Annotated in this window: 55 protein-coding genes, 1 tRNA gene and 2 pseudogenes; 33 read left to right on the forward strand and 25 right to left on the reverse strand. The window is 38.6% G+C overall.

Features of this window, described 5'->3' with window-relative positions:
• Positions 1–215: 215 nt before the first annotated feature.
• Positions 216–755: a flavodoxin family protein gene (locus HUK49_RS06085; protein ID WP_191913039.1), complete on the forward strand. Its 540-nt coding sequence runs from the start codon at positions 216–218 to the stop codon at positions 753–755.
• A 51-nt stretch (positions 756–806) separates the two neighbouring features.
• Here HUK49_RS06085 and HUK49_RS06090 read toward each other — a convergent pair whose 3' ends face one another.
• Entirely contained in the window at positions 807–1,475 is a 669-nt protein-coding gene (locus HUK49_RS06090) for a CPBP family intramembrane glutamic endopeptidase (RefSeq protein ID WP_191913040.1), read from the reverse strand.
• A gap of 84 nt (positions 1,476–1,559) precedes the next feature.
• Positions 1,560–2,855 (reverse strand): hypothetical protein, encoded by a 1,296-nt coding sequence (locus HUK49_RS06095; RefSeq protein ID WP_191913041.1) that lies wholly within the window; start codon positions 2,853–2,855, stop codon positions 1,560–1,562.
• Between the two features lie 404 nt (positions 2,856–3,259).
• On the opposite strand from HUK49_RS06095, the gene HUK49_RS06100 reads away from it, so the two are divergent.
• The 3 genes from HUK49_RS06100 to HUK49_RS06110 are packed head-to-tail and all read left to right on the forward strand — an operon-like array spanning position 3,260 to position 4,874.
• Complete coding sequence (locus tag HUK49_RS06100; protein ID WP_191913042.1) at positions 3,260–4,264, forward strand: aldo/keto reductase; 1,005 nt, start codon at positions 3,260–3,262, stop codon at positions 4,262–4,264.
• A 42-nt stretch (positions 4,265–4,306) separates the two neighbouring features.
• Positions 4,307–4,576, forward strand: coding sequence for a toxin-antitoxin system (locus HUK49_RS06105; RefSeq protein ID WP_235981012.1), 270 nt, complete (start codon positions 4,307–4,309; stop codon positions 4,574–4,576).
• Positions 4,566–4,874 carry a type II toxin-antitoxin system RelE/ParE family toxin gene (locus HUK49_RS06110; protein ID WP_158227452.1) on the forward strand — a complete coding sequence of 103 codons (309 nt, stop codon included), beginning with the start codon at positions 4,566–4,568 and terminating at the stop codon, positions 4,872–4,874. Before HUK49_RS06105 ends, HUK49_RS06110 begins: the two co-directional genes overlap by 11 nt.
• 204 nt (positions 4,875–5,078) lie before the next feature.
• Here HUK49_RS06110 and HUK49_RS06115 read toward each other — a convergent pair whose 3' ends face one another.
• Complete coding sequence (locus HUK49_RS06115) at positions 5,079–5,954, reverse strand: LysR family transcriptional regulator (protein WP_191913043.1); 876 nt, start codon at positions 5,952–5,954, stop codon at positions 5,079–5,081.
• A 102-nt stretch (positions 5,955–6,056) separates the two neighbouring features.
• Here HUK49_RS06115 and HUK49_RS06120 point away from each other — a divergent pair, with 102 nt between their 5' ends.
• Together HUK49_RS06120 and HUK49_RS06125 are read left to right on the forward strand one after the other, a co-directional pair.
• Positions 6,057–6,185: a hypothetical protein gene (locus HUK49_RS06120; protein WP_270512748.1), complete on the forward strand. Its 129-nt coding sequence runs from the start codon at positions 6,057–6,059 to the stop codon at positions 6,183–6,185.
• Complete coding sequence (locus HUK49_RS06125; protein WP_328797260.1) at positions 6,185–7,162, forward strand: alpha/beta hydrolase; 978 nt, start codon at positions 6,185–6,187, stop codon at positions 7,160–7,162. Before HUK49_RS06120 ends, HUK49_RS06125 begins: the two co-directional genes overlap by 1 nt.
• Before the next feature lie 81 nt (positions 7,163–7,243).
• On the opposite strand, the gene thrC is transcribed toward HUK49_RS06125, so the two are convergent.
• Positions 7,244–8,740, reverse strand: a complete 1,497-nt coding sequence (gene thrC, locus HUK49_RS06130; protein ID WP_191913045.1) for a threonine synthase — start codon at positions 8,738–8,740, stop codon at positions 7,244–7,246.
• A gap of 113 nt (positions 8,741–8,853) precedes the next feature.
• Here thrC and HUK49_RS06135 point away from each other — a divergent pair, with 113 nt between their 5' ends.
• On the forward strand, positions 8,854–10,128 hold the full coding sequence (locus HUK49_RS06135; RefSeq protein ID WP_191913046.1) for a homoserine dehydrogenase: 1,275 nt from the start codon (positions 8,854–8,856) through the stop codon (positions 10,126–10,128).
• Positions 10,129–10,142: 14 nt separating this feature from the next.
• Positions 10,143–11,006: a homoserine kinase gene (gene thrB / locus HUK49_RS06140; RefSeq protein WP_191913047.1), complete on the forward strand. Its 864-nt coding sequence runs from the start codon at positions 10,143–10,145 to the stop codon at positions 11,004–11,006.
• 134 nt (positions 11,007–11,140) lie between these two features.
• On the opposite strand, the gene hpt is transcribed toward thrB, so the two are convergent.
• Positions 11,141–11,680 (reverse strand): hypoxanthine phosphoribosyltransferase, encoded by a 540-nt coding sequence (gene hpt, locus HUK49_RS06145; protein ID WP_191913048.1) that lies wholly within the window; start codon positions 11,678–11,680, stop codon positions 11,141–11,143.
• A 243-nt stretch (positions 11,681–11,923) separates the two neighbouring features.
• Here hpt and HUK49_RS06150 point away from each other — a divergent pair, with 243 nt between their 5' ends.
• The 4 genes from HUK49_RS06150 to HUK49_RS06165 all read left to right on the forward strand — a co-directional run bounded on the left by HUK49_RS06150 (position 11,924) and on the right by HUK49_RS06165 (position 15,963).
• A complete protein-coding gene (locus HUK49_RS06150; protein WP_191913049.1) occupies positions 11,924–12,604 on the forward strand; it encodes a response regulator transcription factor in 681 nt (226 codons plus the stop codon).
• Complete coding sequence (locus HUK49_RS06155; RefSeq protein ID WP_191913050.1) at positions 12,601–13,932, forward strand: sensor histidine kinase; 1,332 nt, start codon at positions 12,601–12,603, stop codon at positions 13,930–13,932. The genes HUK49_RS06150 and HUK49_RS06155 overlap by 4 nt, the downstream gene beginning before the upstream one ends.
• A 110-nt stretch (positions 13,933–14,042) precedes the next feature.
• Positions 14,043–14,681 carry a PepSY domain-containing protein gene (locus tag HUK49_RS06160; RefSeq protein WP_191913051.1) on the forward strand — a complete coding sequence of 213 codons (639 nt, stop codon included), beginning with the start codon at positions 14,043–14,045 and terminating at the stop codon, positions 14,679–14,681.
• 181 nt (positions 14,682–14,862) lie between these two features.
• Positions 14,863–15,963: a low temperature requirement protein A gene (locus HUK49_RS06165; RefSeq protein WP_235981014.1), complete on the forward strand. Its 1,101-nt coding sequence runs from the start codon at positions 14,863–14,865 to the stop codon at positions 15,961–15,963.
• Positions 15,964–16,049: 86 nt separating this feature from the next.
• On the opposite strand, the gene HUK49_RS06170 is transcribed toward HUK49_RS06165, so the two are convergent.
• Together HUK49_RS06170 and HUK49_RS06175 are read right to left on the reverse strand one after the other, a co-directional pair.
• On the reverse strand, positions 16,050–17,033 hold the full coding sequence (locus tag HUK49_RS06170) for an AraC family transcriptional regulator (RefSeq protein ID WP_191913052.1): 984 nt from the start codon (positions 17,031–17,033) through the stop codon (positions 16,050–16,052).
• Between the two features lie 76 nt (positions 17,034–17,109).
• The gene (locus HUK49_RS06175) at positions 17,110–17,817 is read right to left on the reverse strand and encodes an SDR family NAD(P)-dependent oxidoreductase (protein ID WP_235981016.1); all 708 of its coding nucleotides are present in this window, start codon (positions 17,815–17,817) and stop codon (positions 17,110–17,112) included.
• A 227-nt stretch (positions 17,818–18,044) separates the two neighbouring features.
• Here HUK49_RS06175 and HUK49_RS06180 point away from each other — a divergent pair, with 227 nt between their 5' ends.
• The 3 genes from HUK49_RS06180 to brnQ all read left to right on the forward strand — a co-directional run bounded on the left by HUK49_RS06180 (position 18,045) and on the right by brnQ (position 20,779).
• Positions 18,045–18,614, forward strand: a complete 570-nt coding sequence (locus HUK49_RS06180) for a YdeI/OmpD-associated family protein (protein WP_191913053.1) — start codon at positions 18,045–18,047, stop codon at positions 18,612–18,614.
• 132 nt (positions 18,615–18,746) lie between these two features.
• On the forward strand, positions 18,747–19,004 hold the full coding sequence (locus HUK49_RS11650; protein WP_413230869.1) for a hypothetical protein: 258 nt from the start codon (positions 18,747–18,749) through the stop codon (positions 19,002–19,004).
• A 407-nt stretch (positions 19,005–19,411) separates the two neighbouring features.
• Complete coding sequence (brnQ, locus tag HUK49_RS06190) at positions 19,412–20,779, forward strand: branched-chain amino acid transport system II carrier protein (protein ID WP_191913055.1); 1,368 nt, start codon at positions 19,412–19,414, stop codon at positions 20,777–20,779.
• 691 nt (positions 20,780–21,470) lie between these two features.
• Here the strand turns inward: brnQ and HUK49_RS06195 are convergent.
• Complete coding sequence (locus HUK49_RS06195) at positions 21,471–21,650, reverse strand: helix-turn-helix domain-containing protein (RefSeq protein WP_191913056.1); 180 nt, start codon at positions 21,648–21,650, stop codon at positions 21,471–21,473.
• A gap of 106 nt (positions 21,651–21,756) precedes the next feature.
• Between HUK49_RS06195 and HUK49_RS06200 the strand changes: the two genes are divergently transcribed.
• Positions 21,757–23,079, forward strand: a complete 1,323-nt coding sequence (locus HUK49_RS06200) for an MFS transporter (RefSeq protein WP_191913057.1) — start codon at positions 21,757–21,759, stop codon at positions 23,077–23,079.
• A gap of 54 nt (positions 23,080–23,133) precedes the next feature.
• On the opposite strand, the gene HUK49_RS06205 is transcribed toward HUK49_RS06200, so the two are convergent.
• Positions 23,134–24,018, reverse strand: a complete 885-nt coding sequence (locus HUK49_RS06205) for a LysR family transcriptional regulator (protein ID WP_191913058.1) — start codon at positions 24,016–24,018, stop codon at positions 23,134–23,136.
• Positions 24,019–24,144: 126 nt separating this feature from the next.
• Between HUK49_RS06205 and HUK49_RS06210 the strand changes: the two genes are divergently transcribed.
• A complete protein-coding gene (locus HUK49_RS06210; RefSeq protein ID WP_191913059.1) occupies positions 24,145–24,780 on the forward strand; it encodes a nitroreductase in 636 nt (211 codons plus the stop codon).
• 22 nt (positions 24,781–24,802) lie between these two features.
• Positions 24,803–25,477, forward strand: a complete 675-nt coding sequence (locus HUK49_RS06215; RefSeq protein ID WP_191913060.1) for an NAD(P)H-binding protein — start codon at positions 24,803–24,805, stop codon at positions 25,475–25,477.
• A 207-nt stretch (positions 25,478–25,684) separates the two neighbouring features.
• Here the strand turns inward: HUK49_RS06215 and HUK49_RS06220 are convergent, their stop codons facing one another.
• The 4 genes from HUK49_RS06220 to HUK49_RS06235 form a co-directional block, all read right to left on the reverse strand.
• Positions 25,685–26,020: a type II toxin-antitoxin system YafQ family toxin gene (locus tag HUK49_RS06220; protein WP_191913061.1), complete on the reverse strand. Its 336-nt coding sequence runs from the start codon at positions 26,018–26,020 to the stop codon at positions 25,685–25,687.
• A gap of 5 nt (positions 26,021–26,025) precedes the next feature.
• A complete protein-coding gene (locus tag HUK49_RS06225) occupies positions 26,026–26,313 on the reverse strand; it encodes a type II toxin-antitoxin system Phd/YefM family antitoxin (protein ID WP_191913062.1) in 288 nt (95 codons plus the stop codon).
• Between the two features lie 140 nt (positions 26,314–26,453).
• A complete protein-coding gene (locus tag HUK49_RS06230) occupies positions 26,454–26,774 on the reverse strand; it encodes a carboxymuconolactone decarboxylase family protein (protein WP_191913063.1) in 321 nt (106 codons plus the stop codon).
• Between the two features lie 193 nt (positions 26,775–26,967).
• Entirely contained in the window at positions 26,968–27,822 is an 855-nt protein-coding gene (locus tag HUK49_RS06235; RefSeq protein WP_191913064.1) for an alpha/beta fold hydrolase, read from the reverse strand.
• Positions 27,823–27,907: 85 nt separating this feature from the next.
• Between HUK49_RS06235 and HUK49_RS06240 the strand changes: the two genes are divergently transcribed.
• The 3 genes and pseudogenes from HUK49_RS06240 (at position 27,908) to HUK49_RS06250 (ending at position 29,276) form a co-directional block, all read left to right on the forward strand.
• On the forward strand, positions 27,908–28,381 hold the full coding sequence (locus HUK49_RS06240; RefSeq protein ID WP_191913065.1) for a TetR/AcrR family transcriptional regulator: 474 nt from the start codon (positions 27,908–27,910) through the stop codon (positions 28,379–28,381).
• 15 nt (positions 28,382–28,396) lie between these two features.
• Positions 28,397–28,837, forward strand: coding sequence for a MarR family winged helix-turn-helix transcriptional regulator (locus HUK49_RS06245; RefSeq protein ID WP_191913066.1), 441 nt, complete (start codon positions 28,397–28,399; stop codon positions 28,835–28,837).
• Between the two features lie 2 nt (positions 28,838–28,839).
• Positions 28,840–29,276, forward strand: a pseudogene (locus HUK49_RS06250) (GNAT family N-acetyltransferase).
• On the opposite strand, the gene HUK49_RS06255 reads toward HUK49_RS06250, so the two are convergent.
• Positions 29,277–30,272: an MFS transporter gene (locus HUK49_RS06255; RefSeq protein WP_268890026.1), complete on the reverse strand. Its 996-nt coding sequence runs from the start codon at positions 30,270–30,272 to the stop codon at positions 29,277–29,279. It abuts the pseudogene before it with no gap.
• Positions 30,272–30,670, reverse strand: a complete 399-nt coding sequence (locus HUK49_RS11460) for an MFS transporter (protein WP_268890027.1) — start codon at positions 30,668–30,670, stop codon at positions 30,272–30,274. Before HUK49_RS11460 ends, HUK49_RS06255 begins: the two co-directional genes overlap by 1 nt.
• 308 nt (positions 30,671–30,978) lie before the next feature.
• Here HUK49_RS11460 and HUK49_RS06260 point away from each other — a divergent pair, with 308 nt between their 5' ends.
• Together HUK49_RS06260 and HUK49_RS06265 are read left to right on the forward strand one after the other, a co-directional pair.
• Positions 30,979–31,908 (forward strand): NAD(P)-dependent oxidoreductase, encoded by a 930-nt coding sequence (locus HUK49_RS06260; protein WP_191913067.1) that lies wholly within the window; start codon positions 30,979–30,981, stop codon positions 31,906–31,908.
• A 111-nt stretch (positions 31,909–32,019) separates the two neighbouring features.
• Entirely contained in the window at positions 32,020–32,460 is a 441-nt protein-coding gene (locus HUK49_RS06265) for a GNAT family N-acetyltransferase (protein WP_326515799.1), read from the forward strand.
• Positions 32,461–32,635: 175 nt separating this feature from the next.
• Here HUK49_RS06265 and HUK49_RS06270 read toward each other — a convergent pair whose 3' ends face one another.
• Together HUK49_RS06270 and HUK49_RS06275 are read right to left on the reverse strand one after the other, a co-directional pair.
• Positions 32,636–33,499, reverse strand: a complete 864-nt coding sequence (locus HUK49_RS06270) for a LysR family transcriptional regulator (protein WP_191913068.1) — start codon at positions 33,497–33,499, stop codon at positions 32,636–32,638.
• Between the two features lie 62 nt (positions 33,500–33,561).
• Positions 33,562–33,882 carry a DMT family transporter gene (locus HUK49_RS06275; RefSeq protein WP_191913069.1) on the reverse strand — a complete coding sequence of 107 codons (321 nt, stop codon included), beginning with the start codon at positions 33,880–33,882 and terminating at the stop codon, positions 33,562–33,564.
• Between the two features lie 220 nt (positions 33,883–34,102).
• Here HUK49_RS06275 and HUK49_RS06280 point away from each other — a divergent pair, with 220 nt between their 5' ends.
• Positions 34,103–34,984 (forward strand): aldo/keto reductase, encoded by an 882-nt coding sequence (locus HUK49_RS06280; RefSeq protein ID WP_191913070.1) that lies wholly within the window; start codon positions 34,103–34,105, stop codon positions 34,982–34,984.
• A 14-nt stretch (positions 34,985–34,998) separates the two neighbouring features.
• Positions 34,999–35,862 (forward strand): aldo/keto reductase, encoded by an 864-nt coding sequence (locus tag HUK49_RS06285; protein WP_191913071.1) that lies wholly within the window; start codon positions 34,999–35,001, stop codon positions 35,860–35,862.
• Between the two features lie 49 nt (positions 35,863–35,911).
• Here the strand turns inward: HUK49_RS06285 and HUK49_RS06290 are convergent, their stop codons facing one another.
• A complete protein-coding gene (locus tag HUK49_RS06290) occupies positions 35,912–36,295 on the reverse strand; it encodes a winged helix-turn-helix transcriptional regulator (RefSeq protein ID WP_191913072.1) in 384 nt (127 codons plus the stop codon).
• Between the two features lie 116 nt (positions 36,296–36,411).
• Here HUK49_RS06290 and HUK49_RS06295 point away from each other — a divergent pair, with 116 nt between their 5' ends.
• Positions 36,412–36,702, forward strand: coding sequence for a hypothetical protein (locus tag HUK49_RS06295; RefSeq protein WP_191913073.1), 291 nt, complete (start codon positions 36,412–36,414; stop codon positions 36,700–36,702).
• A 68-nt stretch (positions 36,703–36,770) separates the two neighbouring features.
• On the opposite strand, the gene HUK49_RS06300 is transcribed toward HUK49_RS06295, so the two are convergent.
• Positions 36,771–37,562: a Cof-type HAD-IIB family hydrolase gene (locus HUK49_RS06300; protein ID WP_191913074.1), complete on the reverse strand. Its 792-nt coding sequence runs from the start codon at positions 37,560–37,562 to the stop codon at positions 36,771–36,773.
• Between the two features lie 233 nt (positions 37,563–37,795).
• Between HUK49_RS06300 and HUK49_RS06305 the strand changes: the two genes are divergently transcribed.
• From HUK49_RS06305 to HUK49_RS06320, 4 genes are all read left to right on the forward strand, one after another.
• Positions 37,796–38,332 (forward strand): DapH/DapD/GlmU-related protein, encoded by a 537-nt coding sequence (locus HUK49_RS06305; RefSeq protein ID WP_191913075.1) that lies wholly within the window; start codon positions 37,796–37,798, stop codon positions 38,330–38,332.
• Positions 38,333–39,190 (forward strand): alpha/beta hydrolase, encoded by an 858-nt coding sequence (locus tag HUK49_RS06310; protein WP_191913076.1) that lies wholly within the window; start codon positions 38,333–38,335, stop codon positions 39,188–39,190.
• 189 nt (positions 39,191–39,379) lie between these two features.
• Positions 39,380–39,649 carry a hypothetical protein gene (locus HUK49_RS06315; RefSeq protein WP_191913077.1) on the forward strand — a complete coding sequence of 90 codons (270 nt, stop codon included), beginning with the start codon at positions 39,380–39,382 and terminating at the stop codon, positions 39,647–39,649.
• Between the two features lie 9 nt (positions 39,650–39,658).
• Positions 39,659–40,519: an alpha/beta hydrolase gene (locus tag HUK49_RS06320; RefSeq protein WP_191913078.1), complete on the forward strand. Its 861-nt coding sequence runs from the start codon at positions 39,659–39,661 to the stop codon at positions 40,517–40,519.
• A gap of 59 nt (positions 40,520–40,578) precedes the next feature.
• Here the strand turns inward: HUK49_RS06320 and HUK49_RS06325 are convergent, their stop codons facing one another.
• From HUK49_RS06325 to HUK49_RS06335, 3 genes are all read right to left on the reverse strand, one after another.
• Positions 40,579–41,925: a hemolysin family protein gene (locus HUK49_RS06325; protein WP_191913079.1), complete on the reverse strand. Its 1,347-nt coding sequence runs from the start codon at positions 41,923–41,925 to the stop codon at positions 40,579–40,581.
• Between the two features lie 79 nt (positions 41,926–42,004).
• A complete protein-coding gene (xerS, locus tag HUK49_RS06330) occupies positions 42,005–43,075 on the reverse strand; it encodes a tyrosine recombinase XerS (RefSeq protein WP_191913080.1) in 1,071 nt (356 codons plus the stop codon).
• An 84-nt stretch (positions 43,076–43,159) separates the two neighbouring features.
• Positions 43,160–43,233 (reverse strand) — tRNA-Pro (locus HUK49_RS06335).
• A 223-nt stretch (positions 43,234–43,456) separates the two neighbouring features.
• On the opposite strand from HUK49_RS06335, the gene HUK49_RS06340 reads away from it, so the two are divergent.
• Positions 43,457–44,593: a hypothetical protein gene (locus HUK49_RS06340; RefSeq protein WP_191913081.1), complete on the forward strand. Its 1,137-nt coding sequence runs from the start codon at positions 43,457–43,459 to the stop codon at positions 44,591–44,593.
• Between the two features lie 68 nt (positions 44,594–44,661).
• Here HUK49_RS06340 and HUK49_RS06345 read toward each other — a convergent pair whose 3' ends face one another.
• Together HUK49_RS06345 and HUK49_RS06350 are read right to left on the reverse strand one after the other, a co-directional pair.
• Entirely contained in the window at positions 44,662–45,801 is a 1,140-nt protein-coding gene (locus tag HUK49_RS06345) for an IS256 family transposase (RefSeq protein WP_191913082.1), read from the reverse strand.
• Between the two features lie 343 nt (positions 45,802–46,144).
• On the reverse strand, positions 46,145–47,377 hold the full coding sequence (locus HUK49_RS06350) for an IS110 family RNA-guided transposase (RefSeq protein WP_191913083.1): 1,233 nt from the start codon (positions 47,375–47,377) through the stop codon (positions 46,145–46,147).
• 364 nt (positions 47,378–47,741) lie between these two features.
• Between HUK49_RS06350 and HUK49_RS06355 the strand changes: the two genes are divergently transcribed.
• Positions 47,742–52,340, forward strand: a complete 4,599-nt coding sequence (locus HUK49_RS06355) for a Rib/alpha-like domain-containing protein (RefSeq protein ID WP_191913084.1) — start codon at positions 47,742–47,744, stop codon at positions 52,338–52,340.
• Between the two features lie 166 nt (positions 52,341–52,506).
• Here HUK49_RS06355 and HUK49_RS11250 read toward each other — a convergent pair.
• Positions 52,507–52,677: pseudogene (locus HUK49_RS11250) on the reverse strand (transposase); the annotation flags it as partial.
• Between the two features lie 168 nt (positions 52,678–52,845).
• Here HUK49_RS11250 and HUK49_RS06365 point away from each other — a divergent pair.
• Positions 52,846–53,166 carry an MBG domain-containing protein gene (locus HUK49_RS06365; RefSeq protein WP_328797261.1) on the forward strand — a complete coding sequence of 107 codons (321 nt, stop codon included), beginning with the start codon at positions 52,846–52,848 and terminating at the stop codon, positions 53,164–53,166.
• Positions 53,167–53,499 lie beyond the last annotated feature (333 nt).

Below are 53,499 nucleotides of genomic sequence, written 5' to 3' on the forward strand. Positions count from 1 at the left end.
TAAAATAGTGGTGCCCATTAAGGTCCTTCTTTCTAATGGAATGTTGTGGTAACACCATTAAAGACCTTGATGGGTTTTTCTGTCTACTTAAATGTTCAACTTAAATTTTACAATCTGCCTTAAGATAATCTTTTTGCATAGTTAATCATGCAATTTAAGTCTTTTATTTTTGGGAGGTAATTAATTACAATGAAGATAGAAAAGGAGCGATTCAAATGAAAAAGATTGTCGCTTTAACTGGTAGTCCGCACCATCCAGGAACATCAGAAAGACTAGCAGATGCCTTTGTTAAAGGGGCAACTGAAGCAGGCAACGAAGTATATCGGTTTGATGCTGGACGGCGAATTAATGAATTTTCAATGATTCAGCTGGAAGATAATCACCCAGGACAAGAAATCGAAGTGGAGCCGGATGACATTATTAAGCAAGAGGTAATGCCTAAGCTATTGGACGCTGATATTGTAGTTCTTGTTAGCTCGCTTTATTATTACGGGGTTAACGCTGCTCTTAAGGCGGTAATTGATCGGTTCTATAATTACAATCATGAATTGCACGGCGGTAAGAAGGCAATTACTTTAATTTCTGGCTATGGTCAGGAAGATGCTTTTGCTTCATTAAAGCTATACTTTAAGCAATTACTTAATTACATGCGATGGGATCAAGTTGGTAGTGTCCTGGCAGCGGATTCCTGGAACGAAAAGAAGTTAGCTCAACATGCTCAAGAAGCATATGAACTAGGTAAAAACATTCATTAAATAAGAAAACTGGAAAATCAGTCGTGTTACTAGCGATGATTTCCAGTTTTTTTAAATGCCAAATAGAATTGCGGGTAAAAATATTAAAACATCATATAGGATATGGGTGATCACCGCCGGCCAAAGACTATCGCTTTTCACCCATAGCCATGTAAAAGGAAGCCGTCCTAAACCAATTGGGATTAGCATTTGATATAGGTTCCAATCGTAAGCGCGAAAATGAAGCATCCCAAATAGCAAGGAACCAATGATTGCACCGTAAATCCAAGCTTGGCGCTTATTCACTCGTTTCATTAGTAGTGAGACAAACGGCAACGTTAATGCTGCGGTGATGATTTCCTCACCAATTAAGGAGATACAAATCCAGAATAAGCGAATTAATTGAGTTGCAACCGGTCCAGAACCAGTTGCGCCATTAGTTACGGGTTGGTTTCCTAATAAATTGCCGATCCCCAAGAAAATAAAGGCGATAACGTATGAGATTATTAACACCGGTATAACTAGTTTCCATGATCCTTTTTTAGGCTTCTCTAGTATTGCGGCTAAGATTCCTCGGCCATATTGAAGATAAAGTGAAATACCGCCAAAGAAAATGAAGGTAAAATAAGGTAATACTCCTGGAAGAGTAGAATCAGTTCCTAAAAGGGCACCGATTATTATGGTAACTGCTGAAAGCCACCAAATTTTAGAGAGATTTCGTGAATCCAAATAGTTAAGCATGAGCAATTCTCTTTCAAAATTTTTATCCCAATATATCGGAATCATAAATGAGTGTCAATGGTTGTTTGAATATCAGTCAAGACTTTAAGAGTGATCGTTATCTAGACTTTGCCGATTAATTAAGAACACCATCATAAAAACTAGTAGGGCAACACATATGACCCGGGTCAGCCAAAGTGGCTCACCCAGCGCATGGTTAGGCGTGTGAGCGTAATAAGCGTAGAGGATCTGGCGACCATGATCATTAAAGAGAAAGTTAGTAATGATCAACAGACTGATTAGGGTTATCTGGGAAATAACCGTGCCAAGGATGTTAAAGTGTTGCCTGATGAATCGATTATTCAGCGGTGGAATCGTGGAGTCATTTTGATAAAATGGCCAAGTCAAGGCATTAATGCTACTACAACAAAGACTGGTGATGAAGAGGCCTGCTAAGAAACACCAATTACTCGGAAAAAGAGAGAACAGCAGTCCAACAGCAGCTCCGGGAAAGATAATCCGCCAGCATGCGCGGTTGCGTAAGCGGGGGCTCAGGAGCAATCCACCAATCGTTGCTAAGATAAACAGCCCATATGCAAGGAATAATTGCGGTGTCAGATTGAGGGTGTCAAAGTAGAAAAGGCTGTAGATTAGTAAAAAGTTGGTCGTAGCGCTTGTCCAAAAAGTCCAGAGACACGATGACTTAAATCGATTTTGTAGTTGGCCGAAGCCCATCAGCATAATAATCCACATTCCTAAAGTAAGGAAGGTTAGTGGAAGACTACCGGTCTGTTTCAAACCACGTGCTCCCATTGCCATTCCAAAGATTATTAGGGTGGCAATTACCGGTCGCCAATTGAATGGACCAGAGAAAGCAGACGTCCCTGGCCAAGGGGTGGGAAGCTTAATAACGAGAATAATAGCGAGGACAATCATCAAGAACAGCTCACCCATAAAGGCAGCAAGCGTGAAATAACTCAGCCACATTCCCAATCCAAGGATAATTAATAAGTAAAAAATTCCAACTAGGGATGCCCGTGAATAGTGCCATGTTCCCTGTTGGTGATACTCATCTTTCAACTGTTGATAGGCGGGCTTGAGACATCCCATTCCAATACCTAATAGGGTGGCGCCTTCTGGAAGAAGTGGTCTAAAAAATGCTAGTCCAACACCGCCAAGAGCGAGACAACTACTAGTCAATAGTATCCGGTAGGGCTTTTTAACGTTGCCAAACGAGCGGATTGCGTAGGGAACGGTTTTAGCCATCACATAAAAGAAAATCACCGGGAGGGCGACAACGGCTGTTCGCCCCTGCTGGATGAAGTAAAGCATGAATATAATATTGGGGAGGACGATGCTACCAAGTGTCAGAGCCTCCATATTAATGACGAGGAAATTCAATTTATCGCTCCTTTACATGGTTATTTTCTCTGTTATTGTATCATTACCGAAACTAGGTGATGAAGCATTTCGTCAATACATTCGTGCACGCTTTGCTGACTTAATGTGAGTCGTGAAATAACAAGTAATATGAGGCCGAGGATGAACTCAGTCTTTTTTTGATTATAATAGAAAAAAGATGACATTTTATGAAAAAGACGGTGGTTCTGACGTATACCCCCAGAGTTGATTTCCAACTCTGGGGGGTACACGTCACTTTTAATGATTAGTTATTAGTTTAATGCTGACAATTGTTAGTAGATTGGTATACATTAACTGAATACATAGCTATCTGCTATAAGTATTTAACATCATTATTAACAGCCTCTATACTGATAATTAATAAAGTGAGAGGAGTGCCTGAGATGAAGTACAGTCATATTCCAGGAACAGACATCAAGATTTCCAAGTTAGCTGTCGGCGGGATGAGTTTTGGGATTCCCGCAGTTAAAACTTATCGGTGGATTTTAGACGAGGATCAAACTGATAAGATGGTGCAGCATGCGCTTGATTTAGGGATCAATTTTTTCGATACAGCGAATGTCTACGGTGCGGGAACTAGTGAAGAATTTATTGGAAAATCACTAAAGAAGCACCAAACCCCGCGGGATCAAGTAGCAATTGCCAGCAAGGTGTATTTTAATGATGGACGATTGTCAAAGGAAGCAATCAATCGTGAAATTGATGGAACTTTGAAGCGTTTAGGCACTGACTACCTTGACCTATATATCATTCACCGATTTGATTATGATCACCCAATTGAAGAAACAATGGCAGCACTTAATAACCTTATTGAAGAAGGAAAAGTTCGTGCGATTGGAGCGTCTGCAATGTATGGCTACCAGTTCCAAAACATGCAACACATTGCGGAGAAAAACGGCTGGCACCAATTTGTGGCAATGGAGAACCACTATAACTTGCTTTACCGCGAAGATGAACGTGAACTAATTCCGATTTGTAAACAAGATGGGGTAATGTTAATGCCATATAGTCCACTGGCTGGTGGTCACCTTGCACGGTCAACCTGGGATAGTTCATCGAAGCGTAGTCAAGTTGATACTTCAGCTCGTTCTAAGTATGATCATGCCGAACAACAAGACTTGCCGATTATTAAACGGGTGGCAGAATTAGCGGAAAAGCATAATGTTAAGATGTCACAGATTGCCCTTGCTTGGCAGTGGGCGAAGGGCGTTACTGCACCAATTATTGGCGCCACTAAAGAGCAATATTTAGATGATGCTGCCAAGGCCGTTAAGATCGAATTAACACCAGATGAAGTGACATATTTGGAAGAACCATACACCGCTCACGAAATCGTCGGTGCTCTTGATAAAAATCCGGATGGTTTGTTGCCTAAGGATGTAAAGTAAAGTCTCACATATAATTATGTTATAATTATATGTGAGGTGGGTATGATGAGATATAAAACTGTTAAGGCACGAAGGCAGGGTACTTCACTGACTTTAACTGTCCCCGCTCAGTTTAAGGTCTGTGAAAATGCATTATTTGAACCACAACTATTAGGCGATGGGACAATTCAGTATCTTCCTATTGCAAGTTCGGCTGATATAGAACATGATCGAAAAATGATTGAACAATCATTTGAGTCTGATAAGCTACTTACTGAAGAAGATATGAAGCAGCGCTTTGGAAAATATGGTTGGGGACAAGATGAAGATTAAATATACCAGTCACTTTGCCACTTCATTAGATCAAATTATTTCATATTGGCAAACCCAGCTAAAATTATCTCCAGAAAAGATCGATCAATTTACGTTTCATATTGATAAAAAGATTAGATTATTGAAAGATTTTCCAAGACTTGGTCAAGATGTTACTAATTTGTATGGCTTTACTGAACAGACATATCGACTTTTGATTGGCAGTAGTTATGGAATCTTTTATCGAATTAATTCAAAGAAAAATATAATTATCGTTGGTGCTATTTTTGGCACATCAGAAATGAAAGTCAAATTTTAATTATTTTCTATATCGAGCAAATAGGGTTCGTAGCAGTTAATGCCACGAACCCTATTTTGTTAGATTGTTAATAATTTGCTGTTGAACTATCTTAAGATCATTATCAACTGCAAGGATATTAAAGAGCTTTGTCTGGGAAATATAAGCCATCACAGGACCAACAATCGACCTCAGTAGCTGGACCGGAGTATTTATATTGTTATTCTAGTCTAATGATGCCAATAAACGTTGGGTAAATAACTTAGCCACTTTAGACTGAGTGACATTCTTTTTCCAAATAATGTTTGTTGATTCAGAAATAGATGGTGAAAGCGGCCGGAAGGTGAGTTCGCTGTTGTTTGAAGTGTTGAGGAGATTATCGAAAGTAAGGATGTAGGCACTCCCTTGTTTAACCATTAACTCCGCATTAAAAACTAACGTGTAAGTACCGATAATGTTAATTCCTTTCCCTATGTTACCCCACCAATCCTGGAAGCGGTGTTCATCAAGAGCTTGCTCGGATACCAGAAGCGGAAGACCAATAAGATCAGCAGGTCTAATAACGTTTTTTTGAGCAAGGGGATCGTCTTTTTGCATGGCTAATCCCCACCGATCAGTTTCTGGTAATTGAAGATGATGGTAACTGTCAAGGCTACGGTGAGCCATTAAGACTGCAAAATCAATGGTGCCGTGTTTTAATGCAGTTTCCATTTCATCAGCATTGCCACTGACTAGTCGAATTTTAACATCAGGATAGTCCTGAATAATCCCGCTTAGTACTTCCATGATTCGCTGCATTCCAATACTTTCGCCAGCACCAATTGAGAGCGTTCCAGTAACAACTTGTTCCTTTTGGATATTAGTGGCTGTTTGATCCGCAAGTTGAATAATTTCTTTTGCACGGGCTTGGAGATACTCGCCTTCGTCTGTTAAAGTAATTTGCCGATGCCCACGGATAAATAATTTGACACCAAGTTCACTTTCTAAATCTGCTAGTTGCTTTGATAATGTCGGTTGAGATACTAGTAGTTCTCGAGCAGCTTTGGTGATATTTCGTTGTTGGGCAACAGCGAGAAAGTAACGTAAAACCCGAAGTTCCATATGATCCTCTCCCATAACTAAAAGCTATTTTTAATCATATTATATAAGTATTTCACATCATAGCAAAGGGAAAATATAATAAAGACAGTTGATTATATAAAAATTGGTGGAAGCGTAATTATTTTGCCGAATGTTCATATTGGAACTGATGCGGTAATTGGTGCTGGGTCAATTATTACTCACGATATTCCAGCAAGAGAAAATATTTCATACGTATACGAGGAGAGATAATAATGCAAGAATTACATTTAACTCAAGAATGGGATAAGGTATTTCCTAAAAGCGATAAAGTTGATCACAAAAAAGTAACTTTTACTAACCACTTTGGTATTACTTTAGCAGCAGACCAATACACACCGAAGAACTACGAAGGCAAGTTACCGGCATTGGCAGTGGCTGGACCTTTCGGGGCAGTGAAGGAACAGTCTAGTGGCTTGTATGCTCAAACGATGGCGGAACGGGGCTACTTGACAATTGCCTTTGATCCATCCTTTACTGGTGAAAGCGGTGGAGACGTGCGTGATGTCTTTTCATTGGATATCAACACTGAAGATTATCAACCAGCAGTGGATTATTTGAGTAACCTAGATAATGTTGATCCAGAAAGAATCGGAATTATCGGTATCTGTGGTTGGGGAGGAATTTCTCTCAATGCTGCAGCGATTGATCCCCGAATTAAGGCGACTGCTGCGGTAACGATGTATGATATGCCACGTGTCGGCTCATGGGGCTACTTCGATCAGGGAACCGCGGAAGAACGTTATGCAAGCAAAAAGCAAATTGCTGAGCAACGTACTAAAGAATATGGTAAAAAGGATTTAGCTAAAGCCGGTGGTTGCTATGATTACCCAGCTCCTGATGATCAACCAGACTTTGTTAAGCAATATAGTGCGTACTACAAGACTAGGCGTGGCTATCACAAGCGTTCCGTTAACTCTAATGAAGGCTGGGTCTTGCAGAGTCAGCCAGCTTGGATGAATACTAAGATCTTGGTTCACCCCGAAGACCTGAAGAATGCAGTTTTGATTGTTCATGGTGAAAAGGCCCACTCACGTTACATGGGTGAAGATACCTTTAAGAAGTTGAAGGGTGACAACAAGGAATTAGTAATTGTGCCCGGCGCAACCCATACTGATTTATATGATGGGGGCAACCATGATTACATTCCGTTTGATAAAATTGATAGTTTCTTTAAGAAGAACCTATAGTAATAATTAGCAAAAACCGAAGCATCCTAGAATTGCGAATATTTCTAGGGTGCTTCGGTTAATTTAAAACGATCAAAATTATTAATACGTTGAAGCAAGTAACTTACTAATCGTTTCTTCCATTTTAGCTGGTTGAATTACTTGTTCAGTTCGAATTGATTGTTCAAATAAGGCTTGAACATTGTTACTTAGCGGTTGTTGGACAACTTTCTGCAAATCATGAATGGCTGTTAGTCCTGGTGTCGAAACAGCTTGTCCTGTAATAGCCTTATAAACTGTTTCGGGGAATTTATACGGACTAGCCGTTGATACAATGACTGTTGGTGTCTTGTCATTATGGCTGGCTTGGTATTGATTAGTAACGAATGAAGCAACAGCCGTATGCGGATCGATTAGGTAACCATCCGCTTTATAAACCCGGTGGATCTCTTGGACGACTTGATCCTGAGTTGCAAATCCGGCAGCAAACTGACGATCTAACTGCGCCTTAATAACCGAGTTGACTTGATAATGACCTTCTTGTACTAATTGATCCATATATTTACTAATTAGTTCAGCATTATTATCAGCTAAATCAAATAATAATCGCTCTAAATTGCTGGATACTAAGATATCCATTGCAGGTGAATTGGTTAAGTAAAACTCACGCTGGCGGTTGTATTCTCCGGTTTTGAAAAAGTCGGTCAGGACATTATTTTCATCAGAGGCACAAATCAATTTATTAATGGGTAATCCTAACTTTTTAGCGTAACAGCCAGCTAGAATATCGCCGAAATTCCCAGTAGGGACCGCAAAATTGAGGACATCGCCACTCTTAATTTTACCCTTATCTACCAGTTGACCATAGGCACTAAAGTAGTAGGCAATCTGTGGAATTAAACGACCAATATTCATTGAATTAGCTGAAGAGAATTGATAGCCGTTTTGTTGAAGTTGGTGATTAAATATGGTGTCGTTAAAAATTCGTTTGACTTCAGTTTGAGCATCGTCAAAATTACCTTCGATCGCAATAGCGGTAAGGTTATTTCCCCGTTGACCTAACATTTGTTTCAATTGAACGGGGCTAACTCCACCATGAGGATAAAAGACAATTACTTGTGTACCGGACTGATTACTAAATCCCCGTATAGTAGCTGTTCCCGTATCACCAGAAGTGGCGGTTAGAATAATAATTTTATTACTGATTTGTTCAATAGTAACTGCTGAGGTCATTAAATAGGGAAGAATTTGCAGGGCAATGTCCTTAAAAGCTAAAGTTGGTCCATGAAAAAGTTCTAGGTAGTAATTATTTGAATGACTGTTAGAAATAGGGGTAATTTGCTGATTGTCCCATTGTTCACCATAAGCCTGCTTGATACCCTTTTGTAGCTGTTCAGAGGTAAAATCGTCAAAAAACAGGTTTAGAATCAGTTGTACAATTTGTTGATAAGTCATCTTCGGCAATTTTTCGATTGGTAAAGATGAAGAAGGAAATTTGACGGGAACTAGCAGGCCACCATCGTCAGCAAGTCCTTTAATAATGGCCTGGGGTGCGTTTAAAGTATCATCAATTGAACCACGCGTACTACGGTATTGCATATCAGTGCCTCCTATTACAACTAAAATCGTAACTCTTTGTTTGATATTGTACCTGTCTTGGTGGTATGTTACAATCAAAAAATGGAAAAATGATGAGAAAATGAGGTGGCATTATGGAAACCGTTCAGGTAGGAATGCTGGGTCTTGGAACAGTTGGATCTGGTGTACTGCAAATGATTCAGAATAATGAAGACAAGGTGGCTAATGTCACCGGTCGGCAACTTAATGTTAAAAAAGTATTAGTAAAACATCCCGAGCGTCATCAGAAGGTCCAGGGAGAAATTGGTTTAACGACTGATATTCAAGAAATTATTGATGATCAAGAAATTCAAATTGTTGTGGAGTTGATTGGCGGCATTCATCCCGCAAAGGAATATATTGAAATGGCCCTCCACTCCCGAAAAAATGTTGTAACTGCCAATAAGGACCTAATTGCAACTTACGGACCAGAATTAAGTAAATTAGCTCATGATAATCATTGTGATTTAATGTATGAAGCAAGTGTCGCTGGGGGAATTCCAATTTTACGGACAATTAATAATAGTTTTTCTGCTGACAAAATAACGGAAGTTAAGGGAATTGTTAACGGAACCACTAACTACATTTTGACACAGATGAGTCAGCAAGGGTGGTCATATGAAAAAGCATTAGGCGAAGCACAAAAATTAGGCTTTGCTGAAGCAGATCCAACAAATGACGTTACTGGAAAAGATGCTGCGTTTAAAATGGTGATCCTTAGTCAATTTGCCTTTGGTATTCAATTAACGATTAATGATTTTAACGTAACCGGGATTGATCGATTGAGTGCATTCGATGTTCAACAAGCGGGAAAATTTGGTTATGTAATTAAGCTAGTTGGGATTTCGCGGGTAATTAATGATGGCGTCTTTGTCGAAGTGGCTCCGGTTTTGATTCCAGTTGATCATCCACTAGCTACCATTAATAATGAATACAATGCAGTAATGGTCACTGGACAAGCAGTAGGAGATACTCTATTTTATGGTCGAGGTGCAGGTGGATTGCCAACTGCCAATAGTGTTTTAAGTGATATTACTTCAGTTACTAAAAATCTTGTTTTGAAAACTAACGGTAACTTCTTTAATAATTATCAGCAGTGTTATATTCCAGCTACTACTGATCAAGTTGCTTATCCATACTTTTTATCCATTACGATGCCGGATATAACTGGTCAAATGCTGAAGTTAACGCAAATTATGACAGAAATTAATGCTAGTTTTAGTCAAATCACCCAAACAGAAGCCAATGGAATAGCTCGAATAGTAATTATTACTCACGCAATGAGCGAGTCACAGTTACATGAATTTAAAGCGCAGATTGCTAGCGAGCCAACCATTAATCTTGATGCTGCTTATAAGGTTTTGAAATAATAGGGGATGATTAAATGAAAATTAGGGTTCCTGCTTCCAGTGCTAATCTTGGTCCGGGCTTTGATTCAATTGGACTTGCGGTTTCACTGTATTTAACTGTAACGGTAAAAGGGGCTGCTAAGGAATGGCAAGTCGATCATCAATTAGGAGATTTGCCGCATGATGAACATAATATGATCGTACAAACAGCTCTCCAAGTAGCGCCCCAACTTTCTCCTCAACATCTTGAAGTAAGTAGTGATATTCCGGTTACTCATGGTTTGGGAAGCAGTTCCAGCGCAATTGTGGCTGGCATTGAATTAGCTAACCAGCTGGCAAAGTTAAAATTAACTAAGGCGGCCATGGTAGAAATTGCTAGTCAGATTGAGGGACATCCTGATAATGTTGCTCCAGCCATTCTTGGTGGTTTAGTAGTGGGGACTAACATTGACCAGCATTTCGATGCTGTGGAAGCTCCTCTACCACCATATGATTTTGTGGCTTATATTCCAGCGTATAGTTTAGCAACCAAGAAGGCGCGGGCAGTTTTACCACGCCAGTTAGACTACCATTCTGCTATCCATGCCAGTGCAGTCGCTAATACGTTAGTAGCAGCTTTATTTAAACGAAATTACTCATTGGTAAGTGAACTTATGGAGGCTGATAATTTCCATGAACAGTATCGGGCACAATTAGTACCGGAGTTAATGACTATTCGACAATTAGGTCATATCTATGATGCAGCAACCTATTTGAGTGGAGCCGGTCCCACAGTTATGACAATGATTACTCCAGACAAAACGGCTGCGTTTATTGAGACGCTTCGTAAAAAAGGGTTATCTGATCGCATCGAAATTTTACATCCAGATCATAATGGTGTGGTCGTTGACGATCAGTAAATTATGGTTCGCCAAAGAGGTTATCTTTTTGGGCGTGATAGTGGTAGTTATTCATAAAATAATAAAAGAGAGTAAACAGTAATTTTCCTCGAAGGGATACCCTTGAGCTAATAGCTACTGCTTGCTCTCTTTTATTATTTTTCATAAACTGATCGTTTTAACACACCGACATAGGGAAGATTACGGTAAAGGCCATTATAATCAAGACCATAGCCAACGATAAATTCATTAGGAACCGTAAAACCAAGGTAATCAATTTTTACAGGTGTTTCGCGACGTTCAGGTTTATCCAGAAGTGAACAAATTTCAACACTCTTTGCGCCACGACTAGCGAACAGTTTGTTTAAAAACTCTAAAGTATGTCCGGTATCGATAATGTCTTCAACCATTAAAACTGGTCTGCCACTAACGTCATGGGAAAGGTCGCGTAATAAACGTACTTTACCTGATGATTTAGAACTATCTTCATAGCTGGAAACATCAACATAATCGATATTCAGCTTAAAATCAAGTCTCTTCATTAATTCAGCCGCAAACATCATTGCTCCAGTCATTACTGGCACAACTACTGGAAATTCATCGTGGTATTTAGTGGAGATGGTAGTTGCTAATTCGTCGATTCGGTGATCAATTTGTGCTTGAGAATACAAAACTTTTTCAATGTCGTTATTCATCCAAATTCTCCCTTATAATGTTCGATATTTACGAACGATATAACTGGTTAGTATTTATTAACGTTAGCATTTTATCATAAATGAAATGAATTTAAAGGATATTTAAGCGGAAAAATTAATATTCGCTAAAACTTTGAATAACATTTAAAATTAAAATAGGTAGTTTTATATTTTTAGGCTAATTTCATTGTAATTAAGTACTTTAAGCTAAAATAAATATGAAGCGAAATGGAGGATGACGGAATGGACACAACGACGATCTTATTGGTTGAAGACGAAGAAAGCTTAGCAAGCTTTATGACTACCGAGTTAGAACTAGAAGGCTACAAAGTTATTTGCGCAAAGGATGGTCAGATGGCATTAGACCTATTCAATAAAGAGCAGATAACCTTAATTTTACTCGATTGGATGTTGCCAGAGTACGATGGCTTGACGGTCCTTCGTCGGATTCGGAAAGTAAGTGACGTGCCGGTTATTATGATTACTGCACGAAGTCAAACGTCTGATATTAGGATGGCGCTTGATCAGGGATTGGATGACTATATTACGAAACCGTTTGAAATTGAAGAACTCTTAGCGCGGATTCGGGTGATTTTACGGCGATTAAAACGAGAAAATGAATCAGCTCACTTATATTGTTTTGGTCCATTTAAACTCGCCCTGTTAAAACATCAATTTTTAGTTAATGATCAAGAAGTCCATTTGACACCTAAAGAATTTTCTCTTATGTATTCTTTAATGAAAAATCCAGGTGTTGTCCAGACGCGGGATGACCTGCTTAATCAAATCTGGGGTTATGAATTTGACGGACAAACAAATACCGTGGATGTTTATATTCGAGCTTTGCGAAATAAGCTAGGCGATTATCGTGATTTAATTAAAACGGTCAGAGGAATTGGCTATGTTTTAGGTGATCGATCATGAGAAAAAAACATCCGATAACGGCAGCTGGTCAGTTAACACGGCTCTTTCTTACGTTATTTATTACAGCTTTGGCAATAATTAATATCCTTTTTGTAATTAATGCAGGACATTTGATTTATCAGTATGCAGACGATCAAGCAGATGAAATTATTGAGACAATTGAAAAGGATTGGGCAACTAGTAGTAATCGGGAAAAACTATTAGAAGCTTATATTGCCCGCCAAGACGATGATGCAATTGAAATTACAGACCATCATCAAAAATTTCGGACGCATAAAGCACATAAGATTTTTAAACGAATTAATAATCAAGGGATTAGAATTAAGAATTTAAGAATTACCCACCATGGAGTTTACTATCTGCGCCAGGAAAAGATGGATAATAGTTATGTTAAAGTTGCGATTAATGTTGATGACCTTGTTAAATTAACGAATTGGTTACTGGGATTAATGGTTGTAATTAACTTGGCAGTAGTTCTGCTATCAATTCCATTAATTCGTCACTTAGCACATCGGTGGACTAAACCATTAACTAATTTGAGTTTACAAACTAACAGCATTAATCCGCAGAGTAGTAAACTACAGGTCTTAACCGTTCCCCAACAACCTATTGAGGTACGTAATGTTGCTAAATCATTTAATGAGTTACTTGAACGCCAATTTCAAGCAATTCAACGTGAAAAGGAGTTTATTACTAACGCTTCGCATGAATTAAAAACGCCACTAGCAGGAATTTTAGGACACGTAAACTTAATTAAACGCCATGGTGATAAGCATCCAGAATTAATTGAGAAATCCATTGGATATATTGATCAAGAGGCACATCGAATGCAACGCTTGGTAAACGAGTTATTGATATTAGAGGGACATCAATCTAAAAATTCACATGGCATAACTGATTTGCCCGTGATTGTTGATGCAGAAATTACCTCTTTACAAGGAGCATATAAAAATAAGTTTGTTACAAATTTTCCTAAACAATTAGAATATCAAATACTGCCCGGGGATTGGCAAAGTCTTGTTCATAACTTGCTTGAAAATGCTGCCAAGTATTCACCGCTCAATTCAACGATTAAAATTAGTCTAACTTCCATAAATGATAAAATTATTTTTCGAGTAGCAGACCAGGGCTGTGGTATTAGTAAAGAAAATCGGCAAAAAATTTTTGAACGGTTTTTCAGAGAAGACACATCACATGCTAGTCGAATTACTGGTTCTGGAATAGGTTTAGCAATCGTTAAGGCAATTGTTGAAAAATATAATGGGAAGATAACGGTTCAAGCAAATCAACCTCAAGGGACAATTTTTACAGTTTATTTTCCTGAATAAAAATGAAGATTTTTTCATCATACCTTTATCTAATTTTGGTTCTTTTGATGTGGTGCTCCAATAAAATATAGATATAAAGAAAAAACGAAATTTGAAGGGAGCTCATTAAAATGAATGAAAAGATCGATAAAAGCCAAAGTCAAAAAAATAATGGACAACAAAAAAAGCGTCCGAAATTAACTAAAAAATTAATAATCGCAGCTAGTGTTTGTGGCGGATTAATACTAGGTGTCGGTGGAACATTAGGTGTAATGGCAACGCACGAACATCATGAAGACGCAATTGCAGCAGTTCAACGAAAAAAGGCGAATAAGGCAGACATAAAAATTGACCAACAAAAGGCAATCGATAAATTTAACGAGAAATATAAAGATAAGCAAATCAATGAAGTTAAATTAGAACCCGATCATGGCCAATATGTGTATAAAATTGAAGGATTTGATAACACAAAAGAATATAAAGTTAAGGTTAACGCCAAAAATGGGAAAGTGATTTCTAACAAAACAGAAAAACTAGAAAATGGCGATAAAAAATATTCACTAGATCCAAGTAAAACGATCAGTCGTGATGAAGCAAATACAATTGCTGAAAAAGCAGCTAAAAAAGGTAGTGGCGTTGAATGGGAATTAAAACAGGAAACAAAGAATAAGAGCGTTTGGGAAGTTAAAGTTACTGATAACAATAAGACTAAAGAAGTAAATATTAATGCTACTTCTAAAAAAGTATTAAGTGTCGAAAATGACCACTAAATTTAGTGGCTTGTAAATAGATAATTAAATAAGCGTTCAAGTAATCGTTTTGCTGACTACTTGAACGTTTTTTAGATGCGATGAGTGGTTCAAGAGAAATTATTGCGGATTATTAGCAATTTGATAAACTTAACTGGAGTAACTTAACAATCTTATTTATCAAATTAGGAGGGGGAGCGTTTTGCAAAAAATCATTGCTAAACGAGTTTCAATGTTGGAGCTATTTTATGACCTGATTTTTGTCTATGCAATTTCTAAAATCACCGCAATGATTCATCATCCCGTTGCTGGTGGGATTCCGCTATTTAATTACATTGAATTTATTTTTGTTGTTATTATGGTAATGCAGATTTGGCTTTATCAGGCATTATATATTAATCGCTTCGGTAAAAGTCGCATCATTGATACAATTGGTTTGCTAATCAGTATGTATGCAATGACTTATCTTGCTAATAATATCAACACTGAATGGTCGGTTACATTTGGAACCTTTAATTCGGCAGTGGTACTAATAGTTGCTGGTTTAATTTGGCAGTACCTCTGTGGTTCAGGAAAACACCCGATGCGCGATCATGATGTCCGGGCCTTTGCAGTAACCTTAATATTAGAATTAATTGCCGTGTTAAGCGGCTTACTAATCGGTTATCACTATGGCATTTTCCTGTGTATATTAGGCGGCTTGATTGGCTTTTTAATGCCATTAGCTGTATATCAACAATTTATTCCAGAGAACGTGAACTTTCCGCACTTAGTAGAACGGCTCGGCTTAATTATTATCATTACTTTTGGTGAATCGTTGGTTAATATTACGCGCTATTTCAATGGTTCGATAATTCAGCTATTTCCTGCATTAATTTTTGTACTACTGGTGACAATGTTTGGTGCATATATTATTCAAGACGAATTACTTATTAATCACCACCAGCGTTCACGTGGGTTCGTCCTCATGTACTCTCACGTATTCATGGTGATTGCCCTTCTCTCAATGACAGCAGGACTTGATTATCTTGCCGAATCAGAGGTATCACGGCTGAATTTATGGCTATTATTGTCGATCAGTATTTTGGGCTACTATATATGTCTTGTGGCAAATGGCGTTTATAACCATCGTGATGTTAAATTACATTTAAAAGATTATTGTGTGATGTTGCTGATCTTCCTAATCGGTGCAGGGATTTCATTTTATGGAGTGCAAAGCAACTTTGGCTTAGTGATTGGTTTTACTCTTTCTGGCATTAGTGAATTTCTGTGGTTGTTAAAGATAAGCCGAATAAGAAAATAGTTAAAGACTGAAGAACGGGATAGAGAATTTGGTAAAAGCGAATTCTCTATCCCGTTTATAATCTTGTTTAAATTTTTATCAGACGCCTAATTGTGCTGTTCGCGATACTTTTGGACACTCATGCCGGTCCAAGTATTAAATGCCCGCAAAAATGAATTGGTTTCTTGATATGCTAATAAGAAAGCAATATCATCGGCTGTCATTGAGGTATTTAGCAGGTAATTTTTGGCTAACATTTCACGGGTAGCATTCAATTGTTGTTGGAAATTAGTGTTTTCTCCTTTTAATTTTCTTTGCAGGGTTCGTTTGCTAATTCCCAATGCCCGAGCAACATCTTCAATTGAAAATTCACCACGTGGCAATATTTCAACGAGGACATTGCGAACTCGTTTACCATACGAATCATCGATATCCAAATCAGCAAGCCGCTTTTTCAATTCTGGCTCTAAATATTCAAGAATCGAAGTGTTTTCGCTGATAAATGGTATTTGTAGATCACTATTGCTAAAAGTAATGGCGTTGCTAGTATCAAGAGTAAAACTCAGACCAAAGTAATCCTGAATACTAGCATCATTTTCGCTAAATGTTGTTGTGATTTTGCACGGTTTAATTACTTTCTTTGTAGCTTTTGCGAGAAGCTGGACCATAAATGCAAACTCGCCTTTGATAAAGAATGGTGGTAATGGTTCATGAATGTCTGAGGTAACAAGGGTAATCGTTGTTACTTTCTTTTCTTGCTTTATTTGGTATGTAACAGGACAAATTAATGCCTTATAGTGAGCAAGCCGTTGCAAGAACTGTTCGCCATTTTTACTACAATAAGCGGCAAAAATCGGTGGTGAGAATGTTTCAATATTACCTGTTGCAGCTAATTTAGTAGGAAGCAGGGGATTTTCGGCTAATGAATCAATTGAATCAATCATTTTAAAATAATCAGCTTCCGTTAATTTAAGCCTTTGATGAGCAAATGTATCAATTGGTAGGCCGGCTGCTTTTAAGACTGCAGAAGGATTAATTCCGTTTGCTATCAAAACTTGCCCGTAACGGCCATCAATAATAAATTTTTCCACTCAATCACCTATTTCTTGTTATTTGATTGCTGGTCTGCAATAAAGCGCATCATTGCCTTTTTCGGCATTATTGGCATCATACTAGCGAATGGTTGTGACCAGTATATACGTTCATTTTATCATTGAGCATTGCTTGATAGCCCTCTTCGGCAACCTTTTTCGGACTGACGGCATTGGCAAACATCTTGGTATTAATTAAGTCACCCGCCTTAGCAAAGCCGGTTTCCATGGCGCCGGGCATTAGAGTGGTTAACGTTACTCCAGTATCCCTTAACTCGTACCAGAGTGCATCGCTAAGAGAGGTCAGGTAAGCCTTTGTTGCGTAATATTCTGCTTGGAGTGGTCCAGGGACTAAAGATGCCAGAGATGAAACGTTAAGTACTCGTCCACTGCCACGCTTTACCATTTGTGGAAGAATTAGTTTCATTAATTTAGTTGGAACAATCATATTAACTTTTGCCATGTTGATATCCTGTTCCATTGTTCGCTCAAGGAACGTTCCTTGTCCACCAAGTCCGGCGTTGTTAATTAGGTAATCAACTCGGATGTTAGCTTTTTGCAATTCACCAAAGATTTGTTCCGCAGCATTAAATTCAGTAAAATCAACGGCAATTGTTGTTACCTTAACGTGGTATTTGTTTTGGACATCGTGTTGAAGCTGTTCAAGCTTTTGTGGATTTCGGCCAACGAGGACGAGGTCGCCGCCTTTTTTTGCATGAATGCGGACAAATTCTTTACCAAGACCACCAGTTGCACCAGTAATTAAAGCAGTTTTGTTTGACATAATAACTTCCTCCTCAAATGTTATCTTTCGTTTGATGTTGTCATTATTATATGAGAAGGTGAATGCCATTTTAACATCAAACGGTGCCAAATAATTATCAGATGATGCCAATTTAATGTTAGCATGTGTCGATACTAGAATAAGAGGAAAAACGCATCCAGTTGTTTTACAAATTGATAGCTGATATTTTTAAGAAAACAATCAAATAGTTAAAGGGAGGGATATTTTTGGAGCCGAAAAATATTTTAGATGTCACAATTAGAGAAGAATTTCGTCAATGGCTTGAGGAAAACCATAATAAAAAGTCTGAATGTTGGGCAGTGGCTAAGAAAGGCAAGCATAAGCCGGAAAATAAGCTTTGGTATTTGGACGCGGTAGAGGAAGTTCTTTGCTTTGGCTGGATTGATACAACTCATAAACGAATTAATGGGGTTGATATGCAGCGATTCACGCCTCAGACAAAACGGAGTCAGTGGTCAGAATTAAATAAGGAGCGTTGCCGGCGCCTTGAACGATTAGGGTTAATGACTGATGCGGGACGGAAAGAACTTCCAGATATGTCCGAAGCTTCATTTAAAATTGATAAGGATATTCAGGTGACTTTTAATGATCATCCCCAAGCTTGGCAGAACTTTCAATCATTTCCTAAGCTCTATCAACGAGTCCGAATTGATAGTATTCAACGTGATAAAAAGAAAGACCGGGCTGTCTTTGATAAACGCCTGGTAAAATTAATCGATCAGTCAGAGCAAGGTAAGATGTTTGGCGAATGGAATGATTATGGGCGATTATTGTAATTAGTATTTAACATCAACGGAAAAAGTGAATAATAATATACTTCCATCAGGGTAGGTACGGAAATATCCAATTTATCGGTGCCTATTCTGATGGGAGTTTTGTATAGATACGGACTGCTTTGGCAACACACTATGGTTAAAGAAGCGCACCCGTTTTCAGTTGCTTCAGCGCCCAAGGATTCACCGAGAAAGGTTACCTTTATGGTTCATCGATTGGGTGATTTTACGCGACAAGTAAATAAAATTTTTCGTCGTTGGTGTTCCTGCAGTAGTGAAATCGAAAATGTGATTAGCGTTAGGAAACAAAGAATAAGGTTCTGCCTACACAAACAGTGTAAATGGAACCTTATTTTTAGCGATCATAATAGTTTAATATCATATTTGATTTAATGAACGCTCAATGAAACATTAAAAACATATTAGAAAAATCTTGACATTTTATAATTAATCATGTAAAGTATTTAGCAAATAAACGGTATGAATAACCACTGAGAATAGGAAATTAGCTTTGCTTTAACTAGTCAGCGAACCCAAATTATTGAGAGTGGGAATAGTAAAGGATAGTGAAAGTAGCCTAGGAGTGGCTCAGGTGAGAGCAATCGTAGCCTTAGCCGGGTGCGCCCGTTATGGCGTCAACGTATCTAGTTTTTTTGCTATGTACGGGGTAAGGGAGTAGTAGTGATATTACTCTGAAGATAAGGTGGTAACACGCGTGATAGCGTCCTTGTAAGCAGTCAGCTTATGAGGACGTTTTTTTATACCAGTTTAATTAATTTTTATTGAGAGGGATGTTTAAAATGAAAACAACCAAAGCGAGTATTAGACAGTCGATAATTATTGCATCATTGATTTTTGGAATGTTATTTGGAGCAGGAAATCTAATTTTCCCAGTTCACTTGGGTCAGCTAGCTGGTAGTCACTGGTTGATAGCGAGTAGTGGCTTTCTTATTTCCGGAGTATTGATTCCTTTAATGGCCTTACTAGCAATTAGCATTACCAAGTCAAACGGTATTTATGACCTTGCACTGCCAAACGGTCGGACTTATGCACTAATCTTTTTAATCCTCGTTCATGCAACACTGGGACCATTATTTGCTACGCCCCGGACGGCAACCGTTCCTTATGAAATCGGGATTGCTCCTTATTTATCAGCAGGGAGCAACACATGGGGTCTCTTGATTTACTCTGCTATTTTCTTCATCTTAGTTTATCTTTTTTCCAATCATGAGGGTAAGATCACGACTTTAATTGGGAAAATCTTAAATCCCTTATTTCTAGGATTACTATTTCTGATTTTCTTACTAGCATTCATTAATCCGTTAGGCGCTGGTAGCACTGCTAATATAACCGCGGCATATACAAATCATGCTTTTTCTAATGGCTTTTTACAAGGATATAATACTATGGATGGGTTAGCCGCATTAGCTTTTGGAATTACAATTATTACTGCAATTAAAGAATTAGGAATTAAAAAATCGCGACAAATATCGCTTGCAACGGCTAAAAGCGGCTTCTTTGGAACCACTGGAGTTGCAATTATCTACTTAGCTTTAATTTGGCTAGGAGCAACTAGCTTACACCAATTTAAGCCTGCATTAAATGGTGGGATTACGCTTGCCCAAATTTCTCATTATTACTTAGGAACGGCTGGGGATGCGATCTTAGCAACATTAGCTACCGTTACCTGCATGACTTCTGCAATGGGTCTCGTAATTGCCTTCTCACAAGACTTCCACCGCCGCTTTCCGCGAATTTCATATCGAACATTTTTACGGTTTAACTGCGGTCTTTCATTCTTATTCGCTAATCTAGGTCTCAATCAAATCATTGCATGGTCAACCCCGATCCTAATGTTCCTTTACCCGTTAGCAATTACTTTAATTATTTTAGGATTACTTTCGCCACTGTTCAAAAAGGATCCGTTAGTTTACCGAATTACAACTGGGCTAACCTTGATTCCGGCATTTTTTGATATGTTAAATGCGTTACCTGCTAATTTGCATGAAAGTCAATTATTGCAGACCCTACTTGGATTTGCTCAACGGTTCTTCCCATTTTTCAGTTTAGGCTTTGGCTGGCTGAGCTTTGCTCTGGCAGGGTTGATTTTAGGCCTAATTGGTCATGGTATTAAGGCAAGAAAGCGTCCAGCGTTAGCTAATGATTGATTTTAAGTGATCAATAAATAGTTTAACTGGCCTGTTTGGCTGCTTCGGGGCCATTATCCCGTAGTCAATAGTAGTTTGTAAGTCAATTGGGCGATTAATAATGCCAGGCAGAATATTATTCCAACAAGGAAGAGTAAGCAGATATTGTCCATTTTCAATAAAGTTATTAAATGTCGCAATTGAATAATGAATATCGGTGTCAACCAGTTTTATATCTGGTTGGCGCTGTTTTATTTCAGCAGTGACCTGATCGACAGTCTCTGATAGCCCTTGTTGAGGAGTTAATAATTGGTGACGGTTAAATGTAACTTATCTTTCTGTGCTAATGGATCATTAACCCTAAGCGCAATCTCAAATTGCTCTTCCCGTAATTTAATAAAAGTTGCCTTTTGACTGGTAGTGGAAAAACCAGAGGGATTAAAAACAAGGTCAATGTCTTCACCCAAATAGTCATAAAAGTTCGGATACAGAAGATCATAGGTTTCTAATGGGACAAAAATAATTTGGCAATCAGGTAAATCCGCTAGAAGCTTATTCCATAACCAATTAAGTTCAGTAGCGGGATTGATGGTAGAAGTACCAATCCGGATAATATTTTTTCTTTGTTAAGTGGCTTGCACATTTTGAATCAAGGATTGACTAGCTTGAATTAACTTAGGTGCCTGTTGATGGAGGAGGTGACCGGCAGAGGTTAAGCTAACGCCCTGCGAAGTTCAGTTCGTTCAAATAGCTGGACGTTTAATGTCTTTTCAAGTTCAGTAATCCGGTGAGTTAAGGCCGGAGTAGTCATGTAAGTATGAGGTGCCGCTTTGGTAAAGCTACCGTATTTAACTACTTGTTCAAATAAGAATAGGTCTGCAATGTTTAACATCGTTTTTCTCCATTAAATAAAAATTAAGACGGTCTAAAAAATTATGAAATTTCTTTCAATAGCTGTTCCCCTTAGAATTATTAACAATGAAAGAGGGAAAATAGAAATGCAAAAGAAAAGATTTGATATTATCATGCTAATCGTCTTACTAGGTTACTTCATCATCCTGGTTGATACATCACTAGTTTTTACCTGTTCCAATGAGATTGGTAATTCATTTAAGATGAATACACAAATGGCTAGTTGGATCAGCAATGCTTATGCCTTAACATTTGGAAGTTTATTACTCCTTGGTGGTCGACTTGGCGATATTTTCGGTCGGAAACAAATCTTTATAATCGGCTTGATAATTTTTGGCGTATCATCATTAAGTGTGGGATTGGCACCAACAGGAATTCTCTTAATTCTCTTTCGAGCAATTCAAGGGATTGGTGTTGCCATAATTGCTCCGGCAAAATTAGCAATTATCATGGATAACTATACCGGCCCTCAGCAAAGTCATGAAATTGCTGTTTACGGGATGATGTCAGGAGTAGGCGTTAGTATTGGCTTAATCCTTGGTGCCGGGATCACCACAATTGCATCCTGGCGGTGGGGATTTTTGATTAACGTTCCCCTAAGTTTATTATTAATTGTTCTTACTATTAAGTATATTCCTGTAACACAACATCAACCAGCTAAGATTGACTGGATTGGAACGATACTTTCTTTTATTGCGGTTGTATTAATCATTAATGGAATTAACGGGATCGGGCCGAAGACAATTTCATTAGTAGTTGGAATTATTCTATTAACTTTATTCATCTTTTACGAGAGCAGGATTCAGTCCCCAATTCTGCCATTAGTAATTTTTAAGTCACGGATCCGGAATACGGCTTTTTTGAACCGTTTTATTTATACGGGAGCCATTAACTCATTTTGGTTTTTTACCCCACGGATTTTGCAGACAAATTATCACTTAACACCAATCTTGGTTGGTTTGTCGTTTTTACCAATGACGATCGTTAATTTCTACTCTGCTGAGAAAGTTGACATTCTGGCTCGGAAATATGGTAATTTAGCGGTTATGACCTGCGGAATTGGAACTACCATTTTTGGCTTTGGTTGTTTAATTTTTCTCCGTCCCGAGAGTAATTACTGGCTAATGGTTGCTTTGCCAATGATTTTGATTGGTTTTGGTCAAGGACTAGTTTTGAGTCCGGTGACTAATTTAGGGGTGAGTGGTCTCGCCAGTAATGTTGCGGGTGCCGGATCTTCGATGATAAATATTATGCTCCAACTGGGTGGGGTAACCGCCTTGGCAATCTTATCCGTCGTTTCTGCTTCATACTCGACTCTACCGACATTTCATGTCCAAGCGATTGGGATTGTCCTATTTGCAATTGTCAGTTTCTTGATTTCAATAGGAGCTTTAAGGAAAGTAAAATAGTGATATTTAAAGGGAAGCTGCTAAGTTGCAACAGCTTCCCATTTTTAGTTGATATTAAGGTTGGTAATCATTATTCACAAAATCAATAATCTGATCAACAACTTGGTGGTGCTTTTTCCCATACACTAAGCCAAAGGGAGCAGTGTAGTCCCAGTCAACAGCTTTGGCTTTGAGCATTGGGTGGGCAGTTTGCCAATCTTCAGCAGAACAAAGGAGCCAATTGTTTTCAACGCATGAATTCAAAACCGGCATATCAAAACCATCAATATCCTGAATTTTAATTGCCGACTCTTTTTCCAACGCATCTCTGACTTGGTCAAAACAATTAAATTCTCCTCGCGGTGTTAGGGCAATGGTCTGTCCCTTTAAGTCATTTAAGGTTAGGCATTCATTATTACTTAACGCATTCTGTACTGGGACGGAAATTTTTAACGGGGTAATGTCTAATTCAGTAGCTTCGAAATTATATGCCTGTAGCAAGTTAGTGTCATACACCGACGAAACTAAATCGAAGTCTTTATTAATACCCGCAAGAAATTCATTGAAACTACCTAAAGCGCATGAACAGGGAATAAATTGAAAAGTGATATGGGGGTATTTTTGACTAATTTCTAACCATAGATTATTAGTGCCGACTCCAGTTGCGAGTGGGCCGACACCGATTTTTAGTGTTTGCTTTTCATCGGCTAAATCTTGGGCGTGATTGATTGACTGATTATAAGCTGCCACTAATTTTTTTGCATCTTGATAGAAAGATTTACCAGCTAGGGTTAATGAAACACCGCTATGAGTACGATTAAAGAGAGTGACGTGAATGTTTTTCTCTAAAGTGTTGATCTGCTTAATGACAGCAGGGGCAGAAATGAACAGCTGATTAGCTGCCTTATTAAAGCTTTTATTTTCTGCTACCGAGATGAAAGTTGTTAATTGGTCATTCATTACTATTATCCTTTTAACCTAAAGTTATTAGCTAATAACATTTTAATACTTCCGCTCTCTTTTAGCATGAACTATTATACTTACATAAAGTAAGAGATGCGTTAAAGAAAGAATGGAGGATTAGAAATGGAATTTATTAATACGGTAAATAATCGTCATTCAGTTCGTGATTTTAAGTCCCAACCAATTGCTAAAGAAGATCTTGAAAAAATTGTTGAAACTGCTGGTAAAGCACCTTCATGGGCCAATACTCAGCCCTGGAAAGTGGTAATTGCGACTGGCGATAGTTTGGAAAAGATTCGATCATACCATGAATCAGGACGGGCAGAACATTCCGAGTTCCCATCCCTCCACCGCGGAAGCATGGGAAAGCAAGGTCAGTCTAACTTACAGATATGGTCTAGTGGTATTCATAATTTCTTGGGTGCCGATGGAAACGATATGTATCGCGATTCAGAAAAACTTTTCAATGCGCCCGCAATTGCCTATTTGCTTTTACCACGTAATATCAATCCATGGACAACTTATGATTTAGGCGCCTTTGGTCAGACTTTGATGTTAGCAGCTAAAGATATGGGGATTGATTCAATTCCCGCTGAAGAGTTTGTCTTCAATCCAAGCTACTTACACCAAGTATTAGGGGTAAGCGATGATTACCTCTTTGCTGTGGGAATTGGGCTTGGCTATCCAAAAGATGCCAAGATTAATCAGTTCCGTTCTGAACGGATGAGCTTAGATCAATATTTGACAATTAAGGATTAATTCAAGAAAGAAGGTCTTTATTATGACAAAGAACGTTTTAATTATTGGTGCTAACAGTCGGATTGCTCAATGGGCTGACAAGATGCTTTGGGCTGATGAAAATGTTAATTTAACGATGTTTGTACGGAATAAGGCTAAACTTGATCCAGAATTACAGGACAAGAACGTGATTGTTGGGGATGCTACCAATAGTACTGACCTCGAAGCAGCAATCAAGGGACAGGACATTGTCTATGCTAGTTTGGCTGGAAATGTTGTTGACCAAGCTAAGAAGTTAGTTGCTGCAATGGATAAGTTAGGTGTTAAGCGCCTGATTTGGACTTCTTCACTGGGAATTTACGATGAAGTTCCTGGAGAGTTTGGCGAATTGAATACCCGGGCATTACCTGGTTATCTACAAACTTACCGTGAAGCAGCCGATGTTATTAGTAATAGTGATCTTGATTACACAATTATTCGTCCAGCATGGTTGACGAATAATGATGAAGTCGACTACGAAACGACCAGCTATAACAATGGCGAAGCATTTAAGGGGACTGAAATTTCCCGGAAGAGTGTGGCCGCTTATGTAGTTAGCTTGGTTAACGATCCTGAGAAAGACGTCCGTGATTCTATCGGGGTTGATAAGCCAGGTTCTGATAGTGATCGTCCACGTCGGGAAGTCATGATGGCAAACGGCTTTGATCCAGAGATGTAATAGGTAAGAGGATAGATTAAAAACATTCATCTCGTACATGCATTGGGGGGGGACAGGGTTAAGTACCTGTCTTTTTGTTAATGGCGATCGTTCACATGAATAAATTAAATGTAGAATTAGCCGGGAAAATCCAAATACTAAAGTCCCGCGAACAAAAAATAGACTCGTCATTTTTGGCGAGTCCTTACTCTTGTTGTTAGTGAAAGGTTATTTATGTTTTCGGTAACGTCCTTGGAAGAGCTTTGAATGAGATCCAATATTAATTGCTACTAACACTAAATCTTGATTTTCAATTTTATAGATGACCAACACATCGTTAGTTTCAGTTGGATGTTGGCACCTAGGAGTATCGCGTAAATGAAATTCACGATAATTAGCTAAATTTCCCACTAGTTGATGGTCATTAAATTCTTTAGGAAGAGGATCACCATTCAATAAAATATTAATAGCATCCTTGGCTTCGTCAACAATTGTAAAATCTAATTGAGCTAATTTGGATAAATTATGTTCAAAAGATTTTCGGGGCTTAAATTGATATACCATAATTACTATTTCTTTGGCTTAAACTGGTTCCAATAGTCATCAGTTGATCCAACAATTGGGTCATCAGGAAGAATGTGCATATCAATTAATTTATCACGAGCAATTGCATAGTCTAGTGAGTCCTCTTTAGCATTAACCGCTTCAAGAAGGGTGTTTAATTGGTCTTGTGAAATAACCGCCGCAGCACGTTGATTACTTCGCGCAATTAGAACTGTTTGATTTTCATCATTAACTTGATCTAAATAATCCTTTAAATGATTACGGAAATCACTTTGTGTAGTTGCAATTGGCATATCCAATCAACTCCTTTCTTATTATTTAATATTGTACAATATTATGTACAAAAAATCGAGAACTATGAAATATCTCGGATAATTGCTAATTAAAAAACACCTTGAACCGCAACTCAAGTAACGATTCGAGGCGTTTTTGATTAATCATCCCAAACTTTTTTAGCAACGTTGAATGCTGACCAGGCGTTTGGCCAGCCAACATAGAAAGCAAGTTGGGTAATCATTTCATCAATTTCTTCCTTTGTGATACCGTTCTTTTTAGCAGTTTGCATGTGGTAAGGAAGCTGTTCAAAGGCTCCTTTAGTAATCAATGCCGTAACGGTTAAGAAGCTTCGGTCACGGGGACTTAATTCCTTTTCTCGGGACCATACTTGACCAAATAAAACATCATCGTTTAATTCAGCAAATTTAGGGGCAAAATCACCTAATTGATCGCGGCCAGCAGTTTGTTTTTTAGCCATGATAAAGACTCCCTTCAAAGCTTTTAATTGTACTTTTACTATAAACCGTTGACGGTGAAATGAGAAATACTCATATTAAGTAATTATCTATGCAAAAAGTGAATTTTAAATAAGTAGTAGACGAAAGCAACTAGATGTGATTTAATACTTTATTAGTTGACAAAAGCAACTATGTTTGGTGACAATTAACTTACTAGCTATAAGAATAGTTTTCAATGTTCTCAATGATTTGCTTACAAATTTCTTCACGGTTGAATTCCATGAACCAATGACCAGCGTCTAATTCGATAAACTGATAAGGGCCACTGACATACTGAAGGTTTCGTTCAACGCCACTCCTGGCAATTGCAAGATCTTGATTGCCCCAAATAAATTTGGTTGGTACGGTGATCTGCTTGTAATCAATTTGTGGTAGTTGGAGAAGAGCGCGATACCAGTTCACAACTGCCGTTAGCGCACCCTTTTCAGAAAAGAGATCTAGGTAAGCGTCAACCGTTGCTTGTGGGAACCCGGTCCATAGTTTCCTTAATACTCGGTAGTGAAATGCACGAAGAATTAGTTCTGGAATGTATTTATGCTGGAAGGTATGAACATAATGCCCCTTTTCCTTTTGGACAGGATCATTTTCTAATGCCCAAATGTATGCTGGCCAATTAGGAACGGAAAGAGCAGTCCAGGATTTCAATAGTTGTGGGTAGAGGGTTGCCGTTGTCCAACCGACAACTGCTCCAATATCGTGACCTACTAGGTGAAACTTTTGCTGAAAGCCGAAAGATTGAGCTAACGCAACAACATCAGCAGCCAGTAATTTCATCGTATAGTTTTGAACACCCAGCGGTCTAGCCCCAGCAGAATATCCGCGTTGGTTAGGAGCAATTACCCGGTATCCCTGATTTGCCAGTTTAATCATTAGTGGTTCCCACATTAATGAACTTTCGGGAAAACCATGGAGTAATACTACTAGGTCACCACTATTTTCTAATCCGGCGGTGCGCACGGTGAATATTTGCTGATTAACGGGAACTTGTTGAATTATTATTTGATTCATTTTAGACACCTTTCTAACATTATCTTTATAATCATTTTAGTGAGAGATAATTAATGTTAGTCGGACAATGAAGAGGGAAATGTCTATGCAAAAACGAGCTGAAGAGAAACAAGTGATTTTTTCTTCGTTAAAGGAAGCATTATTACAGTTATTAGATCAAAAGAGTTTTGAGGAAATTACGATTAGTCAGTTGGTAAAAACTGCAGGTGTGGCAAGATCAACTTTTTATCGGCATTTTACAGATAAATTAGATTTTGTCCGTTTTTTAATCCAACAGGAATTAACTACCTTTGATCAGCAGTACCATCCCCAGACAATTAAAGAACGGTTCCAAAAGGAGTACATGCGTGAAGTGTGGCGTTACTTATTGCGTGACCAACGAGCAGTCTTAGGGCTGGAAAGGGCTGGGCTTTCATATCTCTACTTAGAAGAGCTGAACAAACATTTATTAACCCTATACCCATACACCATGACGACTGAAGAGCAGATTGAATTATTTGGTCTTGCAGGCGCTCAGTACAACATTATCTTTAATCTTTTCGTGAAAAAACGTCATTAAGGAGGAAGATGAACTATGTTAACCGATCAAGAAATTGATAGTATCCGGGCATTTAATCGACACTACACCCAAGTTTTAGGAGTATTGAATAAACGGACTTTCGATACTGACCTGACTTGGCCGGAGGGACGGATCTTAATCGAAGTAGCAGTTAACCATCTCGATACCCCGATGGCAGTTACCCGGGCCTTGCATCTGGATAAAAGTTATGCCAGTCGGACAATTAAACGGTTGACAGATAAGGGGATCTTACAAAAGACACCCTCACCAACGGATTCACGGTCGATTAATATTTCACTGACTGAACACGGACGGGCGGTATTTGAAGATGTTAATCAAAAATCTAACGAGCTGATCAAAAAAATGATTGGAGACCTTTCTTCAGTAGAACAAGAAGAATATTTTCAAAGCATCGAGGCCATTAATAAGTTACTTTTCAAGAAAGAGATGGATTAGGCATGTGGCAGACTAAACGATTCAATAAATTAACGGTAACTGATCTCTATCAAATTCTCGCATTACGAGTACAGATTTTTGTGGTTGATCAAAAGCGAATTTACCAGGATCCTGATGGTCAGGAGCAAAAGGCAATTCACATTTTTAATCGTGATGAGGATGGAGATGTCGTTGCTTATGCTAGAGTATTCCTGAACGGCAATGAAGTATCCTTTGGTCGGGTTGTGACAAGCAATAAGGTCGAGGACAAGGACTCGGCGGTCAGTTGCTGGATAAAATTATGCAAACAATCCAGCAAGAATTTCCTAATAAGTCAATTGAAATTGAGGCTCAGGTCCAAGTTGAAGATTTTTATAAACGAGTCGGTTTTGTTAGTGAGGGTGAGCCGTTTATTTATAAAACTACGCCCCATATTAAGATGGTGCATGAGGCGATGTAGCTATTTTAACTCCACTGTTGAACGGTTCTTAAGTTTGAACAAGAGACAGAAAGCAATAATGTTAAGAACTGCGATCGACCAGAAAGACCAGTGGAAGCCTTGAAGTGTAGCTAGTGAGCTTGAGAGCTGGTGGGCGATGCCGTGCTTTTGGCCGAGTGATTGCAAGGTAGCAGCCATCGCATTAGCAAAGGCATCCGCAATTTGGTTCATGTTGACCATCAAAGTATTGCCGAAAACAACGTATTCTTGGGAAAGAGCATTCAAGCCGTAGACGCTAACTGGTGAGTATGCCAGGTTAAGGCCTCCACAACGTAATGCATACAAGGCAGTTACGGTAAATATACTCGTAGTTGGTGAGTAAAAAGCCATCGGGATTGTCGTCAGTAGACCAATTCCAAAACCGAGGAAGGCGACCTTCTTAATTCCAATTTGGTCATAAAGCCGTCCAGCAATTGGTGAAACCACCATCATCACGAGGGCACTTGGGATCAGCATTATCCCGGAGATGGTTGGTGAAACCTTCAAAACGTTCTGGTTGAAGAGCGGCAGCATTAGTTCGGTTGCCATTAAGGACGAGGTGTTAAGAAGTGCAAGGGCTGCGCCAAGGCGGAAAGAGGGAGCCTTAAAGACCCGCATTTCCAGTAATGGCTTCTTAAGCTTGAGTTGACGTTTAACAAAGAAAATCATGACGGCAATTCCGATTACTTGGAGAACCAAAGTCAACCAGTCTAGCCGGCCAGTTTCGCCAACCCGTCCCAGACTGTATAGCAATATTGCCAGGCCCGCCATGGAAGTGAGAACGGAAAGAATATCAAGGGAAGAAGGCTTGGCTGGGACCACGTTTTTAACGAATAATTGAGTGGCAATCAGAACAAGAATACAGATCGGAATTAAAATAATAAACAACATTCGCCAACTGAAATAATCAACTACGATTCCAGAAACGGTTGGTCCGGCAGCAGGGCCGAAGTTGATAATAATTCCGGCAAGGCCCATTAGGTTCCTCGATGCCGTGGCGAGAAAATCAGGGCAAGAACATTAGGAATTAACGGCATATTAACGCCGACTGCAACCCCCTCAATTAGTCGTCCAATTAATAGCAACGTAAAATTCGGTGCAAGGGCTGAAATAACCGTTCCCACTAAAAAGATGGTCATCGTGGTGGTAAAGAGTATCCTTAATTTTACTGAATTAGTGAGATAGGCGGCGAGCGGCATGGTGGTTCCAGCAGCTAGCATGTAACCGGTACTGAGCCATTGGACAGTCATTTCGCTAACGTGCACTTCAGTCATAATTGTCGGCAGACCGTTATTAAGCAAAGTTTCAGAAAAGGCAGTGATAAAGCTCCCACAGAGCAGGGTAATCACCATTAGAATTTTATTTTGACGAGACATAATAACTCCTTTCAAAGAAAAAGAGCTGGACAGGAAATTGAATTCCTTATCCAGCTCTTATTTTTTCGCCCGCTGTTCTTGAGCGCCTGATATTAAATTACAAGTATCTTACCAAACAATGATTGTGTTTGCAAATTGAATGAAGTTATAAAAAGTTATAAAATAAGAAACTATAGTAATGAATAATCCATTTACTCCGAGCTTTGGGACCGTTCCAAATGTTTTTTTGCCCGCTTTATTGAAGAACAAATAAGGTTAGATGAATTTTAAGATTAGCAGTTAAAGTTAAAAAGGAGTCAAAGGTTAGGATGAATGTTCTTATTATTGGTGATTTTCCATCCAAGACAAAGCAAGAAATTTATAAAACTTTTCCTCAAGAATGGCAAGTTCACATTACAGATTTGCAATCAGCACCGTTGTTTTTATCATCTGCCGAAGCCATTATTCCTGAACATGTGCCCGTTAATTCATCACTACTAAAACAGGCACCCCTGTTAAAAATAGTTCAAACCGGAGCCGGTTATGATAATGTTGACGTGACTGAATGTACTCGTCGGGGGATTAAGGTTTGTAATGCTGCAGGAGTTAACGCTAATGCCGTAGTTGAACATACCCTTGCATTAATTTTAAGTTGGTTTAAAAATATCCCATACTTAGACCAATTTATGAAAGAACAGCAACCGGCAAGTCAACTTACGTATAATGGGGCAGAAATTGCCGGAAAGACTTTAGGGATCATTGGCTTGGGAAATGTTGGAGCGAGAATGGCCCATATTGGATTGGCGCTCAATATGAACGTCCTTGCGTATAATCATCATTCACGACATATTCCAGGAGTTGAGATGGTTGACTTGTCAACCTTGTATAAAAATAGTGATATTATTAGCCTTCATATTGCTACAACTCCAGAAACTCACCATTTAATTGATTATCAGGCATTTCAGCAAATGAAATCATCAGCACTCCTAGTAAACACATCACGAGGAAGTATTGTTGATGAGGCTGCTCTTATTTCAGCGTTGCAAACCCATGAAATTGCCGAAGCTTGCTTAGATGTCTTTGAACAAGAACCATTACCCATAAATAGTCCGTTGCGGCATTTAAGTAATGTCATCCTAACACCACATACAGCAGGTCTTCCTGACAGTGTTAAATTTCACCGTCGTCGATATGAATTCTTTAAGGAGAATCTGACTAGATTTGCTAAAGGAGAAGAACCAGAGAATTTGGTGAATTAATCATCTTCATCGCTGATTAAAACTGTATATCAAATTTCAAACGGTGGATTAAAATTAAGCAAACGTAATAAAAGAAGGTATTATTAAAATTTAATAGGGAGTGAAAAACAAGTGAAAATCAAAGAATTAACGACAATCAGCGATAATGAAATGAACCAACTAATTGCTACTTGGGAAAGCTCGGTTATTGCAACCCATCACTTTCTTAGTCCTCAAGAAATTGCGACGATCAAGCAATATGTTCCGCAGGCTTTTCGTGGCGTTCAACACTTAATCGTTGCTCTTGAAAATGATCGAATTAAAGCGTTAATGGGAATTAATGAGACGAAACTTGAAATGCTTTTCGTTGCGGCAAGTGAACGCGGTAAAGGAATTGGCAGTCAACTACTTCAATATGGAGTGACCCAATATCATATTGACGAATTAGCAGTTAATGAACAGAATCCAAGCGCCCGTGGTTTTTATGAACACATGGGCTTTAAGGTTGTTTCACGGTCACCAATCGATGATCAAGGGAATCCATACCCGATTTTAAAAATGAAACGAGACTAGAACATCAAAAAACGATCTGCTAATCAGCTGTTGAATAACTAATTAGTGGATCGTTTATTACTCTCTTGTTATTTGAAATTACCTTTACACTTTTATAAAACACTAGCGTTGAATGTAAGAGTAATTTCACATTCACCCCCAATAAGCCGCTATTTGCCATCATTACCGAGGAACATTATTTTTTAGGCCAAACGCTAACCAACTTTTTCACCAACGGGGCGATTATTTTCCGTTGGCTTTTTAAATAGGTTACGTAAAAAGTCATTGTCGCAGAACTATCGGTGATTGGTAATGCAACAGTATCGGTTGTGTCATAAACATTATCCGGCTGAGTAATGTTCGTTGTAAAGAAGGGGAAATTAGTATATTTGGTTAATTCACTCAGGGCGTCGTATTCGGTTTGATAAAGAAACTTTGCGTTAGGAATATTACTCTGAATGATTTGCTTCCATGGGCCAATTTCATTGAGGACGACAAAACTGAGTCCAGCTAATTCTTTAAAAGTAACCTGTCGTTGATTAACAAGGTACATAAATTGATCGAGGTTAACATAAAGGTGTTCCTGGCCAAGATAGCGGGATTCAATTAAGTCAGTTTGGATTTCACGATTGGTAATAATTGCTGAATACTGGCGGTTTAGTAAACACTTTTCAACGCTATCCTGATCAAAAAGCACTTCATCGATATCAATGTTGGCGTTTAGTTTTGTCAGATTTTGCTCTAACACAATTAGCGGACCAGGCGCTACACTGGCGATTTTAAAAACTTGCTGGTTTTGTGCGTAGTTCTTAATTTCAGTAATAAATTGCTGGTTAGCTTGTAAAAGCTGGTTGGCTTTTTCAGCTGCAATTTTGCCAGTTTTGGTTAACGTAATTCGGTTGGGGTGGCGATCAAACAATTGGACACCCAATTCATCTTCTAATTTTTGCATCCCCCGGGTAACAGTCGGCTGGGTGACATTCAACTCGGCCGCTGTTTTCGCGAGGGTTTTATATTGGGCAAACGTGACAAGTTCTTCTAATAGGTAATTATCAATCATTAATAAGAACCACCTTCAAAAAAATAAGGTACTAATGAGTCTACTATAACCATTAGTACCTTTTAATGTCCACCAGCAAGATTAGCGATAATCACACCGACCACAATTAATGCAATTCCGAAAATTTGTAGTCCAGATGTTTGTTCGTGAAAAATAAAATAAGAAACTAAGGCAGCAAGGACAATCCCGGCACCACCCCAGGTAGCATAAACAATGTTCAGCTTGATTCCCTTAAGCGATAATGAAAGGAAGAAAAAACACAACCCATAAGAAACTAAAGTACCGATTGAAAACCATAAATGAGTAAAACCATTGGAAAGTTTCATTAAGTTTGTTCCAAGCAATTCCATGATAATTGCAACCGCTAATTCAATATAATACATTTTGTTACCTCCCTTATTTCAGTAAAAGTATTATATCGGAAAAAATTTTTTAATTAAAGCCTTGAATAAATAAATCTTCTCGCGAGGTTGGGATTTTAACTATCTAATTTTTTAGTATACGTAATACGTATGCTTCTATACTAATCAAGTAATTTTCAATTCGTTTTCTGGCGCTTATGATATAGACAATCACAAAAGCAAACGAAAGGAAGTTAATCAAATGTCAAATAATGTTCCAACAGTAAAGTTAAATAACGGTGTCGAAATGCCAACGCTTGGTTTTGGGGTTTTCCAAGTTCCAGATTTATCCCAAGCTGAACAAGCAGTAACCGAAGCAATTGAAACTGGTTACCGCTTAATTGATACCGCGGCTGCTTACCAAAATGAAGAAGCGGTTGGTAAGGCAATTAAGAACAGTTCAGTCAACCGTGATGATATCTTTGTTACTTCTAAATTATGGGTTTCTGATTTTAACTACCAACGGGCTAAGAAGGGGATTGATACTTCTCTGCAAAAGCTTGGATTAGACTACATGGATCTTTACCTGCTTCACCAACCATACGGTGATACGATGGGCGCATGGCGGGCACTAGAAGAAGCTCAAAAAGAAGGTAAGATTCGGGCAATCGGGGTTTCTAACTTCTACGCTGACCAGTTGCAAGACTTAATGCTGACAATGCCAGTTAAGCCAGCTGTTAACCAAATCGAAGTTAACCCTTGGTACCAACAAGATGCAGAAGTAAAGTTTGCACAAAGCCAAGACGTCCGCGTTGAAGCCTGGGCACCATTTGCAGAAGGTAAGCACAACATCTTTACTAATGAAACTATTGCAGAAATTGCCGCAAAGTATGGTAAGAGCAATGGCCAAGTAATCCTGCGCTGGCTCTTACAACGCGGAATCACGGTCATTCCTAAGTCTGTTCACCAGAACCGGATGGCTGAAAATATTGATGTCTTTGACTTTGAACTTTCTGATGATGATATGAAGAAGATGGCTAGCCCTGATAAGAACGAAAGCCAATTCTTTGATCACCGTGATCCAGTGACGATTGAACAAATTTTTGGTTCCAGTTTGAAGCAAGTGCAAGATAGTGAAAAATAAGGAGGAGCTTAATTATGGCTAATATCCCAACATTTAAACTCAATGACGGTAATGAAATTCCTTCATTCGGTTTCGGAACTTTCCAAATCCCTGCTGATGGCACAACCTACCAGGCCGTTAAGGATGCTTTAGCTGCTGGTTACCGGCATATTGATACTGCAACAGCCTACTTTAACGAACAGGAAGTCGGTAAGGCAATTAAGGATAGCGGCATTCTTCGTGAACAAATTTGGGTAACTTCTAAGCTGTGGCTCCAAGACTACGCTTATGAAGATGCTAAGAAGGCAATTGATCTTTCGTTGAAGAAGCTTGGCTTGGACTACATGGATATGTACTTGATTCACCAACCATACGGCAAGGTCGATGAAGCTTGGAAAGCACTGGAAGAAGCACAAAAGGCTGGTAAGATTCGTTCAATTGGTGTTTCTAACATGACACCAAAGATTTGGAATAAGTTTGTTCCGAACTTTGATGTAATGCCTGCAGTTAACCAAGTTGAATTTAACCCATACTTCCAACAAAAAGAATTACGGCAAATTATGGCTAAAAATGGGGTTGCTCTTGAAGCTTGGGCACCACTAGGCCAAGGGAATGCAGATCTATTTAAGGAGCCAGTCATTACCAAGATGGCAGAAAAGTATGGTAAGGACGCTGGGCAAATTATCCTCCGCTTTGAACATCAAGAAGGGGTAACTGTCTTTCCAAAGTCCGTTCATGAAGCACGAATCAAGAGCAACATGGAGATCTTTGACTTTGAATTGAACTCTGCTGAAATGGATCAAATGCGGGCTTTAGATAAGGGCAAGGGAATGCACGATCCAGATGCACCGGGCGTTGAAGAAATGCTCAGTCAATATGATGTGCACGCTAATGATTAATTGAAATTGCAAAAAATGACGATCCAGCATTAAAACTGTACCGTCATTTTTAATTCTCAAATTTTGCCCGGTGAACTTTCTCAAAATGTTTTCCCGTATATATTTCCGCATCACTATGCTTGATTGCCCAATCAGAAATCGTATTAAGTACCGGAATTAAACTTTCACCTTTAGTCGTCAATGAGTATTCGACCCGTATCGGCATTTCATTATATTGTCGACGCTCAATAATCCCTGCCTGTTGTAATTCATGGAGACTATCTGCTAGGGCAGCGTCTGAGATATTTTCCATTTGCGCTTTTAGTTCGCCGTAGCGCATTGAATTAACGTGACCAAGAATACAGAGAATTCGTGGCTTCCACTTGCCGCCAAAGATATCTAATCCATAGTCAACAGTACAATAATATTCTTTTGGTATTTTACGTTGATACATACCTGACCTTCCTCAAAAATTATTTAGTAGCTTAATCGTTTTTGAATTCGTATTAATTTTGATTGTAAACGACTATTATCAAAATTGTAAATTAATTGATTTGAGGAGGAAATAAAATGGCAGTTAAAGCATATTTACAAGTAACAATGGTAATTCCGGAGAAGAATCGGGCAGCTGCAGCAAAGGTTTATACAGACTACCGTGAACCGTTCCTCAAGACCATCCCCGGTGCAGAAACCAAGGATCTTTTAATTCGGGACGAAGATGTTCAAGTTCTTCATGGCTTTGATAGCGTTGAGCATGCCAAGGCATACCTCGACAGTGAAATGTTTACCCAACATGTTTTCCCAGGTTTGAAGCCAACATGGTCAGCAGCCCCCGAAGTACGGATTTATAGTGTAAATTAAATTGAATAGAGTTCCTTAATGGCATCGCATAAATAGTGGTGCCATTTTTTGTAAGCTGATTTTTGAAGCTAATTAAGCAATCTATTTATCTCGTGTAACACTGCTTGCTCATCGTTAGTTCCAATTGTATGCGTGGCTGCTTTCTTAACATTTGTCGGTGCGTTTCCCATGGCGTAACTAGTACCGGCAAGATCAAACATCTCAAGATCATTTTCACCATCACCAAAAACCACTAAGTCTGCTGGTGAAATTTGCCAATGATTGAGCAACTTTTTTAACCCGTATGATTTATCCATTTCTGGAATGATTAAATCAATCGCGCCATTACCACTAGCAGTTGCACGGATAATTCCCGCAAATCTAGTGTTGATGTTATGTGCGATTGTCCGCATATTTGCTGGCGGGACGACTAGGGCAAATTTAAATATTTTGTCATTGAGGGACGAATAATCTTTAACGACCTTGGTACGTGTATAGAAGCGATGAAGACCCTGTTTGAATTTTTCAGGCATAGTATCTTTAACATAGGCAAATTGGCGGCCACAAACAACGTAGTAAGTATTGGGAATCGCATCAACATAGGCGATAATGTCTTCAACATCACCCATTTTTAACTGACCACAGGCAATTTCTTTTCCTTGATCAACCGTTAAAACACCATTTTCAGCGACAAAGGCAATCTGATTAGCAATTTCTGGGAAAAGTGACCGAAGAAAGTAATATTGGTCACCGCTAGCAACAATAAATTTAACATTTCGTTGCTGCATTAGCTGAAAAGCAGTATTGAATAGCTGGTGGTCATACGTTCGGTTAGTTGTAAGAAATGTGCCGTCAATATCGGTAGCAATTGCACGAATCATAAGGTATCCTCCATATAAGTATTTTGAGTTTATTTTAAAATTAGCCCTGTCAAAAAAGCAAGACGGTAAATGGTTGAACCTCGGAATTAGCGCGATATTAAATCAAAGTTAATCAAGGTGCCATATTTATAGTTTTCTCATTCTTTTTGATTATAGTTTGCTATAAAATATAAGTATTTAACATTCTTACTGTGAGTAGTTATGATGAATATAACAAATTAATAAGGCGAGGGATGTTAATGCAACACGCAGATCTTAAAGAGATAAAGGAAATTACTAAAACTGCTTTAAAAAACCAAGACCTTCTTCAACGATTGAATGGCAGGGCGGCAAGTCAAAGAGAAATTCACCAAGTGATCGGTGATATTGCTGGTCAGCAAATTGATGATTCAGTTGAAATCCGATTACCAATCCGAAGTGACTACGGTGCTAATTTAAGGATTGGAAAAGGCGTCTTTATCAATAGTGGTGTAATGTTCACTGATCTTGGCGGGATTACATTAGCTGATAATGTTTTAGTTGGACCGAATGCAACGATTATTTCAGTAAATCACCCGCTAGATCCGCAAAAAAGACACGAGGTTGAAATGAAGCCGGTGCTGATTGATGAAAATGCTTGGCTGGGTGCTAATTCAACGATCTTACCTGGTGTAACAGTCGGTAAAAATGCTGTTGTTGCAGCAGGAGCGGTGGTGACGAAAGATGTTCCGGCTAATACAGTTGTGGCTGGCGTACCAGCAAAAATAATTAAGGAAATTGGAGAGAAATAAATGCAAAAAAGTTTGAAATTACTTTTTACTTTAGTAATAGCACTGTTAGGGGTAGGAGGATTTACCGCTAGTGCCCATGCAGTTACTCACTATGTTCAATCTTCAACCCCAACAATCTTTGTCCATGGCTGGGGTAGTAGTTCCCATGCGGAAGAGAAGATGGCGAATGCTGCTCGTGACGCGGGAGTTACTAAAACAATTGTCCGGGCAAATGTTGATAAGAAGGGAAACGTTACCTTTAACCGGCAGATCCCAGCTAATGCAGTCAACCCAATTGTTGAAGTGAATTTAGAGGATAATAAATTGGCTGATTACCAGGATGATTATACTCAAGGGTATCGTCACGGGGGAACTTATATCAAAAATGTAGTAGTTGCTTTGCAAAAACAACATCATTATAAGCAGATTAACTTAGTTGGTCATTCAATGGGAAACTTAGAGATTATTAACTACATTAATGATAATGTGAATAATAAAAAGTTGCCTAAAGTCGCCCACTTAGTCGCAATTGCCGGTCATTATAATGGGTTAGTTGGAGAGCGTAAAGCTGAGGCCAAAGTAGATGCGCAAACCGGTGAACCGGAGCAACAGGATTCTGCATATCGTGGATTATTAGGATTGCGCCAAACTTTTCCGAAGAATACCGCGGTTCTAAATATTTATGGTGATGTTGGTGATGGTAGTCATTCTGATGAAGATGTGCCAGTCAATTCTGCTAAATCACTGAAATATCTTGTTGCCGGTCGGGCTAAATCGTATCAAGAAGTTGAAATCCACGGGAAGAATGCTCAACACAGCAAACTTCACAACAACAGTCAAGTTAATCGTTTATTAATTAATTTTCTCTGGAAAAAATAGTATTTTTAGTTATCAAACATTATTTAGATTGTTCCGTAGTTGAATGCTAGCGGGACAATTTTTTAGTTATTTAGGAGTGAAAAACATTTAGTTTACATAATTATTATTCAGTGTTATTGAATGCTTTTCTTGTCGCTATTTGAAACTAAGCATATAATTAAAGCGAGAAATAATTGGAGGGGTTGACTAATGAATAAAATTTTTATGAACGGTTATTACCAAGGCGTTATTGAAGTTGCTCCGGCATCACTTTCGGCATCAAAGGTAGAAGAACTGGCAGTTACGATGACTATTCAGCACCTTCGTCATGCAGGGGTTAAGGTTTCAACAATTCATGATTTTCTAACGTTTGACATTCAAGCTAATGAGCGGCTTGTTAATAAATACATTAATGATAGTGCAGCGGAACTTGAAGAAGTCCAAGCCAAAATTTTCAGCTTAGCATTTGAAGAAAGGTAGTATTGACTAATGAAGAAAAGTACAATTGGTACTACAATTGCAATTCTTATTGTTTTAACGGCAATTATTGGTGGTGCGGTGTACCATACCCAGAAAAATAATCGATTTGTTCATTCAACAACAGCAACGCTCTTTTTCCATGGTGGTGGAAGTAGTTATCGTGCAGAAACCGGAATGGTTAATGCTGCAAAAAAAGCTGGAGTAACTAATACAGTTATTAGGGCCGATGTTACCAACAACGGGAAAGTTACCCTCCATGGTAATATGCATCGTGGCGCAATTAATCCAATTGTTGAAGTTAACTACGAAAATAACCGTCAGCTTAATTTTAATAAGCACGGTGAATATGCGACTAATGTAGTTAAGATGCTCAAGAAGCGGTATGGAATTAATAAAATCAATATGGTTGGTCACTCCCTTGGGAATATTTCAATTATCTACTACATGCTTCGCAACGGCCAAAACAAAGATATGCCAAAATTAGAGAAGCAGGTAGACATTGCAGGACACTTCGGTGGTTTAACATTTGATGGTATTCCGGATAACCTTAAGCAACCAGCCGGTATGAAACTGGATTCTAACGGGAAGCCTAATTACATGAACGCTACTTATAAGCAAATGACTGCAGCGCGTAAGGCTTATCCTAAAGGGCAAGTAGCTGTTTTAAATATTTATGGTGACATCGGTAACCATACTGACGGACGGGTTGATAATATTTCATCACGTTCACTTCAGTATTTAGTTGCATCACGGGCAAAATCTTATACTGAATTAAAGGTAACTGGGAAGAATGCTCAACACTCAAAGCTTCATGATAATAAACAAGTTGATCAAGCATTAATTAAGTTCCTCTGGCAAAGAAAAAAGTAAATAAGATCAAGAATGCTCCTCGCTAGGAATATTAGCCTAGCTGAGGAGCATTCTTGATCTTATTTGTCTTCTTGTTTAGGTTTATTCTTTTTTGGTTTAATGTAAATTACTTTGAACTTATTTACGTAAGCATTCTGTAAGTCTAGTGGGATAAATGAGAAGCTATCGACTCTAATTGGCTGGCCAACCTTTAAGTCATATTGCCGTTCGAGGAAGAATCCTGTAAGAGTCGTTACTTCTGAATTTTCAAATTGTTCAATTTTAGTATTGAAATACCATTCAAAATCATCAAGGGGCATCTTACCAGAAACTTCATAAGTAGGGTTCCCCTTGCTATCTGGCTCTTTCTTTTCGATCATATCAGATGTGGCGTGATCAATTTCCTCACCAACAGTTCCAAAGAGTTCTTCGTAAATATCCTTATCGGTAATAATCCCTGATGTTCCACCATATTCGTCTTGAACAACAACAATTGGAACCTGCTTCTTAATCATTTCTTGGAGAACCTTAGTAATTGGCTCATTTTCGTAAACGATTGGAATCTTTCGCATAATCGTCCGAATTGATTGTTGAGGATTAATTTGGTTTTGCCGCATAATATCGTAGGCAAAAATATAACCAAGAATATGATCCTTATCGTTATTAGCAACGACCGGGAATCGAGTAAACTTCTTCTCAAAGTATAGCTGGGCTGTATCAGCAATTGAGGCAGTAATATCGATTACCGCTAACTGAGTCCGGTCAATCATGATATCTTCAGCGACTTTATCATTCATTTCGAAAGCCCGTTGCATAAAGATAACGTCTTCTTTGTCCATTTCACCAGCTTTTTCAGACTGTTGTGAAAGGGTCATAATCTCATTTTGTGAGTAAGTATCCTCTTCAGGTTGGACGTTATATCCCAAAAGCTTCGTTACCCAGGCAGCAACGACAGCGAATAACCATACAAATGGATAGAAGATTGTATGGAAGAACTGAATCGGGTGGACAATTGCCAGAAGAATCGGAACTGGTTTATCGATTGCCATATTCTTTGGTACTAAGTCAGTAAAAACAGCGTGGAAGAACGTGAAGATTAGAACACCACAGATAGGGGAAATAACTTCTCGCACGTCAGCTGGAACAACCGTGATCTTTAACAGTAAGTTGGTAATAAATTGATCACCAATCCACCCTAAAATCAAGGAAGTCATCGTAACCCCAACCTGGGCTGTTGATAGGTACTCATTAAGGTTATTAACCATGTGTTCGGCACGTTGAACCTTCTTAGTTTGACGTAATTCCTTTAACTCACTCGGTCGAACCTTAACAACAGAGTATTCAAGCAAAGTAAATAGTGCTGCTAGCAGCAAAATCAAAATGATAACAATCAGTTGAAACCAATATGAATCCATTAATCCATTCATCTTTTAAATCTCACCTAAGCCTTTAGTTTATTATATTCAAACTCTATTTTAACAGTCTTTTCAAAGAGCGCCAATAACTTCATTCCTTTTCTGGATGATTACTAATTTCGTCAAGTGCCTCTCGCTGTTTTCGCTGATCAACGTGAGTATAGAGGTCAGTCGCGGAAGTTCCTTTCTGACCTAGCTGCTGGGCAACTAACACCTGATCTTTGGTGATGTTGTACATTTCCGAAGCAAGGGTATGGCGAAGTTTGTGCGGGGTCAGCGGATGACCAAAGGCAGTTGAATATTTTTTAACCATTTTTTCAATTGCATTAGCTGTCATTCGCCTGGTTTCACCATGATAAACAGTAAGGAATAGGGCAGTATCTTTTTTTAAGGCGTGGTATCGTTTTGCGCGAATTTCCAAATATGCTTTGATGTACTGCATTGCCCATGGTGCAATTGGCACAGAATCCTTCTGCCCACCTTTCCGCACGACATCAAGTAAGTTCTGTTTCAAATTCAGGTCAGCCAGGTTAACGTTAGCAGCTTCTGAGACACGAACCCCAGTACCAAGAATCAGGGTGATAATTGCAATATCGCGTTCTTTATTAATTTTATATGCCGGTAACGCGCGCTTATCACACATTTGCGGGTACTGGTTACTGATAAAATCAATAAAGTCGAATTTCATTTCTCCACGATACATGTGAGACGCTAAAGTATGCGCACGGTAGTTTAACGTCTTTGTATCATTTAATGAATCGATCTTGAGCATCACATTTCGGTAAAAATATGGTTCACCATCATTAACATCAGCTGTCACTGTTAAATACTTAAATAGTGAACGTAAGGCATTAATTGAGCGATTGATGGAAGTAGGGGAGTTTAAATGACCTTGTGCATTAGTGGTATGGCCAAGATGATCAATGTACAGCATAATGTCATTTCGCCGTAGCTTAGCAAGTTCATCAGTTTGGATTTCGGTATTGCTCTTTGCCTCAGATATACCACTGATCCGAAGCCAATCAAAAAAGCGCCGGATCTCCGTTAAATACTGGTAAGTAGTGGTAACTGCATGATTAGTTCCCAGATAGTATTCATTTACATAATCAGGAAGCCGTGTAAGTTCCTGTTGAATTAAACTTAGATATTTATCTGATTCCATTATTTTACATTCCACCTGATATATACTTTTATCTACTATTATAATAAAAAAAGCCATCCCGGAGAGGAATGACTCTTAGATTAATCGGGAAAACAGGATTCGAACCTGCGACCCCCTGGTCCCAAACCAGGTGCTCTACCAAGCTGAGCTATTTCCCGTTGACGGGTTGTGTCGCACAACATGAATTATATTACCAGAAGCGCAGTGAGTTGGCAAGAAGATCAAGAAAGAAAATTGAAAGAAGTTAAAAAAGATAATGCATCAGCTAAGAATATCCAACCATTGCTTAAATTTTTGTACTTTTACGAATATTCGTTCGAAAAAGAGGAACAAATTTGCTAAAATATATTTTAGCGAACAAACGTTCAAAGGAGAAATAAAATGACATTTGAACTAGTCTATCGTTCTAGTAAGGGTAACAAAAATTATTGGACTACTAAACACCACTTTACGCGGAAAGAGAGCGATCATTACCAATGGGAAACAATTCAAAGGATGAATACAGAATTTCCGCAATTAAAATTTAACTACCCAACACTATTTGCCAATAAAAAGATTGAGCGCTTTTACTATCTGGATTTAGAGAGTAAGAACTTGCGAAAGTTGGTACCTAATAAGCCTAAATCTTCATCTGTTAACGTTTCAAATGAAGATTACCAAAGTCCATTAAAATCGAAAGACCGAAAGTATTATGCTATCGCGATCGACATTGATAATGAAAGGCATTACTTTAACACGAATAAAGAGATCTTCATCAAAGAATTTGGCGAGCAAGTCCGTCGCTGGAAAGAGCTAGATAAAGCGATTGCCACGGCTAATGCGATCCGGTCTAATAAGAAGGTGCTAGCTCAATATCCAGAATTAAAACCGCTAGCTAATTATGTAGTTAATTTAAAAACTGGTGTGGTTGTTTGGCCTGATAATGTTTCTCTGGTTAAGGAAAATGACACTGATCAGATAACAATCGATAACCCTGTTATTATGTTAATGAAATTGGAACAACTTCAAGGACAGCTTACCCAACATTTTAGCGATAATAATAAGTTCCCCGTAAACGATAGACGAGATTCAATTAAACTAGCCCAAATTAATTTTGAAAAGTTTAATGCTCAGAAAACATTTGAGGCACTTAGCTATTTAGTTACAGTGATGAGCCAAAAGCAGCTAATAGACAAGCTACTTAAGTCTTATGATAAAGGTCTGCTTCAAGATTACTTGCATACAATAGAATTAGCTAACCTAGAATCCTTTGACGCGGATAGCTTCGCTAAACACCTTCAATTAATGCGCCAAGACCGCCGACAGGTTAAGAACTTAGCCCTAATCCTAGATGTATTAGCAAGAAATATCGACTTGAAGGAAATCTTAAGACAACTACTACAAGAGCCCTCATTGAAAAACCAATATCACTACCGCCATAAAGAAACCGGTAAATTGTTATTACGATTTCTTGATTCTAACTCAGAGGAACCTTTACCTGAAGACGGACGAGGGGGCAAGTCCAAAATGGTGGTGTAAATTAAATTCCGCGAATTTATCATTTCACAAGCTTAAGCATACCGGCTTCTTCTAAATTGTCATCTTTTTCAATCCCGTGGTAAACGGTCATGCTGTTCAATCAGTAGTGCTCCCATTAGTCGCAAGACGCTTAGATCATTCGGGAATATCCGGATTACACGGTCACGACGACGGATTTCTTGATTAACCCGCTCAATTGTATTATTCGTCCGGAGACGCTTCCTTAGCTCCTCTGGGAGCTGGTAAATCACCATTAATTCGTCAAAACTATTTTCTAATTTCTTCACCACCTTAGGGAACTCGGTCTGCCAATTTTTAACCAATTGGTCACGCCGTTCAACCGCTTGGTCGTACGTTGGAGCATTAAATAAATCTTTGAGTCGGTTAGCAACTTCTTTACGGTCCTTGAGTGCCAGAATGCTTGTACAGTCATTACTAAAATGAAAATTGACATCTCTGCCAAAGACTACCCTGAAATTGCGTAGTGATCGCGCATCCTTTAAGCCACAATGAGCGTCTGAAACAAACATATCAACGTTAGTAAGGCCCCGCTGTTTAAGTTCACTAAAGAAGTCCATCCATGAAGCTGTTGATTCACTATCACCGATATCAAAACCGAGCACTTCTCGACGACCGCTAGGGTCGATTCCAATCGCAACGAGTAAGCTATTACTTGTCACAACGTGACCACGATGTACCTTGAATAAAATTGCATTGGCATACACAAAAGCATACTTTTGCGTAAGGGGACGTCGGTTAAAATCCAGTACTTGGTCGTCCAAATTACTGCATAAAGCCGAGACCGTACTTTTAGAAAAGGTTGTCTCACATAACTTCTTAGTAATCTCAGCTACTTTACGTGTTGAAACACCTTGGATTACCATTTCCATTAATGCCAAATCAAAGGCCTGCTCACTACGCTGGTAGCGTTTGAACAGCTGTGTTGAAAAATTGCCATGACGGAGTTTAGGAACGTGTAGTTCTAGAGACCCTACGCGGGTGGTAAGCTGACGAACCCGATAACCATTCCGTGAATTGGTTCGTTCATCCGAACGTTCATAAGCCTTAGCTTTAATCTGCTCAGTCGCTTCGGACTTAAGAATTTCATCAAGTATCTTGGCCATAATTGATTGCATGGCCTTATCCCGATCACCTAGTAATAGTTCCTTTAATTCGTCATCTTCTAAATTTAATTCAACCTTTGGCATAATGAAGTTCCTTTCAGATTTCACAAAGTCCTATTTAGAATTTACACCAATTATACGGACATAACCTAAAAATTTCTTGATTTTTCGATTACCTTACTTTCGCAATCATCCTATAAGTATCCGCGAGGCTTGCCTATTGAAAAAAAAAAAAAACTCGTATAATTCATGATGTAACCTAAAAATTTAGGTTATAGATTATAATTAAGTCATGTGGTAATAAGTCAAGATGAAATTATCACTGACTAGCTTGTCTTGACCAGATTTTGGGCGCACTTAAATAAGCCTTGATACCAAGGTGTTTTAAAACTTAAGCGTCGAGAATCATTTTATCTTCCTATACCAATTACCTCTTTTCCTGATAGATTTGATGATTTTTGAGTAGGAAGAAAATCACCCTAATTAATTTACGTGCGGTAAGAACGAGGGCTCGTTTAGATGGAGTACGCTTCACTTCTTTATATTTACGTTGGTAATACTTGCCGAAAACTGGATCTTGGATCCTAACCCGGTTGGCAGCTTCAACAAAGTAGTACCTGAGATAAGCATTGCCAGTTCTCTTAAGCGGTGTATTATCGCTAGCGTAATTTCCCGACTGCTTTTCTTTCCAGGAAAGCCCAGCGTACTTAGCTAGTTTAGCTTCATTATCAAATCGGTCAATTTGACCAATTTCAGCTAGGATACCAGCAGCGTATACTGGTCCAATTCCGGGAATTGAACGCAGAACTTCTTCCTCCTTACCGATGACTTTCATTACTTCTTCAATTGCCTTGTCGAGGCCTTTAATTATTTTCTGAAAAGCTTTAATTTCCTCGGCATAAACTGAGAGAACAGTATCAACTGAATTAGCAATTACTTTGTCTAAACGATAAGAAGCACGAACTGCTTTTTGAATCGTTTTTGCCAAGGCTTCAGGGTTCGCGAAGCGACCCCGACCGTGTTCATTCAGGTAATCAGCTAAATCGTTAATTGAAGTATTAAGTAAGTCATCAGTGGTCATATCTTCGGTTAACAGACTCATCATCGTCGAACCAAAGACTGAGGTATTAAGTTCATCAGAAATCACTAGTTTATTGAGCTTGTAGTATAGATTCTCAATAAAGTGTTGCTTGGCGCGAACTAAGCTTTGAACAAGCTCATACCGGGAACGCGTCAATCGTTGTAGGGCAATATAGTTTTCTTGGAGAACAATCCCCGTTGAATAACGCCCAACACGTAAGAAATCCGCAATATAAAAAGCATCAATTTGATCATTTTTGTCTTCAGCGAAGACATCATGATACCGCTTAGTTTTCTTTGGATCGATCACCACTGATTGAGTATCGAATTTCTTAAGGTCTTGATCTTCTTGAAAAAACATTGCGGGGTGAAAACTGTAAATGGAAGTAGCTTCCATGCCAATCACAACTTGGTCGAGATGATTTGAATTCGCCGTGTTAATAATAATGGTCTTTAATTCGGTTGCGCCTTTCAAATCATTAACAAAGTTCCCTTGAAAAACAACTTCACATGTTTCTTCAGAAATCATTGAAGTGACTAAATCTTTTGAGCTAACGTCAATACCGACACAAAGTTTCATTGGAATGGCCTCCTTTCACTAAAATTTACTGGTCTTAATCTGATCACTGCATGATAGCCCCTAATTACAATCACTAAAGACATCCTCGCAAGTATCAGTATTCATTGGTTAGAGAATCAAAGCTGCACCTAACCCTACTCTGAATTAGTCGATTCTCTAATCGATACAGCATGTGAGTTCGAAAATTAGTTGATTGCCTGGGCGGCAGACTATTTTAAGTAGTTAAAACTACAGGAGATAATAACCTATACCAGTTGACCAAAGCCAATGATAATTAGAGGTTATCATGCGGTGACCAGAAGACAAGATGTAATGTAGCAAAATCCGTAAGGATTTACTTATAGAATACGAGGGAGGTAATTGTATGTTATCGAAAAATAATCGAAAGGAACAATTTCGCAAGCAAGAGCCGAAAAAACAGCGGTTTGCGATTAAAAAACTTACAGTAGGAGTTGCTTCTGTCTTAATTGGATTTACATTTATGGGGATGAGTGCATCGGCTGATGCAAATAATACACCAGCAAGTAGCACGCAACCAGCTAGTGAATCATCAACTGATGATGATAATAATGCTAGTCCAAGTACAGTTCCATTGAAGACACCAGTTGCTCCAACACAAGGTTTAAATGCAACTCCTGTATCAAATCAAATGGCAGCAAATACAAGTGCTCAGGACCAGATAAAGGAAAACCAGGCTATTACTCCTGCTCAAAAGGAAGATAGTACTGTAAAGACAGCAGAAAATACTAACCCAAGTTCAGCAGCAGATAAGTATGCAGATAAAGTAGCTAAAAATTATCAGAATAAATTACAAGTTTTAGCCTCATTGGGTCAGACACCTGCAGATAATACCGCCACTACTCAAGAAACTCAACCAAAAGTATTGCGTGGTACTCAATCACAAGATGTATCAGACTGGCAAGGCTTTGTTAATGCAATGAATAACGGTAATGTTGGTACAATTAATATTACTGGCGATATTGTTGTAAATAATACTGCAAACGGAACGCGACCATCAGGGATAACTGAATCAAACAAAAATTATTTATACCTTGATTCTCAAGGGTCAGCTGGTACGGTAGATATTAATGGTAATAACCACAAAATTACTTTTGGAAATTACTCTTTAGCTCTTCAAGCTAAAAATGAAAAAAATATTGATAAGACTTGGAATTTAACATTTAAAGATTTAACAATTGATGCTGCTTCATCAAGCTACGCGCCGATTTCTTTTTATAAAACTTCTTCCAAGGACGTTTTAACTTATGAAAATGTAACAGCCAACTTAGCTAATCGTCCGTTAGTTGATAATTATTCTAATGGTATGACTGTTAATTTGAATAACGTAACTACTACTATTACTAATGCAGCTAATAATGTAGTTACGGGTAATACGGTTAACGTTAATGGATCTACTTTTACAGTTGATGGCGGATCTAATGTTATTAATGGTACCGCAACTGTTAACTTTACTGGTGATAATGCCATTACTCTTACTAATATGGTAATGGGCGGAAGTAATATTAATACCGCCTCCGCTAATGCAGTATATAGTAATAAAGTTAATTTCAATTCAGGAACTACGACTTTTAATGTAGATGGGAACATTGCTAATAAAAGTAGTAGTGCAATAAATCAAAATAACTGGATGGTTCGTGCTTCTTCACAAGATGCTGATACTGTAGTGATTAATCAAGGAGCAACTGTTAATCTAAATTCTAAATCCGCGAATATGCGCGGAATCTGGGCTGGTAGGCAATCAGCTGCCGGTCAACCAAGTTACGGTAGTTTAGTTGTTAATGGTAACTTGAATGCTAACATGGCAAACGGACACTCTACTGCCATTTTTGCGCAAAATCTTGAAATCGGTACTGGCGCCGATGTTACTATTCATACTAAACAAGATAACCAAGCCGATGGAACAGAAAATGATCCTGTTAATCAAAATACTAATAGTAACTCAACGCACCAAGCACCAATTACTATTTTCTTAGGACCTAATTCTAGTGTTTCTGGACCAGTCTCAGCTCAAGAAGGACATATTATTAATAACGGTAACCTAACAGTTATTCGGGATAATACTAATAAGACTTTGGTTCCGTTAATTTCATTTGGTCAAGGGTTAGGTACAAATATGACCCTTAAATTTGTTAATGGTGAAGGTTCAACGCTAGATTTACAAGATAATTCTGGCACTTATCTGTATGGAACTGAACCTAGTGCTCCATTTAGCGGTCTAATTACTATGTGGGGTACTAGTGCTAATGATATTATACAATTTGATGATCCGAAATATATTAATTTACAACGGACTGGCGAAACACGTGGTACTTTAATTCGTCTAGAAGCTGTTGATAATAAGACTACTATTAAAGGTTCAACTCCAGTTGCTCAATGGGATCAAGGCAACAAGACAGCGACACCAAACTATGCCTGGTATGTTGATCTTGTTCAAACTCAAAGCCAATGGGGTAATAATTCTGGTACCTTCTTAGGCAAAAATCAGACTCCAAATCATGTTGTTGCACATAATGGTGTTCAAACACTTTACAATTCTAATGCAACTGTTAAGATGGCGGCCAACCAAGGTGATCAAGAATATAACAAAGACCATGTAAATACTACCGAAGCAGCAATGCAACTTAATAGTTTCTTGAACAACTTTAACTACTGGCGTCCACAGCGTATTGCAATGGGGAGTAAATTAACACCATCAATTAATGATGCCGATAAATATCAACCAGAGGTTCAAACTATTAATGGTACTACAACACAAACTCTTAATGACTTGAATGCCAAAGATGGTATTAAGGATTTGATTGGTCCTAATAATGAAACTATTGCTAACTTTGATAATATTATTAGCAAAGTTAGTTGGTACAATTCAGCAACCGACCAAGCTGAGTGGAATAAGTTGATGATTCAACCAACTGAAAGCAAGAATTCTGCTGATCAAACTCCTTATGCGCAGCCACAAAACCCAACTGGTGATCTTAAGACAGCTGATAAGTCAGCTTGGGCTAAAGTAACATATAAAGATGGAACAGTAGACTTTGTAAATATTCCATTAAACATTACAGAACCGATGGCAGGTATTTATACCCCATCATATAAACCAGTAACTGTTGAACAAGGTCAAAGTGCTACTGATAATCCAACCTTTACGGACCAATCTGGCAAGGACACTACTGCTCCAACTGGTACTACCTTTACTACTGGTACCGATACACCAGCCTGGGCTACTGTTGATCCATCAACTGGTACTGTAACTGTAAAACCAGGTACAGATGTAACTCCAGGTGCTTACAATGTTCCAGTAACTGTAACTTACCCAGATAAGAGCACTGATGAAACTACTGTGCCAGTAATCGTTACTAAGGCAGGACAAACTGTAACTTGGGGTGATAATGGTGCAGTTGTAACTACTGTTGATACTTCTAAACTTAATGCTCACGAAACTACTGAAAATTCACAAGTTCTTTCTCCATCAACTGTTGTAACTGCAGAAGGTTACGAATTAACAGATGGTAAGCTTTCAACTACGGCAACTCCAATTATAATTGATCCATCAACTGTTAGCTGGACTATAACTCCAGATACTAATGTTACGACTGCAACTGCAGCTGGTAAGCAAATTGAAAATAATACTATTAAGATTGACCTCACTAACAATGATGCCGCTAATAACATCCTAGGCTCAAAGAATGGTGTTGTAACTACTAACCCATTTACCATTGATGCTAAGGGTGCTGGTGCTAAGAATGTCACTACGACGCCAGTTAATGTTGCCCTTGGTTCAGATTTAACTGGTGAACAATTCAATCAATTAGTAGACAACAACATCCCAACTGATGAAATTGCGACTACTACTTGGGCAACTAAGCCTAATGAACAAGGCCAAGGCGGCGTAATCAAGATTACCTTTACTGATAAGGATGCTAATGGCACCCCAACTTACTTAAACGTTAATGTTCCATCAAGTTCAATCAAGATAACTACTGATGCGGATGACCATAATCCAGAAGGTCAAAACGTTTCAACTAAGGTCGGCGAAACTCCTGATGCTGAAAAGGGTATCAAGAACCCTGGTAGTTTACCAAATGGTACAACTTATACTTGGCAAACTACTCCAAACACAACAACTCCAGGTAAGGAACCAGCAGTTGTTGTGGTAACTTACCCAGATGGCTCGAAGGACGAAGTTCCCGTAACCATCCACGTCACTAATCCAGCAACGGATGCGGATAAGTACACGCCAGAGAGTCAAGATGTAAACACCAAGACTGGCGTTGTCCCAGACCCAGCAGACGGTATTAAGAACAAGGCTGATCTCCCCGATGGCACCAAGTACACTTGGACAAACCCAGACCAAGTAGCACAAGATGTCAAGAAGCCTGGTTCATATACTGAAACAATTACTGTTCGTTATCCAGACGGTTCAGAAGATACGGTTACAGTAACTGTTAATGTTCCCGCACCTGAGGGACAAAATATTACAACTGATCAAGGTCAACTCCCTAACCCTGCAGATGCAATTAAGAACAAAGATCAGATGCCAAATGGAACAACTTACACTTGGAAGCAAGAGCCTGATGTTTCTACTCCTGGTGATCACACTGGTGTAGTTGAAGTTCACTTCCCAGACGGAACTACCTATGAAGTAACTATTAATGTTCATGTAGATGCTATAAACCCCGATAATGGCGGAAACACGAACTCCGGTAATGGTTCAATTGATCATCAAAACGGTACTGAAATTAATAACGGTTCAGTAATCGAAAACGTAACTGGTCAAACACAAAATAGTGCAACTAACAGTACTAGTCAGCAACCAGCGAAGACATTGCCACAAACTGGTAATGATTCTTCTAAGTTCAGTGCATTAGCTGGCTTGAGTCTTGCTGCTTTCGTAAGTCTCTTCGGCTTCGCGGGTCACGATAAGAAACGCAAAGCTGATAAATAATTAAGATAACATCATTTCTCCCCCCCCTTTGAGAGACATAACTTAATTAAAAGTGCTGAACTAAAGAAGTGCGGATACTCATCAAAAATGGTGAGTGTCTGCACTTTTTGTATTATTTATAGCCTCTTCGTCAAGAAGTACTGATGCGAAAATAGAATAAGTTTTATTAAGCAGCTCGTGCCTGGAATTTGGTATGGGCTGCTTGCTTATTTTTCCAGTTAATAGCGATATATGAATTAGCTAATGATATAAGAATTCGAACACGAAAATTGAAAAAGTTACGAAAACCATAAGCTGTACGCTTAATTACCTTAATTTTATTATTAGTTTCTTCAACAGGTCCGTTAGTATAGGTATCATATTTGAAACTATTGTAAATATCTATTGCCTATGAGTACGTAGTGTGCGTTGAACTTTTTGAAGTGGTGGTTGTGGAAAGTTGCGTCCATTTAACAGCTAAAAGTTGATCTAATGCCTCTTTATCTCAATTAATGGTGCTGAACATATTAAATATGGTGAAAATGCAACCATTAATTATGGTGGCAATAATGGCTACTCAATTTCAATCACTGCTCCAGTGCATAATGGCAGTGTAGATAATGATGCTGAGCAAATTTACGCCAATGTAACTTTAAGTGATGGTGATCTTGAATTCGTGAGAGAACCAGGTGCTGTTGGTCATTATCAAGTTAAGTTATCTGCACAAGTCTTAAAGAAGTTGCAAGATTTAACTGGTTCAAGTAACTATGACTGGAAGCAAGCAAGTAATGCACGAGCAAGTTTCTATGTTGATCAAATGCCAGTCACGATTGCTGTTTCTGGTTAATCAAGTGTAACTTATGGTACGCAAGATTGGTTAAACGCAATTAAGGCTAACCCAGCTGTTAACAACGGTTTTAAAATGTAGGAAATCACCGATTTGAAATTGTCGGATTTCCTACATTTTTTTATACTGGTTTCATCAATTATTTGAGGTGATTGTATGAAATCAGAGTTGAAAAAGGAGTTAATGTTATTCAAGATGACCAAAATCAAACCAAATTATGCGGCCTTAGGCCGCAAATATAATTGTGATCCGAGAACTATTAAGCGTTATTTAACGCAGAATCATGCAGATAAAAGGAGAAATAGTAAAAGAAGGAGTAGCAAATTAGATCCA

Origin of the sequence: Limosilactobacillus portuensis (assembly GCF_014838735.1) — a bacterium.
Lineage (GTDB): Bacteria > Bacillota > Bacilli > Lactobacillales > Lactobacillaceae > Limosilactobacillus > Limosilactobacillus portuensis.

What these genes read in the sequence shown, in the direction of transcription:
- xerS (WP_191913080.1), bottom strand. Translation starts at nt 43,075, where the DNA reads ATGGAATCAGATAAATATCTAAGTTTAATTCAACAGGAACTTACACGG.
- thrC (WP_191913045.1), bottom strand. Translation starts at nt 8,740, where the DNA reads ATGCAATACCGTAGTACGCGTGGTTCAATTGATGATACTTTAAACGCA.
- HUK49_RS06355 (WP_191913084.1), top strand. Translation starts at nt 47,742, where the DNA reads ATGTTATCGAAAAATAATCGAAAGGAACAATTTCGCAAGCAAGAGCCG.
- HUK49_RS06275 (WP_191913069.1), bottom strand. Translation starts at nt 33,882, where the DNA reads ATGTATTATATTGAATTAGCGGTTGCAATTATCATGGAATTGCTTGGA.
- HUK49_RS06235 (WP_191913064.1), bottom strand. Translation starts at nt 27,822, where the DNA reads ATGAATCAAATAATAATTCAACAAGTTCCCGTTAATCAGCAAATATTC.
- HUK49_RS06270 (WP_191913068.1), bottom strand. Translation starts at nt 33,499, where the DNA reads ATGATTGATAATTACCTATTAGAAGAACTTGTCACGTTTGCCCAATAT.
- brnQ (WP_191913055.1), top strand. Translation starts at nt 19,412, where the DNA reads ATGAAAACAACCAAAGCGAGTATTAGACAGTCGATAATTATTGCATCA.
- HUK49_RS06135 (WP_191913046.1), top strand. Translation starts at nt 8,854, where the DNA reads ATGGAAACCGTTCAGGTAGGAATGCTGGGTCTTGGAACAGTTGGATCT.
- HUK49_RS06160 (WP_191913051.1), top strand. Translation starts at nt 14,043, where the DNA reads ATGAATGAAAAGATCGATAAAAGCCAAAGTCAAAAAAATAATGGACAA.
- HUK49_RS06100 (WP_191913042.1), top strand. Translation starts at nt 3,260, where the DNA reads ATGAAGTACAGTCATATTCCAGGAACAGACATCAAGATTTCCAAGTTA.
- HUK49_RS06195 (WP_191913056.1), bottom strand. Translation starts at nt 21,650, where the DNA reads ATGTTAAACATTGCAGACCTATTCTTATTTGAACAAGTAGTTAAATAC.
- HUK49_RS06085 (WP_191913039.1), top strand. Translation starts at nt 216, where the DNA reads ATGAAAAAGATTGTCGCTTTAACTGGTAGTCCGCACCATCCAGGAACA.
- HUK49_RS06350 (WP_191913083.1), bottom strand. Translation starts at nt 47,377, where the DNA reads ATGAAACTTTGTGTCGGTATTGACGTTAGCTCAAAAGATTTAGTCACT.
- HUK49_RS06225 (WP_191913062.1), bottom strand. Translation starts at nt 26,313, where the DNA reads ATGCCAATTGCAACTACACAAAGTGATTTCCGTAATCATTTAAAGGAT.
- HUK49_RS06115 (WP_191913043.1), bottom strand. Translation starts at nt 5,954, where the DNA reads ATGGAACTTCGGGTTTTACGTTACTTTCTCGCTGTTGCCCAACAACGA.
- HUK49_RS11460 (WP_268890027.1), bottom strand. Translation starts at nt 30,670, where the DNA reads ATGTCTCGTCAAAATAAAATTCTAATGGTGATTACCCTGCTCTGTGGG.
- thrB (WP_191913047.1), top strand. Translation starts at nt 10,143, where the DNA reads ATGAAAATTAGGGTTCCTGCTTCCAGTGCTAATCTTGGTCCGGGCTTT.
- HUK49_RS06325 (WP_191913079.1), bottom strand. Translation starts at nt 41,925, where the DNA reads ATGAATGGATTAATGGATTCATATTGGTTTCAACTGATTGTTATCATT.
- HUK49_RS06205 (WP_191913058.1), bottom strand. Translation starts at nt 24,018, where the DNA reads ATGAATGACCAATTAACAACTTTCATCTCGGTAGCAGAAAATAAAAGC.
- HUK49_RS06175 (WP_235981016.1), bottom strand. Translation starts at nt 17,817, where the DNA reads ATGTCAAACAAAACTGCTTTAATTACTGGTGCAACTGGTGGTCTTGGT.
- HUK49_RS06290 (WP_191913072.1), bottom strand. Translation starts at nt 36,295, where the DNA reads ATGTATCAACGTAAAATACCAAAAGAATATTATTGTACTGTTGACTAT.
- HUK49_RS06340 (WP_191913081.1), top strand. Translation starts at nt 43,457, where the DNA reads ATGACATTTGAACTAGTCTATCGTTCTAGTAAGGGTAACAAAAATTAT.
- HUK49_RS06220 (WP_191913061.1), bottom strand. Translation starts at nt 26,020, where the DNA reads ATGGTATATCAATTTAAGCCCCGAAAATCTTTTGAACATAATTTATCC.
- HUK49_RS06200 (WP_191913057.1), top strand. Translation starts at nt 21,757, where the DNA reads ATGCAAAAGAAAAGATTTGATATTATCATGCTAATCGTCTTACTAGGT.
- HUK49_RS06245 (WP_191913066.1), top strand. Translation starts at nt 28,397, where the DNA reads ATGTTAACCGATCAAGAAATTGATAGTATCCGGGCATTTAATCGACAC.
- HUK49_RS06150 (WP_191913049.1), top strand. Translation starts at nt 11,924, where the DNA reads ATGGACACAACGACGATCTTATTGGTTGAAGACGAAGAAAGCTTAGCA.
- HUK49_RS06155 (WP_191913050.1), top strand. Translation starts at nt 12,601, where the DNA reads ATGAGAAAAAAACATCCGATAACGGCAGCTGGTCAGTTAACACGGCTC.
- HUK49_RS06345 (WP_191913082.1), bottom strand. Translation starts at nt 45,801, where the DNA reads ATGCCAAAGGTTGAATTAAATTTAGAAGATGACGAATTAAAGGAACTA.
- HUK49_RS06295 (WP_191913073.1), top strand. Translation starts at nt 36,412, where the DNA reads ATGGCAGTTAAAGCATATTTACAAGTAACAATGGTAATTCCGGAGAAG.
- HUK49_RS06305 (WP_191913075.1), top strand. Translation starts at nt 37,796, where the DNA reads ATGTTAATGCAACACGCAGATCTTAAAGAGATAAAGGAAATTACTAAA.
- HUK49_RS06090 (WP_191913040.1), bottom strand. Translation starts at nt 1,475, where the DNA reads ATGCTTAACTATTTGGATTCACGAAATCTCTCTAAAATTTGGTGGCTT.
- HUK49_RS06240 (WP_191913065.1), top strand. Translation starts at nt 27,908, where the DNA reads ATGCAAAAACGAGCTGAAGAGAAACAAGTGATTTTTTCTTCGTTAAAG.
- hpt (WP_191913048.1), bottom strand. Translation starts at nt 11,680, where the DNA reads ATGAATAACGACATTGAAAAAGTTTTGTATTCTCAAGCACAAATTGAT.
- HUK49_RS06230 (WP_191913063.1), bottom strand. Translation starts at nt 26,774, where the DNA reads ATGGCTAAAAAACAAACTGCTGGCCGCGATCAATTAGGTGATTTTGCC.
- HUK49_RS06255 (WP_268890026.1), bottom strand. Translation starts at nt 30,272, where the DNA reads ATGGGCCTTGCCGGAATTATTATCAACTTCGGCCCTGCTGCCGGACCA.
- HUK49_RS06280 (WP_191913070.1), top strand. Translation starts at nt 34,103, where the DNA reads ATGTCAAATAATGTTCCAACAGTAAAGTTAAATAACGGTGTCGAAATG.
- HUK49_RS06215 (WP_191913060.1), top strand. Translation starts at nt 24,803, where the DNA reads ATGACAAAGAACGTTTTAATTATTGGTGCTAACAGTCGGATTGCTCAA.
- HUK49_RS06320 (WP_191913078.1), top strand. Translation starts at nt 39,659, where the DNA reads ATGAAGAAAAGTACAATTGGTACTACAATTGCAATTCTTATTGTTTTA.
- HUK49_RS06315 (WP_191913077.1), top strand. Translation starts at nt 39,380, where the DNA reads ATGAATAAAATTTTTATGAACGGTTATTACCAAGGCGTTATTGAAGTT.
- HUK49_RS11650 (WP_413230869.1), top strand. Translation starts at nt 18,747, where the DNA reads ATGGTTAAAGAAGCGCACCCGTTTTCAGTTGCTTCAGCGCCCAAGGAT.
- HUK49_RS06300 (WP_191913074.1), bottom strand. Translation starts at nt 37,562, where the DNA reads ATGATTCGTGCAATTGCTACCGATATTGACGGCACATTTCTTACAACT.
- HUK49_RS06105 (WP_235981012.1), top strand. Translation starts at nt 4,307, where the DNA reads ATGATGAGATATAAAACTGTTAAGGCACGAAGGCAGGGTACTTCACTG.
- HUK49_RS06110 (WP_158227452.1), top strand. Translation starts at nt 4,566, where the DNA reads ATGAAGATTAAATATACCAGTCACTTTGCCACTTCATTAGATCAAATT.
- HUK49_RS06210 (WP_191913059.1), top strand. Translation starts at nt 24,145, where the DNA reads ATGGAATTTATTAATACGGTAAATAATCGTCATTCAGTTCGTGATTTT.
- HUK49_RS06260 (WP_191913067.1), top strand. Translation starts at nt 30,979, where the DNA reads ATGAATGTTCTTATTATTGGTGATTTTCCATCCAAGACAAAGCAAGAA.
- HUK49_RS06285 (WP_191913071.1), top strand. Translation starts at nt 34,999, where the DNA reads ATGGCTAATATCCCAACATTTAAACTCAATGACGGTAATGAAATTCCT.
- HUK49_RS06310 (WP_191913076.1), top strand. Translation starts at nt 38,333, where the DNA reads ATGCAAAAAAGTTTGAAATTACTTTTTACTTTAGTAATAGCACTGTTA.